The 57,671-nt window shown below is 54.4% G+C and carries 54 protein-coding genes and 4 pseudogenes (1 of these 58 cut by a window edge); 37 read left to right on the plus strand and 21 right to left on the minus strand.

What is annotated here, in order from left to right; genetic code table 11:
• The 3 genes from KRAC_RS55365 to KRAC_RS55375 form a co-directional block, all read right to left on the minus strand.
• On the minus strand, positions 1-193 hold the beginning of the coding sequence (locus tag KRAC_RS55365; protein ID WP_007922111.1) for a carbohydrate ABC transporter permease. Its footprint begins 779 nt before the window's first position; only the first 193 of its 972 coding nucleotides appear in the window; the start codon lies at positions 191-193; its stop codon lies off the left edge, out of view.
• A gap of 3 nt (positions 194-196) precedes the next feature.
• Complete coding sequence (locus tag KRAC_RS55370; protein WP_007922113.1) at positions 197-1,195, minus strand: carbohydrate ABC transporter permease; 999 nt, start codon at positions 1,193-1,195, stop codon at positions 197-199.
• A gap of 88 nt (positions 1,196-1,283) precedes the next feature.
• Positions 1,284-2,663, minus strand: a complete 1,380-nt coding sequence (locus KRAC_RS55375; protein WP_007922115.1) for a substrate-binding domain-containing protein — start codon at positions 2,661-2,663, stop codon at positions 1,284-1,286.
• Between the two features lie 731 nt (positions 2,664-3,394).
• Between KRAC_RS55375 and KRAC_RS55380 the strand changes: the two genes are divergently transcribed.
• Together KRAC_RS55380 and KRAC_RS55385 are read left to right on the plus strand one after the other, a co-directional pair.
• Entirely contained in the window at positions 3,395-4,441 is a 1,047-nt protein-coding gene (locus KRAC_RS55380) for a LacI family DNA-binding transcriptional regulator (RefSeq protein WP_007922117.1), read from the plus strand.
• Positions 4,442-4,474: 33 nt separating this feature from the next.
• Entirely contained in the window at positions 4,475-5,089 is a 615-nt protein-coding gene (locus KRAC_RS55385; RefSeq protein WP_007922119.1) for a hypothetical protein, read from the plus strand.
• A gap of 141 nt (positions 5,090-5,230) precedes the next feature.
• Here the strand turns inward: KRAC_RS55385 and KRAC_RS55390 are convergent, their stop codons facing one another.
• Positions 5,231-5,473 carry a hypothetical protein gene (locus KRAC_RS55390; protein ID WP_007922126.1) on the minus strand — a complete coding sequence of 81 codons (243 nt, stop codon included), beginning with the start codon at positions 5,471-5,473 and terminating at the stop codon, positions 5,231-5,233.
• A 247-nt stretch (positions 5,474-5,720) separates the two neighbouring features.
• Positions 5,721-6,338 (minus strand): TetR/AcrR family transcriptional regulator, encoded by a 618-nt coding sequence (locus tag KRAC_RS55395; RefSeq protein WP_007922128.1) that lies wholly within the window; start codon positions 6,336-6,338, stop codon positions 5,721-5,723.
• 162 nt (positions 6,339-6,500) lie between these two features.
• Between KRAC_RS55395 and KRAC_RS55400 the strand changes: the two genes are divergently transcribed.
• The 4 genes from KRAC_RS55400 to KRAC_RS55415 all read left to right on the plus strand — a co-directional run bounded on the left by KRAC_RS55400 (position 6,501) and on the right by KRAC_RS55415 (position 10,752).
• Positions 6,501-8,276, plus strand: a complete 1,776-nt coding sequence (locus KRAC_RS55400) for an MFS transporter (RefSeq protein WP_007922130.1) — start codon at positions 6,501-6,503, stop codon at positions 8,274-8,276.
• 17 nt (positions 8,277-8,293) lie between these two features.
• The gene (locus KRAC_RS55405) at positions 8,294-8,875 is read left to right on the plus strand and encodes a cysteine hydrolase family protein (protein WP_007922132.1); all 582 of its coding nucleotides are present in this window, start codon (positions 8,294-8,296) and stop codon (positions 8,873-8,875) included.
• A 240-nt stretch (positions 8,876-9,115) separates the two neighbouring features.
• Positions 9,116-9,658: an RNA polymerase sigma factor gene (locus tag KRAC_RS55410; protein ID WP_007922134.1), complete on the plus strand. Its 543-nt coding sequence runs from the start codon at positions 9,116-9,118 to the stop codon at positions 9,656-9,658.
• Complete coding sequence (locus KRAC_RS55415; protein ID WP_007922138.1) at positions 9,655-10,752, plus strand: hypothetical protein; 1,098 nt, start codon at positions 9,655-9,657, stop codon at positions 10,750-10,752. The genes KRAC_RS55410 and KRAC_RS55415 overlap by 4 nt, the downstream gene beginning before the upstream one ends.
• Here KRAC_RS55415 and KRAC_RS55420 read toward each other — a convergent pair.
• Complete coding sequence (locus KRAC_RS55420; protein WP_040448504.1) at positions 10,749-11,804, minus strand: ArsR/SmtB family transcription factor; 1,056 nt, start codon at positions 11,802-11,804, stop codon at positions 10,749-10,751. The genes KRAC_RS55415 and KRAC_RS55420 overlap by 4 nt on opposite strands.
• A gap of 82 nt (positions 11,805-11,886) precedes the next feature.
• Here KRAC_RS55420 and KRAC_RS55425 point away from each other — a divergent pair.
• Both KRAC_RS55425 and KRAC_RS55430 read left to right on the plus strand, forming a co-directional pair.
• Positions 11,887-13,121: pseudogene (locus tag KRAC_RS55425) on the plus strand (RNA-guided endonuclease InsQ/TnpB family protein).
• Between the two features lie 465 nt (positions 13,122-13,586).
• Positions 13,587-14,537 (plus strand): S41 family peptidase, encoded by a 951-nt coding sequence (locus tag KRAC_RS55430; RefSeq protein WP_007922139.1) that lies wholly within the window; start codon positions 13,587-13,589, stop codon positions 14,535-14,537.
• Between the two features lie 141 nt (positions 14,538-14,678).
• Here KRAC_RS55430 and KRAC_RS55435 read toward each other — a convergent pair whose 3' ends face one another.
• Together KRAC_RS55435 and KRAC_RS55440 are read right to left on the minus strand one after the other, a co-directional pair.
• A complete protein-coding gene (locus tag KRAC_RS55435; protein ID WP_007922140.1) occupies positions 14,679-15,584 on the minus strand; it encodes a PhzF family isomerase in 906 nt (301 codons plus the stop codon).
• Positions 15,581-16,528 carry a DMT family transporter gene (locus KRAC_RS55440; RefSeq protein ID WP_007922141.1) on the minus strand — a complete coding sequence of 316 codons (948 nt, stop codon included), beginning with the start codon at positions 16,526-16,528 and terminating at the stop codon, positions 15,581-15,583. The genes KRAC_RS55435 and KRAC_RS55440 overlap by 4 nt, the downstream gene beginning before the upstream one ends.
• Before the next feature lie 271 nt (positions 16,529-16,799).
• On the opposite strand from KRAC_RS55440, the gene KRAC_RS55445 reads away from it, so the two are divergent.
• The 9 genes and pseudogenes from KRAC_RS55445 to KRAC_RS55490 all read left to right on the plus strand — a co-directional run bounded on the left by KRAC_RS55445 (position 16,800) and on the right by KRAC_RS55490 (position 24,366).
• Positions 16,800-17,321 (plus strand): winged helix-turn-helix transcriptional regulator, encoded by a 522-nt coding sequence (locus KRAC_RS55445; protein ID WP_007922142.1) that lies wholly within the window; start codon positions 16,800-16,802, stop codon positions 17,319-17,321.
• Positions 17,322-17,611: 290 nt separating this feature from the next.
• Positions 17,612-18,235 (plus strand): annotated as a pseudogene (locus tag KRAC_RS55450) (nuclease/transposase family protein); the annotation flags it as partial.
• A gap of 121 nt (positions 18,236-18,356) precedes the next feature.
• Positions 18,357-19,529 carry an RNA-guided endonuclease TnpB family protein gene (locus tag KRAC_RS55455; protein ID WP_007922143.1) on the plus strand — a complete coding sequence of 391 codons (1,173 nt, stop codon included), beginning with the start codon at positions 18,357-18,359 and terminating at the stop codon, positions 19,527-19,529.
• Between the two features lie 50 nt (positions 19,530-19,579).
• Positions 19,580-19,963, plus strand: a complete 384-nt coding sequence (locus tag KRAC_RS55460) for a hypothetical protein (protein ID WP_007922144.1) — start codon at positions 19,580-19,582, stop codon at positions 19,961-19,963.
• 133 nt (positions 19,964-20,096) lie between these two features.
• Positions 20,097-20,438, plus strand: a complete 342-nt coding sequence (locus tag KRAC_RS55465; protein ID WP_007922152.1) for a hypothetical protein — start codon at positions 20,097-20,099, stop codon at positions 20,436-20,438.
• 91 nt (positions 20,439-20,529) lie between these two features.
• Complete coding sequence (locus KRAC_RS55470) at positions 20,530-21,006, plus strand: flavin reductase family protein (protein WP_007922154.1); 477 nt, start codon at positions 20,530-20,532, stop codon at positions 21,004-21,006.
• Between the two features lie 281 nt (positions 21,007-21,287).
• Positions 21,288-21,809, plus strand: a pseudogene (locus tag KRAC_RS73275) (HIT family protein); the annotation flags it as partial.
• The gene (locus tag KRAC_RS55480; RefSeq protein ID WP_007922158.1) at positions 21,799-22,665 is read left to right on the plus strand and encodes an alpha/beta fold hydrolase; all 867 of its coding nucleotides are present in this window, start codon (positions 21,799-21,801) and stop codon (positions 22,663-22,665) included. The pseudogene KRAC_RS73275 and the gene KRAC_RS55480, both read left to right, overlap by 11 nt.
• Positions 22,666-23,517: 852 nt before the next feature.
• A complete protein-coding gene (locus KRAC_RS55490; protein WP_007922161.1) occupies positions 23,518-24,366 on the plus strand; it encodes a 3-hydroxyacyl-CoA dehydrogenase family protein in 849 nt (282 codons plus the stop codon).
• Positions 24,367-24,636: 270 nt separating this feature from the next.
• Here the strand turns inward: KRAC_RS55490 and KRAC_RS55495 are convergent, their stop codons facing one another.
• Complete coding sequence (locus KRAC_RS55495) at positions 24,637-25,413, minus strand: hypothetical protein (RefSeq protein WP_040448507.1); 777 nt, start codon at positions 25,411-25,413, stop codon at positions 24,637-24,639.
• A gap of 466 nt (positions 25,414-25,879) precedes the next feature.
• On the opposite strand from KRAC_RS55495, the gene KRAC_RS55500 reads away from it, so the two are divergent.
• The 4 genes from KRAC_RS55500 (at position 25,880) to KRAC_RS55515 (ending at position 31,520) form a co-directional block, all read left to right on the plus strand.
• Complete coding sequence (locus KRAC_RS55500) at positions 25,880-27,412, plus strand: zinc ribbon domain-containing protein (protein ID WP_007922176.1); 1,533 nt, start codon at positions 25,880-25,882, stop codon at positions 27,410-27,412.
• A gap of 91 nt (positions 27,413-27,503) precedes the next feature.
• Positions 27,504-28,262, plus strand: a complete 759-nt coding sequence (locus tag KRAC_RS55505) for a hypothetical protein (protein WP_007922178.1) — start codon at positions 27,504-27,506, stop codon at positions 28,260-28,262.
• 113 nt (positions 28,263-28,375) lie between these two features.
• Positions 28,376-30,595, plus strand: a complete 2,220-nt coding sequence (gene recQ / locus KRAC_RS55510; RefSeq protein ID WP_007922179.1) for a DNA helicase RecQ — start codon at positions 28,376-28,378, stop codon at positions 30,593-30,595.
• 190 nt (positions 30,596-30,785) lie between these two features.
• Positions 30,786-31,520, plus strand: a complete 735-nt coding sequence (locus tag KRAC_RS55515) for a DUF7873 family protein (protein ID WP_007922180.1) — start codon at positions 30,786-30,788, stop codon at positions 31,518-31,520.
• Positions 31,521-31,882: 362 nt separating this feature from the next.
• On the opposite strand, the gene KRAC_RS55520 is transcribed toward KRAC_RS55515, so the two are convergent.
• Together KRAC_RS55520 and KRAC_RS80585 are read right to left on the minus strand one after the other, a co-directional pair.
• A complete protein-coding gene (locus tag KRAC_RS55520) occupies positions 31,883-32,704 on the minus strand; it encodes an FAD-dependent monooxygenase (RefSeq protein WP_007922182.1) in 822 nt (273 codons plus the stop codon).
• Positions 32,705-32,747: 43 nt separating this feature from the next.
• Positions 32,748-32,978 carry a putative quinol monooxygenase gene (locus tag KRAC_RS80585; protein ID WP_157508271.1) on the minus strand — a complete coding sequence of 77 codons (231 nt, stop codon included), beginning with the start codon at positions 32,976-32,978 and terminating at the stop codon, positions 32,748-32,750.
• Positions 32,979-33,008: 30 nt separating this feature from the next.
• Between KRAC_RS80585 and KRAC_RS55530 the strand changes: the two genes are divergently transcribed.
• Together KRAC_RS55530 and KRAC_RS55535 are read left to right on the plus strand one after the other, a co-directional pair.
• Complete coding sequence (locus tag KRAC_RS55530) at positions 33,009-33,617, plus strand: IS607 family transposase (RefSeq protein WP_007918819.1); 609 nt, start codon at positions 33,009-33,011, stop codon at positions 33,615-33,617.
• Positions 33,574-35,029, plus strand: a pseudogene (locus KRAC_RS55535) (zinc ribbon domain-containing protein). The gene KRAC_RS55530 and the pseudogene KRAC_RS55535 overlap by 44 nt, the downstream one beginning before the upstream one ends.
• Before the next feature lie 127 nt (positions 35,030-35,156).
• On the opposite strand, the gene KRAC_RS80590 reads toward KRAC_RS55535, so the two are convergent.
• The 3 genes from KRAC_RS80590 to KRAC_RS55540 form a co-directional block, all read right to left on the minus strand.
• Complete coding sequence (locus KRAC_RS80590; protein WP_007922185.1) at positions 35,157-35,276, minus strand: putative quinol monooxygenase; 120 nt, start codon at positions 35,274-35,276, stop codon at positions 35,157-35,159.
• Between the two features lie 354 nt (positions 35,277-35,630).
• The gene (locus KRAC_RS68445) at positions 35,631-35,762 is read right to left on the minus strand and encodes an SDR family oxidoreductase (RefSeq protein WP_083815252.1); all 132 of its coding nucleotides are present in this window, start codon (positions 35,760-35,762) and stop codon (positions 35,631-35,633) included.
• Positions 35,763-35,961: 199 nt separating this feature from the next.
• Positions 35,962-36,438, minus strand: coding sequence for a hypothetical protein (locus KRAC_RS55540; protein ID WP_007922186.1), 477 nt, complete (start codon positions 36,436-36,438; stop codon positions 35,962-35,964).
• Positions 36,439-36,881: 443 nt separating this feature from the next.
• Between KRAC_RS55540 and KRAC_RS55545 the strand changes: the two genes are divergently transcribed.
• The 8 genes from KRAC_RS55545 to KRAC_RS55580 all read left to right on the plus strand — a co-directional run bounded on the left by KRAC_RS55545 (position 36,882) and on the right by KRAC_RS55580 (position 44,300).
• Entirely contained in the window at positions 36,882-37,313 is a 432-nt protein-coding gene (locus tag KRAC_RS55545; RefSeq protein WP_040448510.1) for a hypothetical protein, read from the plus strand.
• Positions 37,314-37,551: 238 nt separating this feature from the next.
• On the plus strand, positions 37,552-37,701 hold the full coding sequence (locus KRAC_RS73280; protein WP_157508273.1) for a hypothetical protein: 150 nt from the start codon (positions 37,552-37,554) through the stop codon (positions 37,699-37,701).
• Positions 37,702-38,014: 313 nt separating this feature from the next.
• A complete protein-coding gene (locus KRAC_RS55555) occupies positions 38,015-39,763 on the plus strand; it encodes an alpha-keto acid decarboxylase family protein (RefSeq protein ID WP_007922190.1) in 1,749 nt (582 codons plus the stop codon).
• Positions 39,764-39,815: 52 nt separating this feature from the next.
• Positions 39,816-40,058, plus strand: a complete 243-nt coding sequence (locus KRAC_RS64535; RefSeq protein ID WP_052569395.1) for a hypothetical protein — start codon at positions 39,816-39,818, stop codon at positions 40,056-40,058.
• A 33-nt stretch (positions 40,059-40,091) separates the two neighbouring features.
• Positions 40,092-41,075, plus strand: a complete 984-nt coding sequence (locus KRAC_RS64540) for a DUF4010 domain-containing protein (protein WP_157508275.1) — start codon at positions 40,092-40,094, stop codon at positions 41,073-41,075.
• A gap of 422 nt (positions 41,076-41,497) precedes the next feature.
• Entirely contained in the window at positions 41,498-42,244 is a 747-nt protein-coding gene (locus KRAC_RS55570; RefSeq protein WP_007922193.1) for a (Fe-S)-binding protein, read from the plus strand.
• Entirely contained in the window at positions 42,241-43,674 is a 1,434-nt protein-coding gene (locus tag KRAC_RS55575; RefSeq protein ID WP_007922194.1) for a lactate utilization protein B, read from the plus strand. The genes KRAC_RS55570 and KRAC_RS55575 overlap by 4 nt, the downstream gene beginning before the upstream one ends.
• Positions 43,671-44,300, plus strand: a complete 630-nt coding sequence (locus KRAC_RS55580) for a LutC/YkgG family protein (RefSeq protein ID WP_007922195.1) — start codon at positions 43,671-43,673, stop codon at positions 44,298-44,300. The genes KRAC_RS55575 and KRAC_RS55580 overlap by 4 nt, the downstream gene beginning before the upstream one ends.
• Positions 44,301-44,485: 185 nt before the next feature.
• On the opposite strand, the gene KRAC_RS55585 is transcribed toward KRAC_RS55580, so the two are convergent.
• Positions 44,486-45,073 (minus strand): hypothetical protein, encoded by a 588-nt coding sequence (locus KRAC_RS55585; RefSeq protein WP_007922196.1) that lies wholly within the window; start codon positions 45,071-45,073, stop codon positions 44,486-44,488.
• 224 nt (positions 45,074-45,297) lie between these two features.
• On the opposite strand from KRAC_RS55585, the gene KRAC_RS55590 reads away from it, so the two are divergent.
• From KRAC_RS55590 to KRAC_RS55605, 4 genes are all read left to right on the plus strand, one after another.
• Positions 45,298-45,612 carry a hypothetical protein gene (locus tag KRAC_RS55590; protein ID WP_007922201.1) on the plus strand — a complete coding sequence of 105 codons (315 nt, stop codon included), beginning with the start codon at positions 45,298-45,300 and terminating at the stop codon, positions 45,610-45,612.
• A 97-nt stretch (positions 45,613-45,709) separates the two neighbouring features.
• Entirely contained in the window at positions 45,710-46,426 is a 717-nt protein-coding gene (locus tag KRAC_RS55595; RefSeq protein WP_007922202.1) for a hypothetical protein, read from the plus strand.
• 5 nt (positions 46,427-46,431) lie between these two features.
• Positions 46,432-46,692 (plus strand): hypothetical protein, encoded by a 261-nt coding sequence (locus KRAC_RS77775; protein WP_007922203.1) that lies wholly within the window; start codon positions 46,432-46,434, stop codon positions 46,690-46,692.
• A 366-nt stretch (positions 46,693-47,058) separates the two neighbouring features.
• Positions 47,059-47,421 carry a hypothetical protein gene (locus tag KRAC_RS55605; protein ID WP_007922204.1) on the plus strand — a complete coding sequence of 121 codons (363 nt, stop codon included), beginning with the start codon at positions 47,059-47,061 and terminating at the stop codon, positions 47,419-47,421.
• Positions 47,422-47,999: 578 nt separating this feature from the next.
• On the opposite strand, the gene KRAC_RS55610 is transcribed toward KRAC_RS55605, so the two are convergent.
• The 3 genes from KRAC_RS55610 to KRAC_RS55620 form a co-directional block, all read right to left on the minus strand.
• Positions 48,000-48,734 carry an SDR family oxidoreductase gene (locus tag KRAC_RS55610; protein ID WP_007922207.1) on the minus strand — a complete coding sequence of 245 codons (735 nt, stop codon included), beginning with the start codon at positions 48,732-48,734 and terminating at the stop codon, positions 48,000-48,002.
• 161 nt (positions 48,735-48,895) lie between these two features.
• Positions 48,896-49,939, minus strand: a complete 1,044-nt coding sequence (locus tag KRAC_RS55615) for an aldo/keto reductase (RefSeq protein ID WP_007922208.1) — start codon at positions 49,937-49,939, stop codon at positions 48,896-48,898.
• 239 nt (positions 49,940-50,178) lie between these two features.
• On the minus strand, positions 50,179-51,186 hold the full coding sequence (locus KRAC_RS55620) for a LacI family DNA-binding transcriptional regulator (protein WP_007922210.1): 1,008 nt from the start codon (positions 51,184-51,186) through the stop codon (positions 50,179-50,181).
• A 538-nt stretch (positions 51,187-51,724) separates the two neighbouring features.
• On the opposite strand from KRAC_RS55620, the gene KRAC_RS55630 reads away from it, so the two are divergent.
• Together KRAC_RS55630 and KRAC_RS55635 are read left to right on the plus strand one after the other, a co-directional pair.
• Entirely contained in the window at positions 51,725-52,039 is a 315-nt protein-coding gene (locus tag KRAC_RS55630; protein ID WP_007922212.1) for a transposase, read from the plus strand.
• Positions 52,040-52,047: 8 nt separating this feature from the next.
• Positions 52,048-52,887 carry an IS3 family transposase gene (locus tag KRAC_RS55635; protein ID WP_007922213.1) on the plus strand — a complete coding sequence of 280 codons (840 nt, stop codon included), beginning with the start codon at positions 52,048-52,050 and terminating at the stop codon, positions 52,885-52,887.
• 92 nt (positions 52,888-52,979) lie between these two features.
• On the opposite strand, the gene KRAC_RS55640 is transcribed toward KRAC_RS55635, so the two are convergent.
• From KRAC_RS55640 to KRAC_RS55655, 3 genes are all read right to left on the minus strand, one after another.
• On the minus strand, positions 52,980-53,879 hold the full coding sequence (locus tag KRAC_RS55640) for an alpha/beta hydrolase (RefSeq protein ID WP_007922214.1): 900 nt from the start codon (positions 53,877-53,879) through the stop codon (positions 52,980-52,982).
• Positions 53,880-54,535: 656 nt separating this feature from the next.
• A complete protein-coding gene (locus KRAC_RS55645; RefSeq protein WP_007922219.1) occupies positions 54,536-55,498 on the minus strand; it encodes an alpha/beta hydrolase in 963 nt (320 codons plus the stop codon).
• Positions 55,499-57,287: 1,789 nt separating this feature from the next.
• On the minus strand, positions 57,288-57,542 hold the full coding sequence (locus KRAC_RS55655; protein WP_007922222.1) for a hypothetical protein: 255 nt from the start codon (positions 57,540-57,542) through the stop codon (positions 57,288-57,290).
• Positions 57,543-57,671 lie beyond the last annotated feature (129 nt).

The following is a 57,671-nucleotide window of genomic DNA, read 5'->3' on the forward strand; positions in this document are numbered from 1 at the left end:
CCAGCGTAATCACCGTCGTGCCCAGGAGCAGCACGAAAATCAGCCAGTAGAGCGCGCGTCCAGTCGGGCGCCTCAGCGACAGGGGCGAGACCAGCGAACGCCCGCTCGCCTCCTCGGTGGAACGTTCCCGGCGAAACCAGCTCTTCTTCGCTGGAGCCGGCATAAGTGGTGGATTCTGGATAGGCAGGGCCATGGCTTAGTCTCCTTGCATTAAACGATTGGTCATACGCATATAGATCAGGGCGAAGACCGCCAGTGCCAGGAAGAGGATCACCCCTAACGCGCTCGCGCTACCAAAATCGGCGTCCTGGAAGGCATAGTTATAGATTAAGAGGAGCACACTCACCGTCGCGTGCTGCGGGCCACCACCCGTGATTGTAAATGGCTCAGTAAAGACCTGCATCGTACCAATGACCTGCAAGACTAGCATGAGAAGCATAATAGGGCGAATGGCGGGCAGCGTCACATGCCAGAGCCGGCGCCAGATGCTCGCGCCATCGATCTCAGATGCCTCGTAGAGCGTGGCCGAGACTCCCTGAAGCGCCGCCAGGTAGATTAGCATAGTGGAACCAGCATTACTCCAGGTCGCAATCACCATCAAGGCCGGGAGTGCGCTTCCTGGCGTCTCCAGCCAGAGACCACCGGGAAGATGCACCAGGCTGAGCAAAGCATTCAAGAGGCCAGAATCGGGATTATAAATCCAGCGCCAGAGAAAGACTGTTACAATTGGCGGCAGCATCACTGGCAGGTAGAAGGCCAGGCGGAAAAAGCCCTTACCATGGCGCATCTCGTTAATCAGCAACGCCAGCACGATAGGAATCACGTAGCCAAAGAGCAGCGCGTAGAACGTAAAGGCGACAGTATTGCGCCAGGCCACGGCAAAGAGCGGATCAGTGAGCACATGGTGATAATTTGCCCATCCTACCCAGGCAGGAGGATTGATCATATCGATGCTCTGAAAGCTGATCGAGAACCCTAGCACGATGGGATACCAGACAAAGAACGCGAAGACTAGTAGCGCAGGCAGCAGAAAAAGATAACCACTGAGATTACGCCGAAAGACTAGCAGTAATTTTTGTCCCACCTGCCGCTCCTGCCGAGAAGCCGGGGCACGTTTGGGTGTCAGCATATTGCGCGGCGGCAACGCGGACTTACGGAGAGGCAAAGGGGACGACGAAGACGATGGCAGCCCCATAACATAGCTCCTTCCAGAAATTTAGCTACCTGACAAGAGGAGAACGCCTTCTCCACAAAGGCGAAAGCGTCCCCTCCCGCCTATCGAACTAGGAGGCCGACTGATCGAGAACCTGCTGGAACTGCTGTGCAGCCTGGTCGAGCAGCTTCTTTGGATCAGCACTCGCGTTCGTCAGCACAGCCTGTACCACCGGGTCGAGCGCAGCGTACATTTTCTGCGTCTCTTTGCGTGGCTCAGGACGCAGCGCGGCTGTCGATTTGTTGAAAGTCTGGTAGTTCTGCAAGGGCGTATTGGCATATTTAGTCGTAAGTTCGTTTACCTTCTGCTGGAATTCGCCGGTAAAGAGCACGTTAGTAGGACCACCCACGACCTGTCCGGAGGCCGATTGGCTCGCCAGATTGCTCTCCATCACATTCAGGTCGAAATTGTTGTAGATAACGTAGTCGAAGCCAACCTTAATCTTCTCCTTCGACGACTTGGGATTGAAGATGAAGATGTTGCCTCCGGTCAGGGCCGCGTTGCCACCGTTCTGTGGCATGGGGCCAATACCAAAGTCATCCAGGTTCGCCTGGTACTGCGACTTCAGGGTATTAAGCTGGTCGGGAGCCATGACAACCATCGCAACCTTGTTTGTCGCCAGCAGCTGTAGCGTATCGGCCTGGGTAAAGAGCTGCTGCTTCGTCAAGGACTGATCAGTAAAGCGCATGTCCTTGAGCATTTGCAGTACACTTACACCCTTGTCGCTATTGAAAGTGGCCTTCTTCCCATCAGCAGACTGCATATCTCCGCCCGCGGTATACATCCAGTTGGTAAAGTGCCAGCCGCCCTGGTTGCTCGTGCTCGTCTCGGCATAGCCCGCCACGGATGAGCTCTTCAACTGCTTGGCATAACCACGGAACTCCTCCCAGGTCGTGGGAGGCTTATCAGGATCGAGTCCAGCGGCCTTAAACATCTTGCGGTTGTAGTAGATGCCCAATGCGTAGCCATTGACAGGAATTCCATAGATCTTGCCCGTCGCGGGATCGGTGGCGATGGACGCGATGCCTGAATTATAGCTGCTCCAGTACTGCCAGCCCTTCGCCAGGCTAGTAATGTCAGCCACGGCATGCTTGCTGATCAACAGCGGCGGCTCGGTAAACCAACTCTCCTTCACATCCTCCAACTGCCCAGCAGCCAGGCGCGCAAAGTAGGTCGTGGGATCGTAAGGATTGTTCCTGCCAACGATCTTCTCACCAGCGTGGGTCTGCTCGAATTGCTTGACACCCTGGTTAAATACGTAGACAGCGCCCTTATTGGCGGCAGCGGGTAAGGTGTCGATGGTCGCCGTCACCGTCGAGTCCGCGCTTGAGGTTGTCGTTCCACAAGAAGCCAGGAACTCCAGACCAAGCGCGCCAGCACCAACGGCGGCAGAACCTTGCAAGAAACTCCTGCGATTGAGAGAAGAGCGGAAGTTGAGCTTCGTGCCCATGAAGAGACCTCCTTGAAAAAGAGCATGTCATACCTACGTCATGTTGTAAGCATGTACTAGAGAACATCTCAACATGACCGTAGACAAAGTGAATAAGAGAAACAGTCACTGTAAATTGAGAATGCCGATTGATAGAGCCTTAAGAGAGCCAGTGGTAATCGCAACTAGAGGTGAGGGTGAGCGAAGAACCACCTGTGAGTTGCATGTAGTGTGTGGGAAACCAGGTAGCCCGAAGAGGGCCTGGTCCATTTGAAGTTGCGCGGAGATAGTCGTAGCCTCATAGCCTTTTGAACCTCCTCAATGGTAGTATGTTCGTCCAACGTTGACGAAAAATAAGCAACCCACCAGGTAAGTGTTCTAAGGTAAATCAAGGTTATCGTTTACCTTTTGTTTCCTTGAAAGAAAAGGTAACATAGAAAATCTCCAATGTCAATGGTAGAAGTAAAGGAAAAATTTACCCTGGCAAAATTACGTTCTTTTCGCGCTTACTTTCGTGCCTACGACACTCAGGGGTGGGAGGGATGAGCGTGTGACATGGGCAATTGCCCATGTCACACGCTCATCCCTCCCACCTCCGGCGAACTTGCGAGCCGGAAAGAGAGAAATAGAAGGCCTTCGAGGAAACCTGACAAGACGCTAGTATACAATTGACAATTAGAGAAAAAACAGGTACGATTAGCGCAATAAATTGAAGGTTATCGTTTACCTAAATCGACGGGAAGGCATGTGTAATGGAGCAGCGACAGATCAAACGTTCAACCATGGCGCAAATCGCAAAGGAGGCGGGAGTCTCGACGACCACAGTTTCTAAGGTGCTCAACCAGCTTCCCGGCGTAGGCGCGCAGACCCGAGCACGTATACAGCAGCTCATCGAACAACATGACTATATTCAGAATCACGCGGCTCGCCATCTTCGCAAGGGGCAGAGTGGACTGATCGACCTGGTAATTATGCGCCTGGAAGGCGGCTATGATCTCGGCATCATGCATGGTGTGCAGGATGTGCTGGAGGAGAGTGGGCATAGGCTTGTGATCTTCGCAACCCATGAGAACGAAGATACCGAGCTTTTATGGTTGCGACGCCTGCTTGACCGCTCCACTGATGGTGTCTTATTGCTCCTGCCCTACGAACGGCTTGGCATCGCTAACGCGCTGATGGAGCAAGGTATTCCCTTTGTCTCCATCGGGGATCGCAACGAGCCTACCACGGCCTTCCCCACCATCGGGTCTACGATCTGGCTGGGTGGCTATACCGCGACCGAATATCTTATTTCTCTGGGTCATCGCCGCATCGGTATCATTACCGGTCCGCTCCATCTCACCACCTCGCGCGCACGCCTGGCCGGGTATCGCGAGGCACTTGAGCGCGCAGGCATCCCGATTGATCCCGCCCTGATCTGCGAGGGCAACTATTTGCTGGGCGATGGCGTGCAGCAGACATATTCCCTGCTCGATCAGCCAGAGCCGCCCACGGCAATCTTCGCGGGGAATGACGCGCAGGCCGCGGGAGTCTACCAGGCCCTCTACCAGCGCAACATTCATATCCCCGATGCCATGAGTGTGATCGGTTTCGACGATGTGATGTATAGCGCCCAGATGTCTCCGCCCCTGACGACCATTCACCAGCCGCTGGCCGAGATGGGTAAGATGGCGGCCACTATGCTGTTACGCCTCATCGCCGGGCAGCAGCTTGAGTCCAACCATGTCGAACTTTCAACCTCGCTCGTTGTCAGAGCATCCTGCGCGCCCCCGCGCCCAGGGCCGCTCACAGAAAAGTAATACTGGTCAAAAGATAGCAAGGAGGCTATTTTGATGAGCACTGCAATCACGCGCCTGGCGCGAGTTACTGGCCTTGTCGCCTCATTTCTGACGCTCCTCGTCGTACTGAGCGCCTGCTTCGAGGCCAGTAACGCAGTCAGCGCGCCACCGGTCTGGAAAAACCAGCACACCCAGCTTTTCTCTATGGACTATATGAGCGACTGGGATGTCTCAACCAAGGACCTCTACCTCGGGGCCAGCTCTCCCCAGCTCGAAATGCTCCAGGGGACGCTCTTCACACGTGTTGAGGACCCGGCAGCCTCACTCCACGTCTTGTATGCCACACGTCCAAACAATACCGTATCCTCACGTGATCTCATGCTCAAGCTTTTCCTTGGCTCTTCACAACACCCTATGCAAGCCTCTAGCCTGAGTATCACCGCCCTCAACGGCGAACACTGGTACCAGGGGTCAATGGAGAAGCAGGTCAAGCAGAGCGACGGCTCAACCCTCGCGGTCAAAGAAACGGTACTCGGCATCGATCACGCCATTAGCGCCAATAAAACAGAACTCTATTTCATCATCTGCCAGGACACCACCAGCAGCTACGCAAAAACGTCCCACGACTATTTTGAGCGCATGGTGAAGTCCTTTCACTTCTCGTCCTAGTTTACGAAGCCCGCTATCGGCATAAGCCAAATGTTCTTTCAACGGTATGCGCAGCAGAACGAATCAAGCGAGTGAGGCGATCCGGGGTCGGAGCTTCCAGATGCATGCACCGGAACCAAGCATAGGCTTCCTCGAGTGGCCTCATTCCTTCCATGGCGTCGGAGTCTCATACCCGAGTGCAGAGAGATATCCATAAAACGCAAAACGGCAAAACCAGGTTGCTATTTGTCTGGGAGTATAGCTCTTTTCGCTCTCCAACCACCAGACGATGGTGCCGATCAGGACCTGTGAGAGTTGCATGACAGGCAGTTCCCGGGGCATAGTTGGATCGATCGGTTGCCTGGGTTCCACCTGGTGTTTCCACCGTCTCTCTTGCTCAAGCATGATCTTTGGTCTCGCTGAGCTTCAGGCAAAGATCACACGCAAGGTCCCCGTTGTTCTGCTGGAACGCAAATGGGAATAAAATGCACCGCCAGTTTACGTGGATAGGTCACCTTCACCAGCAGGCCCATTAAGGCTATAAGAACAACACCCCCCCAGCCACTAGGCCAGGGCGAACTGCCAGAAAAATACGCTCTTGTTTCATTCACCCGTCGCCCAGCGTAGGCGCTACCGACGTACGCGCCTGGCGTTATCCAGCCGAGAGGGAGACCCAGGCGGCCTCGGCCAGGGGTTCGCGCGCCTCCTGCATTTCGCTGGCAATGCGATCTCTGAGCCAGCGGCGCGCGAAATCACGGCTGGGGCCGATGACGAGCGGGAAGTATACGTGCTGGGGGAGGCACTTGACCGCGCCCGCTTCGACAAAGGGAGCAAGCCATTGGAAGAATTGCGTGGGAAAGTTCTCCTCCGGCAGGACGGTTTTGGTTTTCTGACGTAGCACCTTGACGTAGGCACCCAGGTATTCGGTATCGCCCGCCTGCATGACATATTGCCCTAAATCTGGATGCTGCTCATACCATCGCAGGTAAGCATAGACCAGACCAGTGATACCTTCACGGGGATCACTGGTAGCAAGAGCGGTAAAGAGTACATCGTGGAGGGACGTACGTCCCTCTAGGTAGAGCGCACGCGCCAGCATCTCTTTATTCTCAAAGTGATGGTAGATGCTCCCCGTACTGGCTCCCGAGCGTTGGCGAATATCCTCCATCGTGGTCTCAGTAAAACCCTTTGTCAGGAAGAGGGGGAGCGCGGCACCAAGAATACTCTGCCGCCTGGACTCGGTCGTCGCGCTACGCTCTAAACTATCCATCACACAAAATCTCCTTTTCTCTAACCTATCTGTGAGCACAATTATAGCATCCCCTTGACTAGAATGATATTCTAGTACTAGAATATCATTCTAGTCAAGGCAAGATACAACTTTATCAATGATAGGCGTTGTCAGCAACAACCCTTCTAGAAAGCGAAAGGCATGGTGGCGCAACATAGTGCAAGGCAAGAGGAGAAACGGATTCCTCGCAGAAACAGGCCCGTTTCACCGCGCTATAAGTGGATCGCGTTGACAAATACGACCCTGGGCGTACTTATGGCAACCATCGACTCAAGTATTGTCCTGATCTCGCTCCCGGTCATCTTCAAAGGCATTCATATTGATCCCCTGGCACCCGGTGAGACCGGCTACTTCCTCTGGATGCTGATGGGCTATATGGTCGTAACGGCCACGCTCCTGGTCACGTTCGGTCGCATCTCCGACATGTTTGGGCGCGTCAGGTTTTATAACCTGGGTTTTCTTATCTTTACCATTGGCAGCATCTTGCTCTGGCTGACTCCAGGTACGGGGAATGCCGGGGCGTTGGAACTGATTCTCTTCCGCTTTGTGCAGGGGATTGGCGGGGGTTTTCTCCTCTCCAATAGCGCGGCGATCATTACCGACGCCTTTCCCGAGCACCAGCGTGGCTTTGCCCTAGGCATCAACCAGATTGCCGCCATTCTCGGCTCGGTCATCGGCCTGATCCTGGGCGGTATCCTGTCGTACTTTGACTGGCGTCTAGTCTTCCTGGTGAGCGTGCCTGTTGGCATCGTTGGTACGATCTGGGCCTATACCATGCTCCGCGAGACCGCGACGCCCCGCAAACGCCAGCGCATCGACTGGTTGGGAAATATCACTTTCGCGGTTGGGGCGACGGTGCTCTTAATCGGTATTACCTATGGCATCGAGCCATATGGTGGTTCGCCAACGGGCTGGGGCAATCCCCTGGTGCTGGGCGCGCTCGTCCTGGGCGTGCTTCTGCTCGCGGCCTTCGTCTGGATCGAGTTGCGCGTCCCTGATCCCATGTTCCGCCTGGACCTCTTTAAGATCCGCATGTTCGCGGCGGGGAACGCGAGTAGCTTCCTGGCGAGTATCGCGCGTGGTGGTTTGCAATTTATGCTTATCATCTGGCTGCAAGGCATCTGGCTGCCGCTGCATGGCTACGACTACGAGGTCGCGCCCCTCTGGGCCGGCATCTATATGATCCCGCTGATGATCGGCTTTCTCTTGATGGGACCATTGAGCGGCTGGCTCTCGGATCGCTTTGGCGCACGCCCCTTCTCGACGCTGGGCATGCTCATTCAGGCTCTGGGCTTCTTCCTGCTGACCATTCTCCCGCTGAACTTTGACTACACCTGGTTCGCCTTGATCCTGTTTATGCTGGGCATTGGGCAGGGAATGTTCTCTTCGCCCAATACGTCGTCCATCATGGGCAGTGTGCCACGCGAGCAGCGCGGAGTGGCCTCTGGTATGCGCTCGACCTTCCAGAACTCAGGCTCTATCGTCAGTATCGGCATCTTCTTCAGCCTGATTATACTGGGCCTGGCCTCCTCCCTACCGACGACGCTGCTGCGTGGCCTGACGGCGGCGGGCGTCCCGGCGAGCGTGGCGGACGGGATCGCACACCTGCCACCGACCTCGGCACTCTTCGCTGCCTTCCTGGGCTATAACCCTATGGCGCGACTGGTGTCAGGAAAGGTACTTAACTCCCTGCCTGCCGCCGATAAAGCCAACCTGCTGGGCCATTCCTTCTTCCCGAACCTGATCTCGTTGCCGTTCGCGGTTGGCCTGCATAGCGTCTTCTACCTGTCAGCCGCCATGTGCCTGGTCGCGGCCCTTGCCTCCGTGCTACGCGGCAAGCAACAACTTGCCCGCCCGGTCGAACTAAGCGAAGAAAAAGTAGAGGCCACCATACACGCCACAGCAGACGCAGACTAAAAAAGAAAGAGAAAAACATGACAAACGTAACGCTAAAAGATGAAAAAACCGCCCTCCTGATCATGGACTATCAGAATGACATTCTGGCCAACATGGGCGAGAAGAAGTCCCCCCTCCTTGACCGGGCGACAGGCGTGCTGCAAGCGGCACGCGAGGCCCATCTACCAGTCATCCACGTGGTTGTCCGCTTCCGCGCGGGCTATCCCGAGGCCAGCCCGCGCAATCGCAGCTTCTCGGCTATCCGCCAGACGGGCCGCCTGCTCGAAGGCACTCCTGGCGCGGAGATTCATGAGCGGGTCGCTCCCCTCTCTGGAGAGAGCGTCGTCACCAAGCGGCGGGTAGGAGCGTTTAGCACTACAGACCTCGAAGTCATTCTACGCTCGCAGGGCATCACGAAACTGGTCTTGATGGGCGTCTCTACAAGCGGCGTCGTTCTCTCGACCGTGCGCTGGGCCGCCGACATGGACTACGAACTGGTCGTAGTCGAAGACTGCTGTGCCGATGGAGATGAAGAGGTTCATCGCGTCCTGACCCAGAAGGTGTTTCCCCGCCAGGCCAGCGTCATCTCCTCCCAGGAGGTGCTCGCAGCCCTGAAGTAGAGATGATGCGCTCGCTACTGACGTACGCGCCTACACTTTGTTGCCTGGTAGACGGACAGGTTGCCCATCCGTTGGGGGGAACAAAGAGATATCCACCAGCGTAGGCGCGTACGTCAGTAGTGCACGGCCATTGACTTACATACGCGCCACCTCTTTGGCCAATTTCTCCGACCGTGCCACGTTTTGATGGCCTCATCCGATATGCTCTATGAGATCTCAAATGAACGAGAGGGGCATATTATGCACCAGGGCCATACCACTGAAGAACAGAGCGATATACACATAGCGCTCTATGATCGCCATATCTCCGCGCTCCTGCCCTACCTGGCCCGGCTTATGACGAGCCACCAGGATGTCGAAAATGTACTTTTTGACGTCTTTGCCGCAGCCCTGACAAGCCAGGCCTTCACGCGTCTCACCCATGAACAGCAAAGAGCCTGGCTCTACCGCGTCGCACGCAATAAAGCCATCGATCACTATCGCCATCACACCGCCCTGACAATTGTCCCCCTGGATGAGACGCGGGACAGCCAGGACGAGGAGCCAACGCCCGAACAGCGCTTCCTGCGCCAGGAGCGATATACCTTCCTGCGCGAGGCCATTGCGCAGCTCACTCCCCTCCAACAACAACTCATCCATCTACGCTATCAAGAGAATCTGCGCCTGGTCGAGATCGCGACCCACTTACAGAAACCAGATGGGACGGTGCGCAAGATGCTGGCGCGCACTCTCAAGCAGCTACGAACACTCTACGAACGCCAGGAGAAAGGAGGCAGACCATGAAGCCATTTGAGGACATCCTGCCAGAAGAAGAGGGGAACGACCTTGTAGGCCTGCTCCAAGAAGAACACCCCACACCTCTCGATCTCACGCCCACCGAGCAGGAACAGATCACCCAGCAGGTACGCGAGCGCCTGCTACAAACATCGCCTGATACCCTTCCGGACAAGGAATATGAGTCAGGCCAGATCCTCATGGCTCCTGTTTCACAGCCACCGGCCACGCGCCGCCAGCGCCTCGTGCGACTAGCCAGCAGCCTTGTCGCAGTCCTGGTAGTGGGTGTGATTATTACGTCTACGTTCTTGCTCTTCGTCCCGCAAAAAATAATTGTGAGTGGCCCAGCAATTGGCCCTGTTAGAGCACCCGGCACCACATCTGCCCAGGCTGGCGGCTTCGAGATGACGCTTGGCATCACCCCTGGCCCCTACTTTATCAGCGAGATGCTTGAGGTTAACATCAAGCTCACCAATCACACTTCAAAGACGCACAGGGTTGGCGTCCCTTTCGGCAATGGCTGCGGTTATGCCCCCGGCCTTAACATAAAGGAGGACTTGAAGCCTGCCTTTGAACTTCCAGCAATGGATCATAAGTGTCCAGCGGGAGCCGGACAGCATTTTCAAATTGCGCCTGGGCAAACGTTAAGTGCGCATAAATACTTCGTCTTACAGTGGAGCGGCACCATTACCCTGACAAGCTATGTAGAGTTTGACGCTAACGATAGTCGCCTGGCTCGACCTACTCAAAACCCTCTAGATGGACATTGGCCGACGATACACATTCAAGTCGCTTCTCAAATTCCACAGGATCGACAGCTTACCCTTCAAGTCGCAGCCCCGCGTATAGCCGTTGATGCCCCAGCCCCTGCTCGAACCCACCTGCAATACCTCTACGATAAACTGTGTACCAATGGGACAAGTGAACAGACTGTGCCTGGTCCCATACCAGACAGCGATTTTACCGGCAACTTTGGCTGGGAAACGCTACCTGGTACAACGCTTAACCTTCCCGGCTGCTCAATGAAACACATTACCTGGGACTATGCCATCGGCGCTCCCGGCTACGCCGTCGCCTTCGGCAAGGCAAAGTCAGATGCTTAGAACAACCTCTCTAATCCACGAGTAATCTCGGCCAGCGGTTCGCGCTGACTCTGGTACAGCACGTAGTAGCTGGAGCGTTCCGGGCGCACAAAGCCCGCGTCCTGCAAGAGCTTCAGGTGCTTTGAGATACCAGCCTCGGTCAGGTTCAGAATGCCAGCAAGTTCACGCGTGGAGCGCGGGCGCTGGCTGAGCAATTGCAGGATTTGCAGGCGCGTCATATCGCCTGCCGCGCGCAGCAACTTGAGGAGGCGCTCCGGTGGCACTGGCGCGCTCCCCTCCTCCTGAAACTGCTGGATTGAGTAGACAAGGGCGACCAGCATATCCTCTTCAAACATGATGTGCAGCCGTGGCCAGACATAAGCCGAGGGGACAAGGAAAAGCTGCTCACCAATGCGCCTCTCCTCGTGCCTCTGCGAGGGATAGCGCATTGTGATGTTCCCTTCCTGCCGGGACACATTCAGCTGGGGTGCCAGCGAGTCAAGCACTTCAAATGGCCCCTGCTCAAAGAGAATTTGCCCTCGCTGCTGAATATCGCGCAAAAGCTGTTCCTCCAGTTGGGGCCACTCGGGCGAGATACACACCTCCCAATACCAGGCGAGAAAGCGCAGAAACCGCTTGTGGCTCTGCTCCGGATTTGTCAACAGCCCCTCAATCATCGCCAGGGATGCGGGGTACATCTCTTGCGTCCGCGCCAGCACGTGCCGCTGCAACTCCTGCGACTGGCTTACCCGCGCAAATGTGTATTCACCCTCGCCTTCAGATCCCCTCATAATGGTTTGCGTCAGGATGAGTTCGGCATACTTCTTAGGGGCCAGGTCCTGCGTTACGCGAAACTCTTCTTCAAACGTTGGAAAAGCCTCCGTGAGACGCAATGGTCCCGCGAAGATATCGGGAATCGTCGCCGCAAAAATAATACTGAAGGCAGACGCCTCAGCCTTTAAAGCCGGAGGCATCTGCTGGCGCATACGCAGAACCCAGGGCAGGTGTGATAAACGTTTCCAAGGAATCATGCCAGATATTGACAACTGGAGATATCTCTGGTAGAGTTTCATTAGAAAGAATGTTCTTGCATGAAACGCCAAGAGAGGTTCACCGACACGAAGGACGTGTTGTCGGAATGGAAGGAGGCACCAGGTGCAGTTGGTCGAACGACATCTCATTCGTCATCAGGATGCACGCTTTGCCGTCATTGATCAAGCAGCCTTTGCCTCCAAGAACCTCTATAACCAGGCCAATTACCAGATCCGACAAGCCTTCATTCACGAGGGAACCTACCTGCCCTACGCTGCCATCTTCCATCGCTTGAAACACCACGAGGCCTATTGTGCCCTCCCGCGCAAAGTCAGTAATGCCATCCTCATTCAGCTCCACCACAACTGGGTCAGCTTTTTTGATGGGATGGAGGCTTAACGCGAAGACCCCTCTCCCTTCACGGGACGCCCCAAGATCCCTGGCTATCAAGATAAGACCAAGGGCCGTTTCCTGCTCATCTACGAGAAAAAAGCCCTGGGCAAGAGGGTATTCAAGCGCACAGGCAAGCTGGTCCCATCAGGACTTCCCATTGAGATAGCAACTCAGATCACCTGGGAAGCCATCCGGCAGGTTCGCATCGTTCCACGCGCTGATGGCTACATGCTGGAGGTCGTCTATGAGCAGGAGATCCAACCAGCTGCGGGTTGACCGCAGCTTCGGGCAGCCGTGGATGTGGGTGTCAACGTGCTCGCAGCCATCACCAGCGACAAACCTGGTTTTGTGCCTCGTCTGGTGAGTGGCAAACCCCTCAAAAGCCTGAATCAGTCCTACAACAAACAGCGCGCCAAGCAGCAGCAACGCCTCGCGCATGAGAACCGATACACCTCGCGCCAGTTGGATCGTGTGACGACGAAGCGCAATCGCCGTGTGGATGCGTATCTGCACACGGCCAGCCGTCGGATCATTGATCTCTTGGTGGGCGAAGGCATCGGAACGCTGGTGATTGGCAAGAATCCCTTGTGGAAACAAGAGGTGACCATGGGACGCAGGAACAACCAGCAGTTTGTGCAGCTTCCCATGCCCGTTTCATTGAGCAGTTGACCTACAAAGCGCACCTGGTTGGGATCAGGGTCATCCTTCAAGAAGAAAGCTACACCAGCAAGGCCAGTTTTCTGGACGACGACCCCATCCCAACCTATGAAGCCAACACGGCTGAGAAGCCAGTGTTCTCAGGCAAGCGTGTGGCTCGCAGTTGGTATCGTGCCAGGGATGGACGCCTCATTCATGCAGATATCAACGGATCCTACAACATCTTACGCAAAAGTAACTCCGACCCTTTGCAAGTGGGGCGAGGAGTAGCGGGAGCCGCAGTTCTCCCCAGACGGCTAGCCGTCTGAACGGATGACCTCTAGGCATAGTGGTCATCATTTTAAGATACTGTAATGGATGCTGCTGACTCCGGTTCAAGACACGCAGGCTACGCACCGTTTCATGCAATGGGGAGTAACTAAAAGCCAGCCGCTCGGCAGGCAAAGCGCCTAGAGACATAACAAGCGTCATTCTTCGCCACTCTCCAATTCGCTTTGATTAACTCATTAGCTAAAAAGTTGTAATGTGTATGAGTCTACCTTATCCTATGAGTGAAGGCAAGGACTTTCATGGGAATGGCTTCTCGCCACTGCGTGGCTCCCAGGTTGTGTGGGTATGGTGCGCTGGGCTTTGCCCAGCGCACCATACCCACACAACCTCTCGTCCCATGATATGTAGACGCGTGCGCTTGCCCCCGCTTGTCCCCGCTTGTCCCCGAATGGGGGAATGGGGGAATGGAGGTTAGCAGCGTCGTTGGATAAAGGATGGAATCTATGCAGAGTATTGATGCGACACAACAGACCTTTTCGCCTCAGGCAATTATTGAAGAACTGCTGAAGCAGATGGGGGAGAAATATGTCTTTCCTGAGGTGGTGCCAGAGGTTGCGGCAGCGCTGCACCAGCATCTCGCGGCGGGGACCTATGCGGATATGCACGATGGTGAACTCTTCGCGCAAACGATCACAGCACATCTGCGCGAGGTCACACACGATAAGCACCTGCGTCTCTTCTATCAGGCGGCTGGGGTTCCCCAGCATATCGATGAGCATGAAGATTACACGCCAGAGGAGATTGAACGTATCCGCCAGAAGAGTAAAGAAAACTATGGCTTGAAGAAGGTCGAGATTCTGGATGGCAATATTGGCTACCTGCAATTCAACAAATTTGTGCATCCCCACTTTGCAGGCGAGAGCATGAATGCCGCTCTGACCTTTCTCATATATACACGCGCCATGATCATTGATCTGCGCTCTAATGGTGGAGGCGAACCAACGATGGTCCAGTTCCTCTGTAGCTATTTCTTTGATGCCTTTGCCTCCGAAACCATTCAGCTCAATGCGCTATATGACCGCCGGAAGGACGTGCTGCACCAGTATTGGGCCTTATCCTATGTTCCAGGCAAGCGCTACCTGGACAGGCCCCTCTATCTCCTGACCAGTCAGCGCACCTTCTCGGCAGCGGAAGAGTTCACCTATAACCTGCAACAACTAAAGCGCGCCCTGGTGATTGGCGAGACCACGGGTGGCGGGGCGCACGCGGGGCTACGCTATCCCATCGATACCCATTTTGAGGCATTCATTCCCTGCTTGCGCGCCATCAATCCGACCAGCAAAACCAACTGGGAAGGCGTTGGCGTGCAGCCTGATGTGCCAGTGGTCCAGGCCGAGGCCCTGGAGGTCGCCTATCAGCGCGCACTTACAGAGGCCAAAGAGACATCTGAATAGCGCCACAGTTCGCACAAGAGCAGTTTCCTGGCTGACATGCCTCTATCCACATCACTACAGTATGGATAGAGGCATGTGACCTATAGCAAGCTTATACCAGCACCGAAAAGCGCAGAGAGTAGCCTCGCCATCACATTGGACCTACAAAGTGATCTCCGTTTGGAACACGGTGACCGCCTGGCCTCCTACTTGTACAAGCTCTGGCTCTTCTTCGCGACCACAGACCACGACCTCAACCTGTCCAGTGCGCTGGATCGCTTCACCTTGCCTTCCCACGAAAGAGAAATGCCCTCCCTGAAGCGAAAAAAGCTGATGGTGTACCAGGTAGGCTCCCAGCGGGCCGTGTGCATTCCCCGTGACTGGATCTTCGAGAATGCCAATGGCTGGCGCGAACATTCTTCCCCAGGTGAGAATGCCAGGCACATCAGAATCGAAAGTGAAGATAAAATACCCGTTACATCCGATCTGGCTGCTTAACTTCCGAAGGACCTCCATATTTGGGGTAAGTTGATTGAGAATGCTTCTTGACGTTATGCCAAGCAACACCTTAGAGTGGCCGGTTGAAACAATCTGGATGGGACACTGTTCAAGAAGCGTCTCACGGCGAAGCGCCAAGGCATGTAGGAGCGTCTCTTGCTCATCCTCCTGGAGCACCTTGCCAAACTCCACCTTTCCCTGTGTCATCACCACTTTATAATCATCGTTCTCCCAGTCAATCTCAATTGGTAAGATGCCTGCTCCTGTGAGAGTAGGGACACAGGTTTGAGTTGGTAGTCCAAGTTCTTTGGCGCGTACATAATGGGCAGCGATAGTCGCATGTCCACACACAGGAACCTCGGTGGTTGGCGTGAAGTATCGGATGTGAACCTCGTGATCCGGCCCTTCTGAGGGCAAGATGAAGGCTGTTTCAGAGCAATTCATTTCGCGTGCAATCGCTTGCATCTGAGCAGAGCTTAAGCCTTCAGCATTTGAAACGACCCCTGCCGGGTTTCCGCGAAACTTTTGTTGCGTAAATGCATCTACTTGATAGAGACGATAGTGCTTCATAAATGCTCCCCTTTCATCTCTGCGGCAACGTGCCTCTCACCCGGCTCTGACAGCGTCTCCGTCACGCGTCTGGGCCAGCCAGGTAACAGCAGTTCCGTCACCAGCCCGGCACCCACCAGGATGACGACCAGGCCTACGAACGGGCTGAGCGTGAGGGGTTCCTTCAGGAATAGCACTCCCCAGAAAACGCCAAAGACGGGTGCCAGGAAGGTCACCGTCAGCGCTTTCGTTGGGCCAGCGTGGGCAATCAACCAGATATACAATAGAAGGGTGGCAGCTGTGCAAAGGAGAGCCAGGGCGGCGACCGAAAGCCACTCGGTGAGGGTTGGCACCCGCGTCGGAGGCGCGACAAAGGTCAGCGGAAGCAGAAAGAGAGTAGCAAAGAACTGGCTACACGTTGCTGTAGCCAGTGAACTGACCTTGTTTCCAAGCGAGACCTTGATATAGACGCTGGCAAGGCCATAGGAGGCAGCGGCGGCCAGCGAGGCTCCAACCGCCAGAATGAGCGTCGTCGAAAAGGGAAGCGTACTCCAGCCTGCCACAATGACCACCCCTAGGAGTCCCAGGCCAAGCCCCACAACCTTTTTGATCGTCATGGCCTCACGCATCCAGATCACGGCTGTTATCGCCCCAAACAGCGGCGTGGTCGCGTTAAGGAGCGCAGCCAGCCCACTGGTAAGGTAAAGTTCCGCTACACCAATCAAGAGAAATGGGAGCGCGGCATTGATGATTCCTATGACTAGATAATGGTGCCAATAAGTACGTAATTCTAGCCGGGTACGCGTGACCAGCGCAAACACGAACAAGCAAAGCCCGGTCAGCAGGACACGCATCGCCATCAAGGCAACCGGGCCAAACGCTGGCGTGGCTATGCGTATAAACAGAAATCCCCCTCCCCAGAGTGCCGCAAGCACCAGCAATACTCCAACTTCTTTTGTCCGCATACTCTTTCTCCTCATATGGTTCATATATAGAGAGTGAAGACTGAATTGAAAATGCTTCCTCCTCTAAAAGTCTTTCCAGGGCTTTCCAATTCTCGTGAGGATAGGAAGCATCCCCTTCCCCTGAGCGCGAGCGTAGCCAGCCGAGGCAAGAACTAGAAAGCCCTGAAGTCTTTCTATGAGACTTCTAGTATAGGGTGTTTTGTGCTAAAATTCGAGAAAAAAGCAAAATGTTTGGGGATGTACACTTAAAAAAAGAAGGGAAAAACAGCATATGGCTTTGGAAATTGAGAAACTGCTCGATGAGACAGGATGGCTGCTCCTCAGAGAATTACAGCAGAATGCTCGCCTCTCTTACAGCGAGCTGGGACAGCGGGTTGGACTCTCATCGCCAGCTGTGGCCGACCGTATGCGCAAAATGGAGGAAGCGGGCATTATTACCGGCTATCGTGTCGAGGTCAATCTCGCCAAACTGGGTTTGCCCATGCTGGCAATTGTGCGCCTGGGAAGCTTTGCGGGACAGAATTGTCATCGCGTAGCCACGCAGGTAAGCCAGATTCCTGAGGTGCTCGAATGCTATCGTGTAGCTGGGAGCGATTCGGTCGTAGTCAAGGTCGTTGCGGCCTCGGTCGAGCACCTGGGGAAAGTCATTGATCAGCTCTCTCTCCATGGCCTACCCACAACCTCACTTGTGTTCTCCAAAGCCATGGAGTCCCGTATAATCACGCAGAAGATGATTGAGAGGGCTGAAGGTTGGGAGGATATAATCTTGCAGGATGAGGCCTCGTCCAGGTAGTCTGCTGCTAACCGGCTTGCAGATATGGTACGTCGTAATTTTTCGTCAATAAACGCCCACAGGCCGAGCTAGCTTATCCAACTCAGTTTAAGCAGTCTGAGCTAGCTCAGGTTTCGCCCCTTGCGTCCAATAACTTCTATATTTCATCTTACCGGGCCATTCCTCTCCCGCTTTTCAAGCGGGAGAGGAATGGCCGTTCCTTTTTGGGGCTGGGCAGAGCGGGAACCATGTATTCTTTCACTCCTTTTCTGTATTTGACAGGCGAATGAACATTCGATATACTTCTCTGTATAAAGACGACAATCAGTGCGAAAATCAAATTACACACGACGCCAGAGCAGTTTACCGCATTGCGCGCAACACAACTGGCGTATCGCGAGGCATTGAATGCCGTCAGCCACTATGCCTTTACCCAAGGAAAGATCAGCAATGCCAAAAAGCTGCATCACGGCATGTATGCTGAGCTTCGCACCCGCTTTGGTCTTCCCTCACAAATGGCCTGTACGGTGTCGCGGCAGGTCAGCGCAACGTACAAGGGGCTCTGGACCAAGGTAAAGCAAAACGCCATCCAACGCAAAGCAGGTCTCACCAAGAAACGCTATAAAGGACTGGACAAGGCTCCCAAGTATGTTTCGCCTACGCTGACCTACCAGTATGGCTATGACTACACATTCAAGAAAGATCAGCACGTGAGTATCCTCACCCTTGAGGAACGGGTAAAAGTGCCCTACACGGGCTACGAGAAACACATGGCCCTCATCCAAAAAGGCGCGGACATCGGTGGAGCCAAACGCTGGTATGATAAACCGCATAAGCAATTCTATTTGCTGGTCTCCCTGGAAATCGAAGTGGCGGACCCCACGCCAGAAAGGCAAACCAGCGTCGTCGGGGTGGACGTCGGGGTCCGTTATTTATTGAACCGCGCCAGAAGACCCCTGTTTTGAAACAGGGGTCTTCTGGCGCGTTCCTTTTGTGGGGGAGAGAGGATGGAAAGAGGTATTGCCTTTTTACACTGTAACTGCTACAATGTAACGTATGAAACAGAAACGCGCTTTCAAGTATCGGGTGTATCCCACACCAGAACAGCAGCAGATGCTTGCTCAGACCTTTGGGTGTTGTCGTTTCGTCTATAATTGGGCATTGCGCAAGAAAACCGATGCCTATTACAAGGACCATCAGCGACTTTACTACAAAGACCTGAGCATTCTGTTGACTGATTTGAAACAGCAAGAAGATATGCACTGGTTGAACGCCGTTTCCAGCGTGCCATTGCAACAAGCTCTTCGCCATCTGGACAAAGCGTTTCTGAATTTCTTTGAAGGACGTGCCAAGTATCCAACCTTTCACAAGAAACGAAACCAGCAATCGGCTACCTATACCTCCAATGCTTTTACCTGGCGTACTGGCACGCTCACGCTTGCTAAGATGCGTGAACCCCTTGATATACGCTGGTCGCGTCCTCTGCCCAAAGATGCAATTCCTTCGAGTGTCACTATTTCCAAAGATTGCGCCAATCGCTACTTCATCTCCATTCTGGTGGAAGATGACATTGCGCATTTGCCTGTCATTGAGCAGGCAATTGGTGCTGATCTTGGCTTGAAATCCTTTGTGGCTCTCTCGACAGGCGAAATTGTGGGCAATCCCAAGTTCTTTCACAAGGATGAAAAGAAACTGGCAAAAGCCCAACGTCGTCACGCCAAGAAAAAAAAGGGCTCGAAAAACCGAGACAAGGCACGTCTCAAAGTAGCACGCATTCATGCCCGTATCGCTGATCGCCGCCGTGACTTTCTGCAGAAACTTTCGACCCGACTCATACGCGAGAACCAAGTCGTGTGTGTTGAGTCGTTGGCAGTCAAGAACATGGTCAAGAATGGCAGTCTTGCCAAAGCCATCAGTGATGTCGGTTGGTCTGAGTTTGTGGCCCAGCTCGAATACAAAGCCGACTGGTACGGTCGAGCCCTTGTCAAAATTGACAAGTGGTATCCCTCCAGTAAACGCTGTTTCGATTGTGGCCATATTCTCGACTCCTTGACCCTTGATGTCCGTCAATGGGATTGCCCTGAATGTGGAGTCCATCATGATCGCGATATCAACGCAGCAAACAATATCCTTGCCGTGGGGCTCACGGTCAATGCCTGTGGAGAGGCTGTAAGACCTGGTGCGGTGAAAACCAAACCAGGCACGTCTCGACGAAGCAGGAAAGCCTAGAGGTGACTCTAGGAATCCCCTGGCTTTAGCCATGGGGAGGATGTCAATGCTTGACAAAGATGACCAACAGCCACATGCTCACCTCGCCCTCCTATGGCCACTACACACTCGCACCCTCTATCGTCCCGCTCCTGCCCGAATTCCTGGCGCACCACGTCATCACCGGCAAAAAAGTCAGCGCTCACACTGCCTCCACTGCGGATACGACTCTGGAACCTTCCAACACCGCACCTGATGCCCCGACTTCGCTCCCAAACATACAGATCCATCACACTTCTACAGCCTTGCCGAGCGAGCAGAGCGCAAGCGAGGTGCCTCCGCCACAGCCACCACCCATCACAAACACGCAGAATACTCCACCTGCTTCTACCTCTCCCTTCGGCTTCATCCAACTTAATCGCGCCCAGCGCCGCGCCCTCAAGCACTATAGCTAACTGGATAAAAAGCTGGCGCAAAAGAGAACTAGTTCACAGTCAGAGCAGTCATTTTCTGTTATCCTGTTTATTAGCAGAGCTTGTTATCAACAATATTACAGAGCGCCAAAGAGCGGGAAAGGAAACCACCTCAGTGCACGAAGAGGATTTTTCCAGGCGTATCACCTCCCTGGAAGCCCGGATGAGCCGGATCGAAAAGCTCATGCAGCAGTTGCTCCTCACCCTGACGAGTTCTCACGCTCATATGGAGCAAACGCAGATCCTGCGAAACATATTGCAGGAACTGCGTAGCGACTCGAATGTCCACACAGCAGAGGCTATCTCCCCGGTAACGGGCGTCCCGCAGGAGCGGCCAGAGATTGCCGCTATCCGCCAGGCCTTGCTCTCAGGCAACAAGTTAAAGGCCATTCAACTTTACCGCAGTCTCTATGGTGTAGGCCTGCAGGAGGCTCAGAACGCCATCAACGCTATGTAGAGTTGGTCAGCGCATTCTTTCTGGCAGCGCTCCGCGTGATAACATACAATAAAAGAGATACATCACGTTCGCTTAGAGAAAGGATGCACTGATGGACCCAGCGGTCAAGAAACAGGTGTTGCGCCTGTTTACGTATGGACTCTACGCGGTATCCTGCGCCGAGGGGGACGAGGTCAATGCCTTTACGGCTAACTGGCTCTCCCAGGTCTCATTTGAGCCACCCCTCGTCGCCGTTTCCATCGAGAAAGATGCCAAGTCTCTGCCCATGATCCAGCGCAGCCAGAAATTCGCCATCAATGTGTTGCGCACCGGTCAGCGCGAGCTTGCCGGAACGCTCGGCAAGTCCGGTTTTAAGTATCCTGATAAGCTCCAGGGCATCAGCCACGAACTGCACCCCGATGGCTACGTGGTCCTACACGACGCCCTGGGCTGGGTTGGCTGCGAGGTGCGCAATAGCATGGATGCCGGAGACTCCATTCTCGTCCTGGCGGAGGTAGTCGACGTTGGCCTGATCGCCGAGGGCCAGCCCCTCAGCATGGCCGAGGCCGGCTTCCGCCACGCAGGATAAAGCATCTGTTGAATGGGCATGTGGCAGGGGCGAACGTCCCTGCCACATGCCCATTCAACAGAACTCTTGCACTGTGCAAGGCAATATGGAATAATTAGCGCGTAAGAGCAATGAAATTATAATAGCTGTTATCTTATAAGGAGCCCCTGCATGCAACAAGGGAGCAGCATTACGCAAGCTGATGAGAAGAGCTGCACCTTCTGTCACAGCGCGACTATCGCGCCATATATTCTGAAGGAATCGCAAAACTTTCGTATCGTTACTGATCACGCCCCCTTGTCGAGGGCCACCTACTCATCATGCCAAAAGAGCACTATCGCTGTTATGGCGACTTGCCCGCCGCGTTGGATGAGGAACTTTTCACACTGAAGGACGATGTCAAACGCTTCTTCGAGCGCTTCTATGCCCCCATCATCTACTGGGAACACGGCATCTTCCGTCAGACGGTCTTCCATGCCCACCTGCACTGCTTCCCCTTTGGCGAGATCGTTTACGACCTCTCACAAAATATGCACGTACAGGTCGTCAAGCAGCAGGACGATATCCGCCAGTGGTTTCATCACCAGGGGCACTACTTCTACCTGGAAGACGCGCACCACGCCATGCTCTTCCCGCCAGAGCTTGAGCCTTATACACGTATTATTCAGGATGTCCTACGTCCAGGCGCCCTTGGTCGCAATGGACACACACAGTGGCGGTCCGTTCCCCAGCGCATCGAAGAGGGGAAGACCCTTATTCGCTCAACAATCGAGCGCTGGCAGATATTTCAGCAGCAAGAACAGGAGGCAGGGTATGCCAGTTGAACCACTCAAAAATGGCCTGGTCGCATGCGACGAGATCACGCTTCACTATGTCGAATGGGGCAAGGAGGGAACACCCATCATCTGCCTGCATGGCCTGACCGCCAATGCCTACTGCTTTCAAGCCTTCGCCGATGCCTTCTCGTCCAATCATCGCGTGATCGCCTATGATCTGCGTGGACGCGGCGATAGCGACAAACCACCGACCGGCTACAGCGTCCCCATTCATGCGCAGGACCTCGCGGCGTTCATTGACGCCCTTCAGCTTGAGCAGCCTATCATCATTGGGCACTCGCTGGGCGCACTCATCGCCCTCTACTTCGCCGCCCACTACCCCGATAAGCTGAGCAAGCTTGTGCTTATCGACGCGGGCGCGCCACTGCCCTGGAGCGGGCAGGACGATATGCCCACCTGGCTCAACGCAGCCATCGCGCGTCTGGGCGTCACGCTTCCTTCCTACCAGGACTACCTGGCGCGCCTCCAGCAAGCCCCCTACCTCGCTCCCTACTGGAACCAGTATATCGATCTCTATTTCGAGCACGATGTACGCATTGAGCAGGATGGCTCCGTCATCTCTAAGGCCTTTGCCCACGGCATCCTGGAGGAGGGCCTGAACTATCCCCAGGCCCAGCCCGAGGCCCAGTGGGAACAGATACAGGCGCCAACCCTCTTATTGCGCGCTGGGCAGGGTCTCTTTGGCGAGAATGATCAGCTACTCTCCCAGGAGGACGCAGAACGCATCCATCACACTATCGCTAACTGCGCCTACCGCGACCTCCCCAACCTCAACCACTACACCGTCATCTTCGGCGTCGATCCCGCCCCCGCCCGGGAGATCCAAAGCTTTATCGAACCCTAAATTGTAGGGTCCATGCTGGCATGGACTCCGAGCGAAGCGATCTCCCCTCGCGCAGGGGGGATCGGCCTGCGGACCGAAGAGAGCAATCCGTGCTTGAGATCAAGCTCGGACTGCTCTCCTTTTATCTGCTCATATCACACCTACCCACCTGGCGCGAAGTAAGGTATACTATCAACCAAACAACATATATGTGAGGTAAACATCTATGTCTCTCAAGATGTCCCTTCTTCGCGCCCTCCTCCTGCCCCTGATCCTCTCCCTGCTAATTGTCACACTTTTTGTGGCCCTACAACAACTCGATATACTCTATAATCTAATAGCTCTTTACTCATATATTTTCCTTTTACTGGCACTCAGTGGGACGCGCATCTGTAAAAAAGCACGCTCATCGCCACAAGTCAACACACAAGAGATCTGGCATCAAAGTACTTTCATCATTCTCGTCATGCTCTTTCTCTTTTTTACCCTCTTCTCTTCTTCGAGCGAGCACTTCCCCATGGTGATAACAGGGCTTTTGTCCCACTTCTTAGGAAGCACCTATGAAAATGCATCAAATACAATATATATTGTTCTCTCCTATGCAGTGCTCGTCCCTCATCTTAGCATCAATATCGCTTTGACAATCATCTGTCTACGCTGGAATAGCCAGCATACCCGTTATGCTCCTGCCATAAACCAGCTATCCCAAAGACCACAACCCCATATAGGCCAGGAAGTAGAAGATCAAAATCAGTAGAGGGGGATGTATTCGCCTCGCAAGCCAGTTTTGTGGTACATTACCAACACGATGACGAGGGGATTATCTTGCTCGTTTTCAAGACCTACTCTTATTTTGAAAGGACTAAGGATTCGATGGAGATTCGTAAAGTAGGCGTCATTGGTTGTGGCCTTATGGGGAGCGGAATCGCGCAGACGTGCGCCCAGGCTGGCTATGAAACGATCGTGCGCGAGGTCGCGCAGGACTTTCTCGATAAAGGTATGGCACGCATCCAGGGTGCCTGGGATATGATGCTTCAAAAGGGCAAGATCAACGAGGAGCAAGCTCGCGACTATAAGAACAACCTGCGCGGCACCCTCGATACCAAAGACCTGGCCGACTGTGACCTCGTCATCGAGGCGGTCATTGAGAATATGGAGGAGAAGCTGCGCCTCTTCCCAGCTCTCGATAATGCCCTCAAACCCGAGACCCTGATCCTCAGCAACACCTCTTCGCTCAATATCACGCAGATGGGCGCCGTCACCAAGCGCGCCGACAAGGTCTGCGGACTGCACTTCTTTAATCCCGCGCCTGTCATGAAGCTCGTCGAGATCGTGCGCACAATTTCTACCTCCGACGAGACCATTGAGACGGTGCGCGCCTTCGCCAAGTCGCTGGGCAAGACACCGGTCGTGGCCAAAGATACAGCGGGCTTTATCGTCAACTTCCTGCTCATCCCCTACCTCCTCGCCGCCGTTCGCATGTACGAGAATGGGCTGGCGAGCAAAGAGGATATCGATGCGGCCATGAAGCTGGGCTGTGGCTATCCTATGGGCCCGCTGACCCTGCTCGACTATGTGGGCCTCGATACCACGCTCTGGGCCGCTGAGGCGCTCTATGAGGAATTTAAAGAGCCGCTCTACGCGCCATCTCCCCTCCTGCGCCGCATGGTCAACTCCGGTATGCTTGGCCGCAAGAGCGGGCGCGGCTTCTACGAATACTAAACCTCATCAAGATAAAAAAGTCCGGCTTCCCCACAAGGGGGAAGTCGGCCCTCCTAAGCATCGCAGCTAGAGGCACCTCTATTTTACCACGTCCATAAGCTCCTACACCATTGAAACCATCACTTCTCCCAAACATACCACGCTGTAAAAAAGCGGGTGTTGTCGGCGTGCTCTTCGAGCACGCCGACAACACCCGCTTTTTTACAAGAAATACCATAAAAATAAGGGATGCAAGAGCGGCTTACATCCCTTAGGGTCTGGCCTCGTTACCTAGCCATTGGCAGGCAAAGGTCTTCTGCCGCGAGAAACGACCTTGCGGCGCTCACCCACAAACTTCTGCGGGATGGGTGACACTTCTTCATGATGGAACGAACCACTGGCATCGGTATTGATACCAGGATAGTTCGGGCCATAGTTGTAGTGTCCCGTCTGCGCAGGAGAGAGCTGCCCACGTCCAAACAGGGGGGTCCCGTTTAAGGACGGTAGCACGGGTTCAACCGCGTCGTCATATAGATCATCGGGAACCACATCGAGACCTCGATCCAGCAAGGTATCCTCACTGACGTTCAGGCGTACAATGCTTCCTTTGATGATCTCCTCAACAGCCTCATGAGGCACATAGAGCACTTTAGCGAACACATCTCCACGCTCAGCCAGAATATAGCGACCAAAACGCGCCTTGACAGTGCCAAGCCACTGCTCGTTCTTGTCCAGGACTTCCTGGCCAAGCTGGAAACGAGCGTTGGGATTGAAAACCTTATAGCGCTCTTTGGGTGCCGCCATGGGATCTTCCAGGGCCCAGCCCATAATACCGACGATGATAAATGGTGCGCCGATATAGGTAAGCAAGGCACTATCAGGAAGGCCCAACAATCCAGCGACTGTGACAAGAATCGCTGCACTCAGAATGAGTGGCCACAGGCTTGGATTGGGCAAGTGGATGTGATGCTCTTCCTCCGCGCTCTCAACCTCCGCCTCCTCAATGGCTGCGGAATGCTGCTTCAGCTCGTCTGCTATGAGACTAGCATTGTGAAGAGAACTATCCATAAGCTCCGTTTTTCCCTCAGAAAATTCCCTAGTGCATCTACCCTTGACCTCTTCGGTTCCTGCCGGGTATACTTCCTTACGAAGTGCGACTTTGAGCGGCCTGGCGCCAAAGCGTAGGCGTGTTCTCACCACGCTCCATAAGAAGATGCAACTAGAACTGTCCTATAGGTAAGCATAGCACAAGTCTCCAGATTTGACCAGATCGAACACAGCAATAGCTAGCAGCTCCCTCGTGCCTGCACGTTGTATACGCATACGCAAGTATGGTAGTATCTGAGCGAGAAAATGACAGGATAGGGCTTTAGCCCGCCGCAAGCCACGGTTCTTTCGACCGTGGTGAGGCGTGTTCTTGGGCTTGAGCCCTTGTCAAGCATAGTACTACATAGAACACATGTTTGACAATTTCACATCAGCAGAGTACTCTCTAAGAGAGATACCATCTACTTTGTGAGAGAAGGGACTGAACATGGCAAAAGCCACGAAAACCATCAGGCAGGCGTTACACTATCCGCCGCAGCATGCTGCCTACTTCGCGGCAAACCAGGTCCTCTTCAATCGCGTCGTGGCCTTTTATTTCGACTGTATCCAGGCACACGAAGGTCTTCTTGCCCTCAACAATAAGGAGGCCCTCACGACCCTGGAGAAACTCACGCATACAACGGAGTCCAACCCCCATCCGATCATGCCACTCACCGATCTCGCGCCAGATATCCCTGCGATGTTCCGACGCGCTGCTATCAATGCCGCGCTCGGCTCGGCTCGCTCCTTCTTCTCCTCTCTCAAAACATGGCGAGCACGGAAGCAGAAACACGAAGCCAAACAAACGAAGAAGGGCAAGAGGAGGCCGTTCAGGGTGCGGCCACCAGTCCCGCCCCGATCATGGAAGAAGTCAGCTCCCTTCTACGCAAGCCTTTGGCGCGAGCGTTGTACCCATTCTCTCATGCTCAAAGTCTGGACAGGCTCATGCTGGTCCTGGCTCAAACTACACACGCTCGGTCGCGATCTCCCTGATGGTGATCTGATGGGCAGTCCGCAACTCGTGCGCAAGGGAGATCGCTGGTGGTTGCATACCCCTCTCGAAAAGACCTTCGAGGCGCCCGCAAACGTCAGAGAGCAACTCGCCGCCGCCGATACACGTCTCTGCGCGGTAGACCTCAATCTTGATCATCACGTAGCTGTGTGCAGCGTCCAGACGGTTGACGGCACCATCCTGGCTACTTCCTTCATTGGGAATGGCACAGCGGTATCGGGCTGTAGGAAGCAACTGCTTGGACGTATTGCGTGCAACCGATCTCAGACTGGCATCATTGCCGAGAACGAACAGGACAACGCCGATCTCTGGGCCAAAATCAGGCATGTTGACGAGCAGATCGCGCACCTGGTGAGCAGCCGCATTGTCCAGTTCGCTCGAAAGAACGGAGCAAGCATACTGGTTTTTGAACACCTGGGGACTCTCAAACCAGAGAAGGGCAAATATTCCCGCCGTAGCAATAGGAAACGCGCCTACTGGATGAAGGGGCGCATCTTCCGCTACGCAAAGTACAAGGCGTGGAATGCAGGCGGTCTCATCACGACCCGTGTCAATCCGCGCCATACCAGCCGGGAATGCCATCGCTGTCATGGCCTGGTCGTGCGCTACAACCAGGGAGCCCCTCAGGAGGGCTATACTCCCGGCGCTGCCCTCTGCTTCTGCCCACAGTGCCAGATGCGCGACCATGCCGACAGAAATGCCAGCCTGAGAGTCGGACAGCGCTTGATCGAGCGTACGCAAGCACCTTTGAAGGAAAAGCCTCATGCTCTGACGCGACGTGCGAAGAGGGAGCCGAAAGGCTCAGGTGTTGGGATCTCCCAGGATGCCAAGCGCCAACGTCGGCCATCTACCGATGCGGCCAGGCGTGGAGATCATGCCAACGGGCATGGCACCGCCCAGAGAGGAAGGCGCCGGATGGGCGCGCCCCTCTCAGATATTGCGTCCCAACTACGGATTCACTTTGAGTAGTGGCTACGCCACCTATCTCACGAATCCGACTACGGCACAGTGTCAGAAGCTGCTCGGCTTTAGCCGACGCGGAGTGTCACAGGAGATCACTATGTTTACTGCGAAGCAACGCGACCACGTACGTAACTACGTCGTGGAAATGGCGCAGGCTGATCCGCGAGTCACAGGGGGCGCGCTCATCGGCTCTACAGCGGCTGGAGTTGAGGATAGCTGGTCCGACATCGATGTCACCTTTGGGATCGCCACCGGTAACACAATTGAGACCGTCATTGATGATTGGACACAGAAGCTTGAGCAAGAATTCGGCGTACTCCATCATTTCGACCTGCACGCTGGCTCCAGCCTCTACCGCGTGTTTCTTCTCCCCAATGGCCTGGAGATCGACGTCTCCGCAACTCCTGAAGGAGATTTCGGCGCACGCGGGCCACACTTCCACACCCTCTTTGGCAGGGCGCAGCAACAGTTAAACACTCCACCACCGCCAGATACCAGCCACATGATTGGGCTGTGCTGGCACCATATCTTCCACACTCGTTCATGCATTGAGCGCCGCAAACCCTGGCAGGCTGCATACTGGATCAGTGAGGTCCGTAATCACACGCTTGCCCTTGCATGCATCCGTCTGGGAGAGAGCGCGGCCCACGGACGCAGCGTTGATAAGCTTCCCGCAGACGTCACTAATTCGTTCGCAGATACGCTAGTGCGCTCACTCGATGAGCAAGAGTTACGTCGGGCTCTCGCGGCAGTGACAATGTGCCTGATCGCTGAAATAGAGCAATGGGACACTACGCTCTGCGCTCGTCTTCAACCACTCCTGCAAGAGTTTGGCGCTCTCCAGGTCAAGGTTTAAGAGCAGGGGACTTTTGTGTAATGTACATAGCTAAAATTAGCACCCTAGTTGTAAAAGAGTAGTTCGATCTGCTATCATCAGGTGAATGTGTCTTTTAGAAGGGCTGGTGAAGTGTGCAGGATTTAGAGCAACATTTAAAGCATTATTTTGGCTATGAGGCGTTCCTCCCTGGGCAGCGCGAGGTGATTGAGCAGGCGCTCTCAGGGCGCGACGCCTTCGCCTTGATGCCAACAGGCGCGGGCAAATCCCTCATCTATCAACTCTCAGGACTCTTACTCAATGGAGTCAGTATCATAATCTCGCCCCTGATCGCGCTCATGCAGGACCAGGTCGACCGCCTGAAGACCAATGGTATCCCCGCAACCTTCCTCAATAGCGCCTTGAGCGCGAGCGAACGCTCACAGCGCGAGCGCGAGATCCTTCAGGGCAAGCTCAAACTCGTCTATGTCGCGCCTGAGCGCCTCCTGACCCAGACCTTTCTGACCTTCCTCGACGAGGTACAGGAGCGCGTCGGCCTGGGCCTGATCGCCGTCGACGAGGCTCACTGTGTTAGCGAGTGGGGACATGACTTCCGCCCGGAGTATCGCCAGTTGGGGCGTTTACGTGTACGCTATCCTCAGGTTCCGGCAATGGCCCTGACCGCGACCGCGACCGAGCGCGTACAAGAGGATATTCTCACGCAACTCAAACTGAACGATCCCTATGTGGAGGTCGCCAGCTATAACCGCCCCAACCTCTACTACGAGGTGCGCCAGAAGCATCAGAATACTTATAGCGAACTGGTCCAGTTTCTACGCGAGCAGTCCGACGCACCAGTGATTATCTACTGCCAGAGCCGCAAAAACGTCGATACCATCGCTGATTCGCTGCAACACCACGGCATTCGTGCCCTCCCCTATCACGCGGGCCTGAGCACCGATGAGCGCACGCGCAACCAGGATAGTTTTATCCACGATGATGTCCCCGTGCTGGTAGCGACCATCGCCTTTGGCATGGGCATAGCCAAGCCGGATGTGCGCGCCGTCATTCACTACGATATGCCCAAGAGCCTGGAGGGCTACTACCAGGAATCGGGACGTGCCGGGCGCGATGGCCTGGAGGCACGCTGCATCCTCTTCTACCAGCATGGCGACCGCATGAAGTACGAATTTATCCTCGCCCAGAAAGAGGATGAGCACGAGCTTTTGAAAGCCCGCCAGCAGATTCAGCAGGTCATCACCTATAGCGAGAGTACCGGCTGCCGCCGCAAGGCCCTGCTGGCCTATTTTGGCGAGAATTTTACCGAGGAGAACTGCGGCAACTGCGATAACTGCCTGCGCCCGGTCACGCTGGAGGATCGCACCATCGACGCGCAGAAGTTCATCTCTTGCGTCTCCCGCACCCAGCAACGCTATGGCATGCGCTATATCATTGAGATCCTGCGCGGCGCGAATACCAAGAAGATTCGCGACATGGGCCACGACCAGCTCACCACCTATGGCATTGGCAAGGACCTGAGCGCCGACGAATGGACGCGCCTGGGACGCGCACTCCTGCAACAGGAACTCATTAGCGAGACCCAGGATGGCTACCCCGTGCTCAAGCTCAACAGGCTCTCAGCCGAGATCCTGCGCCGCCAGCGCATAGTCGAGATCCCCGCCATCGCCAGCGAACAGCGCCAGAACAGCAAACGCAACGCGCCCCAGGTCGAACTCAAGCCCGAGGAATGGGGTCTCTACCATCACCTGCGCGAGTTACGTAAGCGCCTGGCCGACGAGTACAACATCGCTCCCTACATCATCTTCTCCGATAACAGCCTGCAAGTCATGGCCCAGCAACGTCCGCAGACGCAGAAGCAGTTCGCCGCCATCCCCGGCGTGGGCGACCGCAAGCTAGAGGCCTTCTTCTCGCCCTTCACACACGCCATCGAGGACTACTGCGATCAGCACAACATGGAGGTGGGCCTGGAGAGCGCCGAAGAGCCCAAGACCACGAAGGAAGAAACGCCCCTCGTCCGCAAACGTAGCTCCCAGGAGAGCTATCGCGCCTCCCTGGAGCTCTACCAGCAGGGATACAGCATCGAAGAGATCGCCCAGCAGCGCGGCTTCGTCCCCAGCACCATCATCAACCATCTATCAGCCCTCATCGAGGCCGGCGAAGAGGTCGACGTCTCACCCCTCATCCAGGCCGGACACTACGAAGACATCGCCAACGTCTACCAGCAGGTCGGCATGGAGGTCCTCAAGCCCGCCAAAGAACTACTGGGCGACGCCTACAGCTATGAAGAGCTGCGCCTCGTGCGCTCCCTCATCCGCCGCGAACAAGAGTCACTCCAGAACACCTCAACGCCATAGGTTAAAAACGCCATCGTGGTAAGGGGTATCTAGTGATGGACTGGCCTCGCCAGTCCATCACTAGATACCCCTTACCACGATGAGCGCCGCATGCGCGAAGACGCTCCTCAGCGTTCCCTTCCTTATTGACAGACAGCTATATACTAAGAAGCATCAGACTCAGCAATAGATTAAAAGGGGAAACAAACGCATGGCAGCGAAACTCAATCAGATTATCGCCGTTGAAAAAGGCACGAAAAGCCGCACCTTTCAGGAGTTGACGGAGGCACATCACGCCCTCCAGAAGCCAACCCTGCTCTCTGGTATCTCCAGAACCTACCGTCCCAAGGATGAGGAGGGCGAACAGCTTCCACCGGAGTCCACCCGCGTGCAAGTCAAAGCGGAAGACATCATCCGCAAAACCATCGAAACACTCACCAAGCTCTTCGATGTCACCGCGACCAAAGACTGGGCCAATTGCGTCGCCAAGGCAGATGTCGTTGTTGATGGCAAGGTCCTCCTCGCGCAGGTTCCCGCGACCTACCTGCTCTTCCTGGAGAAGCAGCTAGTCGATCTACATACCTTCGTCAAAAAACTGCCCATCCTGGATGCCTCTGAGAGCTGGAACTTTGACGCCTCCGCCGACAACTGGGCGACCGAACCAGTTCAGACCACCAGGACCAAGAAGGTGCCACGCAACCACGTCAAAGCCGAGGCCACCGAGAAGCATCCCGCGCAGGTCGAGGTCTACTACGAGGACGTTATTGTTGGCTACTGGCGCACCGTCAAGTTCTCCGGGTCGCTACCCGCCCGGCGCGTCAACGAGCTGCTTGCCCGGGTTGAAAAGCTCCAGGAGGCAGTCAAATTCGCGCGTGAAGAGGCCAACAGCATCGAGGTCACGGAGCAGAAACTCGGCGAGAAGGTCTTTAACTACCTCTTCGCCTGAGCGGCTAGCTTCGCTCACACGATTGAAATGAAGGCTTGCAATTTCGCGCCCCTTGCATTAGACTGGAAGGCGGAGTACAGACTGAGACTGAAGTTCATATTGATAGATGCAGACGTCACAGGGCAAGTTCGAATCCTGCACCCGCCATATCGGGGCGGGGTAGCCCAGCGGCAGAGGCAGCGTCGGCGTCGCCCCAGAATGAGACTCTCACTCCAGCCTCAGTATTCATCGCCGAACCTCAAGTCAAGGGTTGAGGCCGCTAATCGTCGGATGCCCGTGCAATTCAGGCCCGCTCCGCCATATCTTCACATGGAGCGGTAGTTTAATAGTAAAACACGACGATCTTAAACTGAGCCTACAACTTAAACGTATTGGGGTGCGCAATTGGGCGATACACGCGGGACCCAGGATCGGCCATTTCCTGGGTCCCAACCCTTTTTGGCCTCCAGGGTGACGTCCCCCGTGGGGGCCTTGCTCGGCTCATAGGCAATCACCACGCGGTGGTGTCCATCAGCCATGGGGAAGTAGGCAATGAAATTGCCCTGATGGAGAAAGAAGAAAATCTCCTCGGAGGGCAAGTCCCAGGTCAAGCGCACATTGCCCACGGCAAAACTCCGTTCAAAAGTGGTCCCGGCGAACTGGAGTCCGAGCACATGACGGACCGTACTGTGTGCCCCGTCACAGCCGACCACAAAGCCCACCCGGACGCGTTCTTCTTGCCCATCAGGATGGCACAGCACGGCCTCCACCCCCTCTTCGTCCTGCGTGAGCTGGACGAGTTCCCGCCGCCATTCAATGGCCCCACCCTGACTCTGCAAATGTTCCGTCAGCATGTGTTCCGTCTCATGCTGTGGCAGCAGCAAGATATAGGGATAGGGGGTCCTCAGCAAGTGCTTCCCAAAGTCGATGCGGATGAGGAGCTTGCCACCACTATATGTGTTCGTGAAAGAGGCCGTGAGTCCGTGCTCGATGGCGGTGCGCGCCACGCCCATCTTCGTGAAGAGTTCCAGGGTTCTCGCCTGGATGCCCACGGCTTTGGTCTTCTGCTCGGCCTGCAGCGCGCTATCGATGATGCGGCAGCGGATGCCCCGGCGCAGCAGGTCGTTCGCCAGCGCCAGGCCAACCGGCCCCGCTCCAACGATCAACACATCAGGAGTGGCAGCAGTCAGGGGCACATCACTCATCTTAGTGCATCCTTTCGTATGGGAATATGGATCCTCATTTTACCTATTCCCTGATTTCCTTGGCCTCATATTTCTCCAACTTGAAAGGACTTGATGCCGCTTGCTGGAGAAATGCGAAGAATTGGCGCACATGCGGAGTCCGCACATGCTTTTCCAGGGCCTCAGGGCTTGTCCATACCTCAAAGCTGAAGAAACTATACTGCTCGTCCAGAGGTTCGTAAAAGGTATCCATTTTGTATAAGTAACCATCACAAAGTATCATCATCTCTTGCATATCTCAAGCAGATAGAGTATACTTGGATGTATGAAGTTATCGAGTTATGCCAAGAAGATTGGGATCAGTTATAACAGCGCCTGGCGTATGTGGAAACGCGGCCAGATTCCCGGCTATCAATTGCCCACCGGCACCGTGATCATTGATCCGCCAGAGCTTCGCTCGGTTCCGGTCCACGCCGTCGCTGTGTATGCTCGTGTTTCAAGCAGCGAAAACAAAGACAACCTGGAAAGGCAAGCCGAGCGGCTGGTGACCTGGTGCAATGCCCAAGGCTGGTCGGTCAGCAAAGTCGTCAAAGAGTGCGGCAGTGGCATCAACGATCAGCGGCCCAAGTTTCTGGCGCTGCTGGCAGATCCCAAAATCGGGCAGATCGTGGTTGAACACAAAGATCGCGCTTCTCGCTTTGGCGTGGCCTATATTCAGACCTTGTTGGCTATGCAAGGACGGAAACTGGTCATCGTCAACACCGCTGATACCGCCGACGATGATCTCATGGGCGATTTTATCAGCATCATTCCCTCGTTTTGCGCTCGTCTTTATGGTCGCAGACAAGCCAAACGCAAGACGGAACAAGTGCTAGCGGCTTTGCAGCAGAATGGACCCGCCTGTGAGCAAGAAGCCCCAAAAAGCCTCGCTTGATGAGAAAAAAAAGCGCAAGCGCAAAAAGAAGACGAAGCAGACCATCACTCGAGCGGTGACCCATATCCGTCTCATTGAGGCCAATCCTGGCAAACTTGAGGCGCTCGATCAGCTTGTGGCGGTTTACTTGCCGCTGTGCCAACAGTACACCACCCTGTTTTGCGAGGCCGAGACAAGCCCGGACAAGTACCAAGAAACCGTCTTCAAAACCGATCTTTCCGACCGCTTGCATCGAGTGGCAATACAGCAAGCCGCAGGCATTGCCAAAAGCGTTCGCACGAATCGAGCGAACGCCTATCAGGCGTACCTGGAAGATGTGGCTGATTACGCTCAGGCCAAGGCTCAGGCGGAAGGCCGGATGTCCGCCTTCAAACGCCGCGAACCGACCTGGACCGAATGGGATCTCCCTGTGCTGCGTGTGCCAGTCATCCAAGCCAATGTCAACGTGGTGGTGCTCGAGAAGTCGGAGGACTCCACGTTCGACTACTGGCTGCGCGTGTCCACCTTAGATGTCGGGAATCCGCTTCGAGTCCCAGTCAAACTCGCCTCCTATCACAAACGAGCACTCGAAGGCCGCACGCTCAATGCATCCACAACACTTCACAAGCGCAATGGAGTCTGGTGGCTGACGCTCTCCTTTGACGAGGACGTTCCTCTTCAAACCAAGCCTGACGCCCCTACAGTAGGCGTCGATGTGGGCATTGCCCATTTCCTCACGACCTCCACCAATAAAGCGTATGGCAGTTTTCATGGCAAGATGGCCCGACAGCACAAGCACGATCGGGAAAAGCGTCGCCGCAAGGCGAAACTGCGAGCCTGTCTGGAAAAGAAAGGCGTCCCAAAGGGCAAGCTTCCTTCGACAAGTTCTGAAACGTCGCAACGCTTGAGCCGTCACGTCAAGCAAGAGATCAACCGGGCGGTCAATGCGTTGGTCAAAGATCATCGAGATGCCAGACTCATTTATGAGGACCTCAATGTGGCCTCGATGCGCTTCAAAGCAAGGGTGATGAACAGTTATCTGTATGCTTCTCACCTGGGGCATATCCCAGAGCAGCTGGCCTGGGCCGCCGCCAAACAGGGCATGGCAGCCCACACGGTCCGAGCCGCCTATTCCTCTCAGGAATGCCCCCGCTGCCATTATGTCGATCGCGCTAATCGGCCGAACCAGAAAACCTTCAAGTGCCTGGTCTGTGGTTACGCAGACCAGGCCGACCGCACAGACGCTCGCGGGACGCTGGGGGGATCGGAAACTGGCGGCATGTCGCTCGACCTCGGAGGTCAAGGCGCTCCTCATGACGCGGCATGAAGCGTGGAAACAGCAGAATCAGCAGAGGATCCAGGATGCCGGGCCTCCCGTCCAGTTGAGCTTCTGGGATCCCCCAGAGATGTTCCTGGAATCATCTCACGAGTGAACCTCTCTCAGTAGAGAGAGGTGCATAGGATGCTCGTAGTGCATCCTCCCGCCTAGTCCGCTGTTTGGTAAACAGGCGTAGGTTAAAGTGAGAAGGATAATCATTGCAATAGATGGTTATGCTTTGATCAACTATAGCGGACGCATCCTTCATCTGCTCGTGATTTCGCGACCAGTTCTTTGACGATGCGCACGGCCTCTTCCCAGCGCTCTGACGTGATTTTTGATGTTCCTGTAATAATGATCATTGAGGACTCCTCCTCCCAGATTCATGCAAAACTTGTATTATGTCTTCCTTCGCGACATTCTTGTCCGCTGTGATTTCCTGTGCTTCCCAGAGGGAAGAAGTGCCCTCGCGGCCTGGCGAGACAAGCGACTTTTTCCGAGACAAGCGAGCCACCTCTCGTGTGGAAAAAACAAGGCATGTGCAACGCATCGCTTCCACGTTTTTCCTTCAGATCCGATAGTTGTGTGTACGTGTAAAGCCTGCCCGTTTATTGACTCCGGATTTAGACTCATTTGAAACCCATCAAAGAGGGCCGATCTGTGCTCAAATTGCTCAACTTGTTGCCCATCCTGTGGGAACAGAGGGGGACCTCTGTCTACCATATGCTGGCAACAGAGCCACCATCAACACGAAGGTTGATTCCGTTGATAAATGAAGCGGCCTCAGAGGCCAGAAATACCACGGCTGAAGCCACCTCTTCCGGTGTGCCGGGTCGACCAAGCTCGATATGGGCCTGGTGACACTACCCTCGACCGGAGGCGGCGTTCCTGGTTGTCTTAGATCATGCATGTTTTTCGCCTTTTTTTGCCATGGCAAAAAAAGCTTTTCTTCCTGTCTCTTCATTCCACCTCCCTGCCAGTGTATCATCGCAGGCGATCCTCAGCCGCACAGCGGATGGTACAATCCGATCGTTTTTAAATCGTCTCTCAAAGCTTTGGCAGGGTCTCATAGGTTGTAACCGTGGCGAAACCATAGATGAAATGGAACAAGAAGTCCGAGAGCCATCCTGAGACTCCCCATGTTTTCGGATCGCTCACCTTGAGTTTCACCAGTGGAATATCGCTTGCCGCCATTGAGGCCAGGCCAACCAGTGTGCTGGCAAGAGGGATCGATACCTCATCGTGATGGCGTCGTGACCGAATCAAGCCATAGATAACTCCTGTACCAAGTCCATTGGTATAGCCTAACAAAGCGCCGAGTCCGCTTTCCCGGTTCTGAACTGTTGAATCATTCCCTTGCGATGAAAGTGGTAGATGCAGCATGGTAGCCAAAACATCCACCATCTTAGCAGGGGTATTACTTGAAGAGCGACCACGAAGAGCCATGTCAGCGTAGCCTGCGATGTCAAGTACCACCGTTCCTACTGCTCCAGCAAGAAGGCCTCTCAAGACAGGATGTCGCACGTTGTTTCTCCTTTCTGTCTTGTTCTGTCATGGCAGGGCTGTGGAAAGTCTATTTCTTTCTTGCCAATGCATGTAGCAGTTACCTTATCTATAAGGGCACACGTTTTTCAGAGGGATTTTGTAGCAGGGCAACTATCATAGTCGAGAAGCATGCAGTCTCTCCCAAGGCGGTGAAGAAGCCGAAGGAGGCAGGGAATCTGCCATCGTGAGGCTGTTTGGAGGAGCAATCTCAACTCAGGAAAATATGAGCAGCTTTTGTAACCGTCGTAAGCTTCAACAAAGAGAACTTCACAAAGGCCATGCTAAGCGAGCAAAAGAGAGGTGATTGTCGCTCTGTGCTTCAATAGCAGGCCAGAATCGCGTTAAAAGACTCCCAACTGCGTCGAAACCTGGAGAGCGCTACGCACACAATTCGTGCCAATCGCGCGAAAGCTGTGGCAGAAATGCCCAATTGGGAGCAGTTGCGTGAGGCCGAGCGAGCCACGAAAGAGCGTGCCCTGCGTCATCTGGACACCTACTTTCTCCAGTTGGAGGAGTCGGTCCAACGCGAAGGGGGACACGTTCACTGGGCCTGTGATGGGCAGGAAGCGGTCGAAACCGTCGATGCACCCTGCAAGCGAGGAGAAGCGACCTTAACGATCGAGGCATTGCAAAAATATGCGCTGCCTGCTGATCTGCGAGCACGGATGGAAAGAGAGGCACGTACAGGCGAATTCAAGGTGGAACAGGCCAGAACCCAGAGTGAGCAAGACTTAAAAATGCTGCTTGGAAATCCAACGCCTGTTCCTGGTGCTACTCACCATCTACCAAGCTCGTTCACGGCTCCGGAATCGATGAAACAGACATCAAAGTCAACAGACACAAAAACGCGTTGAGCGCGCTGCAGCCCGCGATGTTGTAGGCGAGCAGGTACAAGCGTCCAAAACATCTAAATGCGTCTTCTCTGGAGTCGTTCCCATTGACCTCAAACAGTTTTTGAACAGCGGTGTCACACTGGTTGAATGCCCCAACTGTGCAAGCACACGCACCCTTGAACCTCGCAATGGAATGCTCCGGTTTCCGTCTCATGCCAAGCGCAAAACCCGAACCTCCAATACTGAGCAGCAATGGGCCATGGTCCTTGATGTCCTCAAGCAGACAGCGGTGGTCACTCCTCGTCAACAAGCCGATCTGGGGCACGCGCGGCAGCGGGGGTATGGAGCCGATTTTACCCTGGTCTTAATGTACAAGGAATTTCACCTCATGCTCAATTCTGCCGTCTAAGTTCTCACTTGAGAGCAAGCAATTTCAGGTTGGTGCTTCCCACTTGGCGCTGGAGGAGGCCCGGTCGGCGGAGGCTTTTCTCAGGGTTGCTCTAGCACCCATTGTGAAATGCCTCTCCAAAAGAGCGAGCGAGGATTACTCTCGCGTTTGCGAGAGGTCATAGAGTGGAATGAGAAGGTATGGTGCGTCAGAGTCATATTGAAGCTTATCGACATGAGCACGCCCTCACAAGCGGTCTGATGTACTTCTGTCATGGACGGAGGCAATGGACTCTTTTCTCTCGTGCGAGAAACCAAGAAGAGGAGCATCATTGATGACAACGATTTCGGCATCTCTCGAACCAGCGCTCACTGGAGCCGTCACCACAACCTACACCGTTGGAAATTACCTCGCAACCCGGTTCGAACACATTGGCTTGAGACACTACTTCATGGTCCCAGGGGACTACAATCTCATTCTGCTCGACCAACTTCTGTGGAATAAGAATCTGCAACAAATTGGCTGCTGCAATGAACTCAATGCTTCGTATGCAGCTGAAGGCTATGCACGTGTCAATGGCGTTGGAGCGATCGTGACGACGTTCAATGTGGGGGCCTTTTCGGCCTTCAATGGCGTGGCCGGGGCCTATGCTGAAAGCTTGCCAGTAATTTTTGTTTCTTCAAGCTACAACACCAATGATCCAGGCGCGAACCATCTCCTCCATCATACGCTCGGCACGCACGATTTTTCGTATCAATATGAGGCGTTCCGGCAAGTGACCTGTGCCGCCGTTCGGATTCTTCATGCCGAAAATGCGCCTTCGCTAATTGATCATGCCATTCTGACGGCTTTACGTGAACGCAAACCAGCCTACATTGAGATTGCGTGCAATCTCTCGGACGCCCCCTGCCCTCGACCGGTCCCGTTCGACCCCCTTCAGTGTTCGCAATCAGGCAGCACACAGGCCTTGCACGCCGCAGTGGAAACAGCTGCGGCCTTCCTCAACAACGCGAAGAAACCGCTGCTCTTAGCCGGAGTTCATCTTCGGACCTGTGGAGCGATCGATGCCTTCCGTGAGTTCGCCGAAGCGCTTGGATGTGGGGTAGCGGTTATGCCCAATGCGAAGGGATTCTTCCCCGAGGACCATCCCCAATTCATCGGTATCTACTGGGGAGGTGTCAGTAGTCCAGGTTGTGAACCCGTCGTGGATTGGGCCGATATGATCCTGGCTGCTGGACCGATGTTTACGGATTATACGACGGTCGGCTGGACTGCCTTGCCACCCCGTGAGCAGATGATCAAAGCTGATCCTCGGCATGTGCACTTCCCCCATGCAGAGTATACGGACGTTCCCTTAGCCGATTTCCTCTCAGCCCTGGCCAAACAGGTGCGCAAAAATGACAAAACTTTGACCCAATACCAACGCGAAAGGCGGAAAACGTCTGCGGAGACAGAGGTCCGTGAGACTGATACAAGTGCTCCACTGACACGAGTGGAGTTGTGCCGCCAGATCCGGAGCGATCTCGATGAGAAGACCACGCTGCTCGTTGAAACAGGTGATGCCTGGTTCAATGGGATGTTTCTGCATCTACCCGATGGGGCTCGCTTTGAAATTGAGATGCAATGGGGATCGATCGGCTGGGCTGTTCCGGCCACGTTCGGCTATGCTATGGGACTGGAACCTGATCGACGGTTGGTCTCCATCATCGGCGATGGCTCCTTCCAGCTGACAGCTCAGGAAGTGGCGAATATGATTCGGTATGGCCAGAACAATCTCATTTTTCTCGTCAATAATCGTGGGTATGTCATCGAATCCGAAATCCATGATGGTCCATACAACTACATTAAAAATTGGGATTACTCTGGTCTGATCTCGGCATTAAATGCCGAAGATGGCCAGGGGCTGGGCCTAAAGGCAACAACGGGAAGAGAACTGGCCGATGCGATCAAAAAAGCGCGCAATCATCGGGGGGGCCCCGTCCTCATCGAGTGCCAGATTGCGCATGATGATTGTAGTCCTCAACTCCTGAAGTGGGGAACCAAAGTGGCTCTTGCCAATGAGTATTCTCCTCGGCAGATTTGAAGGGGTGTCATAGTTAATCACTCCAACCCTGGCTTTGGTCCAATGGAGTACGGTGCTCCTGGCCATTCTTCTCCTCAATATCTATAGCCTGTGGAAGGAGCACACATTTGCTGGGCATCCTGGTCGGGATGGGCAACTATTTTCTCGCCATTGCCTGTGCAATTGCCATCACTGCCTTGCTAGTATGTATCTCCTTTGGAAAACGGAACTGATTACGTTTATCAGCAAACTCACCGTGACCGAGATTCGCAGTGCACTTCTCCTCGCCTTTATTACCGCGGTCGTCTATCCCTAGCTCCCTACTCAGCCGCTCGATCCCTGGCACATTGTGAATCTTCGCACCGTTTGGCTGACGGTCATGCTGGTCTCCGGTTTGCAATTTCTCAACTATCTTCTGCTCCGTCAGTTCGGGGATCGTGGAATCCATTATAGCGCGCTCCTTGGGAGCCTGGTAAATAGCGCTGCGACCGCAATTCTCCTGGGACAAGAGGCGAAAGGTGGGGCCGATACTGAACGTGAAGCGCCAGGCAATACGCTGCTCGCGGACACGGCGATGATTTTGCGTAACTGGGCATTGGTCCTTCTCTTTGTCCTTCCGCATGGCGTTCAACCTGCTTTCGCAACCCTTGTGGTGGTGGTCCCGATGATGCTGGTCGCTGCCGGCGCAACCTCTAGCGCTATGGTGTTTGCTCGGAAAAGCCAACGCCGTCTCGTTCATCAGCAGCCCCCGCCCAGGCCACAGCAAAACGCCGAGGAGGGACGAGAGGAAAAACCATCGGATGTTTTTCAACGATTGCTGCATGCGGCCCAGCAACTGGCAACGCAACCCGTGGCCGTTGAACAATCAGGAACCTCTGAGCGGACAGGTAAGGCATCAAAAATGCTGGAGAACGCCGGACAAGCTTCAGATGGAACACAGAAACGGTCTCTTCGTTCACCGCTCTCACTCCGTTCGGTCTTGAGCTTTGGCCTGCTTTTCCTGCTCTTGACGATCTTGAGCGGCTTGGGCAAGCTCCTCTTTGGTTCACTCGGTTTTCTGAGCGTGATCGTTATCGGTGCCCTGGCCAGCGCTGCCTCATCTTCTGTGCTGGTTGGACAAGAATTGGCGCGCAGAACGCTCGCCGGCTTTCCTGCTGCGATCGCGATGTTTCTGGCAACCCTTGTTGGCCTGTTCGAGAACGTGGCAATCTTCTGGGGAGTGACCCGCAAATCCAGCCTCAGCTTTCGTCTCCTTCTCCTTACCTTTCCCATCGTTGCAGCCGGCGTTCTAGCCATTCTCCTGGGGAATACCCTTGGGTTTCAAAAAATCTAGTGTCGCATTGGTTACCATGTATCATCATAGGGGGCTTCAGCTTTATGCGTCGTCTCAAAATTGTCTGTACCATTGGCCCAGCCACCAGGAGCAAGGAGGATGAGTGAAGTTGCTCCGTTTTTCTCAGCGCCTATACTAGCAACGTGCGGAGAGATGCATGTGAACGTACCTCCCATGCTGAGAAACACACGAACGAGCTGTGGATCACGTGAGCAACGAACGGGCCCCTGCCAGGAACACCAGTGGCCGTGTTCATGCAGATAGGCCAAAGGCTGATCCACTGACGGTTGCCCCACGAGCAGCACAGCACCGCAGGAGCAGACAACAGAGACTTCATCACAGGAGCGAAGGACCATAACAAAGGATACGCCTATGTGGCAAATACCTATGCAGACGAACGGCAGAATAAGGGGGAGATCGGCGTGCGTGTCGCTCTGATGGTTCCCTGTTATATGGATATGTTCTATCCCAGGGCAGGAGTGGCAACACTAGAGCTGCTCGAGAAACTGGGGGTCGAGGTGGACTATCCCTTCGATCAGACGTGTTGCGGGCAGCCCATGGCGAACAGTGGTGCGTTTAAGCAGGCAAAGGCCACGGAGGAGTTGGTCGTGCGCAACTTCGCTGGCTATGAGTACATCGTTGCGCCATCGGGGAGTTGTGTGCATCACCTTCGCAACAAGTTTACCGCGGCAGCGGACACCCCTAAGCGCCGACATGTATCAGCGCACGTGTGGGATCTGTCGGAGTTCCTCTGCGACGTGCTGCAGGTGCAGGCGTTTCCGTGGGCCGAGTTCCCACATGAGGTGGCGTTGCACGTGAGCTGCTCGGCGATCCGCGGATTGTTTGAGCAGTCGATGAGCGAGCGGCCCAACGATCCGTGGTTCTCAAAGCCGAGAAGCCTGCTCGAGAAAGTCAAGGGCGTGAAGATCATCGACTTCGACCGGCCTGATGAGTGCTGCGGGTTTGGCGGCACGTTCGCAGTCACCGGGGAGGCCGTCTCGGCCGCGATGGGGAATGACAAGCTCGAGCGGATCGGCGCTACCGGTGTGCGGTACATCGTTTCTCCGGACATGTCGTGCCTGATGCATCTGCAGGGGTGCTCGCACCGCAACCGCGAGGACTTCCATTTCCTGCACCTGGCTGAGGTCTTGAACGGAGGTGCCCCATGAAACCGATTGACCAGGCGCGCAACGCGCTGGCATTCCTCGAAGAGGAGACCCACGAGCAGGCGTTTGACAGGCTGATCTGGGGTCTTCGCGAGCGGCGTGACGCGGCGGCCCGCGAGGTCCCGGAGTGGGAGCAGTTGCGGATGCTGGCCTCGGAGATCAAGGAGCACACGCTGTCCCACCTGGCGCATTACCTCGAGCTGTTCGAGGCGCGCGCGAAGCGCAATGGGGTGCAGATGCATTGGGCACGTGACGCGCACGAGCACAACCAGATCGTCTACGAGATCCTCAGTTCGCATAGCGTCGAGCGGCTCGTGAAGTCGAAGTCGATGCTGACCGAGGAGTGCGACCTGCGCGCGTTCCTGGGAAAGCGCGGGATCGAGGTCGTCGAGACTGACCTCGGTGAGCGGATCCAGCAGCTCGACGATGAGCCGCCGAGCCATATCGTCGGTCCGGCGTTTCAGAAGACGCCGCAGGACGTGGCCGACCTATTTCACCGGGTGTACGGCTCTGAGCGGGACAGGCCAGACCCGGTCTACCTCGCCCACGTTATGCGCGAGCAAACACGCCCGCTGATCCTCGAAGCGCAGGCGGGAATGACTGGTGCCAATTTCGCGGTTGCCGAGACCGGCGCGGTCGTGACGGTGACCAATGAGGGCAACGCGGACCTCAGCGCCAACGTTCCGAAGCTGCGAATCTGCTCGGTCGGGATCGAGAAGCTGGTCCCCGGAGTCAAGGAGCTCGCCGTGTTCATCCGGCTGTTGACCCGCAGTGCGACCGGAGAGCGGATCACGCAGTACACCTCGCACTTCGCCGCCCCGCGCGCCGGTGGCGAGATGCATATCGTGCTGGTCGACAACGGTCGAGCGCTTCGGCTCGGCGACGAGCGGTTCTGGCCGTCTTTGAAGTGCATCCGCTGCGGCGCGTGCATGAACACCTGTCCGGTCTACCGGCGCAGCGGCGGCCTGAGCTATGGCTCCACGTACATGGGGCCGATCGGGCTCATCACGATGCCCAGTTTCGACATCCGTCGGTACAGTGAACTACCCTTCTCCTCGACGCTCAACGGCAGTTGCTCAAACGTCTGCCCCGTGCACATCAACATCCACGAGCAGATCTATCAGTGGCGCGAGGTGATGGACGCCAAGGGCGAGTTCTCCATGACCAAGAAGGCGGCAATGAAAGTCGCCGACAAGGTGCTCAGCAACCCCGAAGCCTACCGGGTGGCTACCGAGGCCGGCGGGGAAGCGCTGAAGGTCCTGCCACGGTTCGCGATCTACAACCGCCTCAACGCGTGGGGACGCCATCGCGAGCTTCCGAGCCCGGTGAGCGAGACCTTTCACCAGTGGTACGCCCGCAACCGCTCCGGTGACCATTCACAGAACACGTCGGCCCTGCACATGGAGCTGGGATCTGAAGGAGGTGAAGTATGAGCGCGCGTGAGGAGATCCTGACCGCTATCCGCCAGCGCCATCCGCCGTCACGTGCGCTGCCGGAGGTCCCTGATTTCCACCAGGCAACCGATGGCCTGATCGACCGGTTCACCGCCGCTTTGGCGCGGCTCGACGGCAACAGCGTGACCGAGCCACCACCCGACCTGCACCAGTGGCTCTCCGAGGCCTTCCCTGACGCCAGCCGCATCTGCTCTGCGGTTCCCGAGCTCACCGGAACCGTCACCCCGGCAGCGTTCTCCGACTGGGCGGCGCCCGCCGACGTCGATGTCACGATCGTGCGGACGCCGCTTGGCGTGGCCGAGACCGGGTCGATCCTGGTGACAGAGAAGGAGCTGGAAGTCACCACAAGCGCCGTGCTCGCGCAGCACCTCGTTGTGCTCCTCGACCCCGCCGATCTCGTCGAGAACATCCACGATGCCTACCGCCACCCCAGCTTCCAGGAAGCCGCCTACGCCGTACTGCTCTCGGGACCCTCCGGGTCAGCCGACATCGGTGGCAAAACCGTGCATCCCGCCCAGGGCATCACCACCCTGACCGTGATTCTCTTACCACGCCCCGGCGTCGAAGAGGATCCTGAGGCATCCAACTCGCACACGGCGACCTGATCACCACCTTGCTAGAGGGTGGACTAAGATCAGACTTATGAAATTACTCTGGTGAAATTGGCGGCAGAAGCGTGTCAAAAAATGTTTCTTCTCTTTTCATTGCATGGATTCTTTCAATATGGTCTACGCCATATTGTCTATAAGAAATTTTGCCACGAGTGCTGTTATTTTCTCTTGTCAGTTACTCAAGTGTAGCAACTGTTGTTCAGCCGAAAAGAACAATACCACCGCAACCACTGAAGAACCTGCTGTTGATCGCCCAGATACCAGACATGTTCTGGATTGGCCTTCTCAATAATCTCAATGACACGTCGACGGCTTCGAGGTGCCAGACGCACACCAATATGATAGCGCTCGGAATCGACACGCTTGTCCAGGGCACTCACCCGTTGCATCAGAGGATGCGGTAAATTGGTGAGGAGGGTCTGCTCTTCTTCCTCAGGAAGCCGCTGAGACTCGGCCCAGGCCAGATAGGTCTGTATCTCATACATCACCTGGGAATCACTGGAGTCATAGGGGGTGGAAAGAACATCATTCACCACTGCCTGACGATGCCTCTCGTAGTCCTGCGGAGTAAAGAATTCTCCATCGAGATTCACAAAGAGATAGCCGGAGCGCTCCAGGCCTTGAGCGCCGCCTGCTCCCCAGAACTCCTGCAACCATTCAGCATCAATGATCACCTCGTGAGGAAGTGGGCGTTTTCCCTCCCCTGGCGTGGCAGATCCCTTGTGAGTTGCTGTTTCAAGCATCCACTCCAGATAGTTATAGGACAAGCCACCATCCAGGATCCACTCTCTATGGTCAGGTCATTACCCTTTCAATAGTGAAATGGAGCAGCGCCTGGCCGAGTTGTGGAGGCGAGAGTGGCGACGCCAGCACCTTGACTTTGCCCATATTCCACCCGCGCCAGCCACCCGTCCAAACGCACTCATCCCCTGCGGATTTCGCACCTGGCGCTATAGCGATCAACTAACTCCTGGTGAAGATAGAAGGTGGGATGAGGACGCGCCGATGTCAGGTAAGCACGCGTTGCACAGGCTACGTTATCTGGAGCGTTGCGCTCCCTCCCATGCCGTTGCGTATCTTGCCTCCCTTTCTGCTCCCACGACTCCATCGGCTCGCAGCCCTCACCGACTGGCAACAACTGGAACAGCTTCCACCCGCCGTCAGCCGCGCCCTCGCGAAACGCGTCACACAACTGATCACCTTTTACGCCGCGCGCCCCCTTCGGATACTCCCACTGCCCTCACACGAACCGTCCTGCCTGAGTAACTCACAACAGAGCATGCAGAGATCCACTGCTCATGAATAGTTGTTTCCCTCTCTATTGCCGTGGCCCCCCTCCATCACTCCTCCAGCAGGATCAACGTCACCCACATCTCATTTCATAGAAAGGAAATCATACTGTCATGTCTGAGATACATGCACGCCATGACGCGTCTTCACCCATTGACGCAAACCACAAGCAACCACACATACCCGCAGGGCACTCCTACAGGTACCTGCCGCTTGGTGGTCGTATCCTTGATCGCGAACACATCGTCGCCCTCATTGATCACCGCTCTCGCCTGCTTGCACCAGGGATCGAGGTCGTGCTGACCCATGAACGTCTGGCATCATTTCTCATTCAGGACCATGCCGATCAGGAGGTGCTGTTCGACTGGTATCTCCACGCACACCATCAGACCCCTCGCCCATTTCTGCGACTCGGCGCACATCTGCTCTCCCGGGAATGCATCTGTGAAGTGGTGGAGAGTTCCATTGCAGGCAAGAACACCATGCTCCTGCGCTATGTCTTACTCCCAGACCCACTCATGGGAAACGCAGAGTCCTCGATCCAAACCCTGGAGTTCCATGGGCAGACCGCCGATGCGCTACGCCATTGGCTCTCGACACACACAGAGGTCATCGTGCCTCTGGAGCCAGTGGCCAGTTTGCCTTCTACCGCCCTGGGGTTCATGCAGAAATCCCCCTCCTGTCCCCATTGCGAAAGCTGGCTCGCGCCTCATGTGGACCAGACCCAATACACCCTGACCCTGATCTGCCCGCTCTGTCAGTACACCGACGGCCCCTTTACCCGAAACGAGGAACACACTCCTTCAACTAACACACCAAGGAAAGGATAACCCCTATGAATACACAACAGCAACGTTCCCCTCATCTCTCGCTCATGCCTTCCGTTCCGGAGGCAGCCCCAGAGTCGAGAGAGAACACGGACTGGAGAGATGCAGGATTGGAAGAGGATGCAGGCCTCGTGCCCCTCTATACCCGTCTTCAGGAACCCCAGCAGTGCCATGCCCGACCAAGTTACAGATGTCATCACACCATTGAGCACACAACGATCTGGCTCACACGTCAGGGCCTGGACGTCGAAAGCCACCGGCACATCTGAGAGCGTTGAGGGTCACCTGCGATTGTGGCATCATCTCAACACTCATTGATTGGCCCACCACGTAACCAGCTTCTCTGTTTCATTTCATCCCCCTCTTTCTTCCCTCTCCGCACGCCCCAGAGTGGTGTGCCGCTTTTATTCCAGCGAGAGCGCACTGCATCCATGGCAATCGGATCACACTCCCGCTGCGTCTGAGGCGCCCACAGACAGATAGGAGGGCAGACAGAGGAACACCATCATCAAGACGACAAGCACGCAGAGATGACGTGTCATCTCTGCGTGCTTGTCATGAAAAGGAATGTCCCTACCTGGCCATAATCACGGCTGAGCAGGAGGCATTGTTGTGTTCAAAAAAGGAGAGAACGTATGTCAGAACGGCAAGCGAAACGTCAACGTCGTGCCAAGCGAAGAGCGGCAGCAAGCCAGCAGGCAACAGCATCACGCCCTTCTCTGGGTCCATCACCTCACGCCATAGGGCAGTCTTCAGTCGCAGCAAGCCACCTCGCCATCGCGTTGAGTGCAGCCGTTCCTCTTCGCGTGCTGGCACTCTATGAGCGGCAGGGTCCCTATGAGAGCGACCTGGAAGCAGCCCTTCAGGTAGGAACACTGCTTGCATCAAAAGGGGATCGCCTCCTCTTTGGAAGCCAGGTTCCAGGTGAAACGGCGTCACGGGACGACCTGTTGGTGCCATCACGATCCAGTTTCTGGACTGGTGTTACCAACGTTTAGCAGCGCAAGGCAAACGCCATTGGCTCTTGATTTGGGATAACGCTTCCTGGCATGACGGCGAAGGTGATAGACCAATATCTAATGATAATGATGCTCAGTTAGATCTCGATCTAACGACATAATGGCCCACCGACAAGGGTTATCCGTCACCAGACCCCATGGATAACATCGCCCCAATCAACCAATGAACGAGCCTCTGCATCCGAGAGTCTCTGTCCTTGTAAGACAGCATCGAGAACACTCGCTGTTGCCTTCTGTGTCATGCCAGTTCCTTTCGCAGGTAAGAGAAGAGTTCGTGATATCGTCATTCATCATTGCTCATAGAGATCTTTGCTCCCACATTATTTTCTCATCATTGTATGACGTGTTCTTGTTCGCTGCCACTCTCCCATCTGAGGGAGAACAATGGGGAAAAGAAATGAGCAAGGGGCTGTGAACGTCCGTACCTATGCGGGCTCCAGAGGATGTCCGTTCGAGAAACATGCACCTTCAGCGCTTTTTGACCCTCTTTCTTTTTTGCACACGTCCTCATTTTGAGCATGGACATTCTCCGGAGCCTGCACTGGCTAGTTCTCATTTCAGGTAAGGGGTTCAGCCATGGTGCGCATCTGAATTTCGATGATGCGTGCGTGAGCAGGCTGCGTGCAGGCCAGGAGAACTGCTGAAGCAACATCCTCTGGGTCAAGCATGGCTGATTGTGCGACTCCTTCTGGTGTACGTCCCTTCCCCAGTGCAAATTCCGTCTTGACTCCACCAGGGCAAATCACCCCTACCTTGATGCCATGAGGACGTAATTCTTTGTCCAGAGCTTGTGCGAACCCAACCTGCGCAAATTTTGTTGCACAGTACACCGCTTCACCCGCGAAGCCATAAACGCCAGCCATCGACGAGATCATTAGAATGGTGCCTGACCGTTGTTCGATCATCAGAGGGACGATGTGGCGGGTAAAGAGGAACGTAGAACGCACGTTGGTATCCATCATCTCGTCGTATTCTTCAGCGCTGGTGTCGATCAGTTGTTTGTAGTTTCCCACTCCAGCATTGTTGATCAGGATATGCGCCGCCCCGAAGTGCTCTTTTGCCGCCAGAACGGCACGCCGAGCTGTTTCCTCCTCTCGAACATCCCCGACCACCCCTACGACTCGCCCCCCTGAGGATTGGATCCTCTCCACAAGCTCGTCGAGTCGCTGCTTGCGACGTGCAATCAGCACAAGACTGGCTCCTTCTTCCGCCAGGGCCAAGGCACATGCTTTGCCAATACCTGCGCTGGCTCCTGTAATCAAACACACAGATCCGTTTAATCTCTGACTCATATATTTCCATTCCTCAATCTTATGAAAGGAAAACGCTCAAAAGCCGCGCACTTTTCTTACAAGACGCTTCTTTATGCTGCAATTCAGTGCTTGACTTTGATGTGTTTTCAACATTTTGCAACACAACTGGAAAAAGAACGCAATCTCCCAGCACTCTTTTCTTATCGCTCTTTATAAGCGGGGACAGCTAAAGGATTGCGCTCAGCAAAAGGCCGTTGATGCCAATAAGGATAGATTGTAGGGATCTCGCTGGCCTTGTCGAGCTTCTCAACCTGCTCAGCAGTGAGATTCCAGCCGACCGCGCCAAGATTGTGTGTGAGCTGCTCCTCGTTGCGAGCACCCACGATGACACTTGCTACAGTGGGACGCTGCAACAACCAGTTCAGGGCGATCTGAGCTACCGATTTGCCCGTCTCTTCGGCTATGGCATCGAGTGCGTCCACGATCTCGTACACCTTCTCATCAGAGAGACGCGATCCCTCTGAGCCAATCTGCTGCACTCGACTGCCCTCAGGGGCTGGCTGGCTGCGGCGGATCTTTCCCGAGAGCACCCCTGCAGCCAGGGGACTCCAGACAACGGTACCAACCTTCTGGTCAAGGGCGAGCGGCATAAGTTCCCATTCGTACTCACGTCCGACCAGGGAGTAAAAAGCCTGGTGGGCGACATAACGCGTCCAGCCGTAGGTCTGCGCAGTGGCAAGAGACTTCATCAGGTGCCAGCCAGAGAAATTGGAACAGGCGATGTAGCGTACCTTGCCGCTCTGGACCAGGGTATCGAGGGTCCGCAGCGTCTCCTCTACAGGAGTGAGCGCATCGAAGCCATGCAGCGTGTAGATATCGATATGATCTGTATTCAGTCTGCGCAGACTATCCTCACAGGCCCGGATCAGATGATAGCGTGAGGAACCAAGCTCGTTTGGCCCATTGCCCATGCGGAATGTTGCCTTCGTTGAGAGAAGGAGCTGATCTCGTCGCCCTACAATCGCTTTGCCAAGAATCTCTTCCGAGAGTCCGCCAGAGTAAACATCTGCCGTATCAAACAGGTTAACACCCGCCTCCAGGCAGATGTCAACCATGCGACTTGCCTCGGCCACATCGGTATTCCCCCAGGCGTTAAAGAAAGCGTTTCCGCCACCAAAGGTAGCTGTCCCAAAGCTCAGCGCAGAAACCTTCAGACCGGAACCGCCAAGTTGTCTATATTCCATCGAGTTGATCCTCTTTTCTTTTTGAATGCAATTATGACAATAGAACAAAAGATGGGCAGATCCATCGTTGTTGCTCTTTGCGAGAGATAAAAGCTTATTGCCTGTGACCAGATCATGTTTGTCATCAACATGTATCTGAATGGCAATGCCTCCCTCTGGCCCATTCAGGACAATCTCTGACTTAACACTGGTTTTATATGTGGTTGCATAAGGTAAACCTTTCCCAAAGAGAAAATAGGCTAGCAGGACTGACGCACGACAAGAACAGGGTCAAACACGAGTCGTTGAACTTCGCTCTCAGCATTTTTGAGACGTTCGATGAGGAAGCGTGCCCCCGCAGCGCCCATGTCGTAGACTGGCTGGCGCATCGTGGTGAGCGGTGGATGGACCAGGGAAGCCATTAAAACATCATCGAAGCCGATCACTGCTACCGTATCAGGAACACTGATGCGCTGAGCTGTGAGATAAGCCAAAGCACCGAGTGCAGTCATATCATTGACGGCAAAGATGCAGGTGAGATCGGGATGCTCCCGTAAAAGCTGTTCTGTCGCCTCGCGGCCCTTTTCAAACGAGTAATCAGTTTGAGCAATCGGCAATTCGGGATGCTTCTCCAACTCGTCTCCCAAAAGAGCTTCCCATCCCATACAGTCCAGGTATGCACGCAAGCGTTGCTTCGCGGACGCCGCATGCTCCGGCCCGGCCAGAAAGCCAATCCGGCGATGCCCCTTGCTAAAAATCCACTGCATCGCTTCCGTTGCCCCTTTATAGTTATTGACGGTAATGTGCGGGACATCCTGCCGCTCAGTTCCCCTCCCGATAAGCACCACAGGAATGTTTGCCGCTAGCAATATATTGGTCAGGAGATCGCTCAGAGTGACATCCACAAGAATAGTGCCGTCCACCGATTGCCGCCGAAGAATATCTATCGCCAGTCGCTCATTGGCAGGTTGCCAGTCTGTCTCCAGCAAGGTAACCGTATAGCCATTGCGCCGGGCCTCATCCTCGATCCCGCGAACCATGGCGGGAAAGTAGGGATTGGTTAAATCGGGCAACGCCACTCCCAGGGTCATTGTGCGCTTGGTCATCATCGCGCGCGCCTGAGCATTGGGCACATAATTCAGGTCGCGAATCGCATCCAGAACCCTTTGTCGCGCCTCATCACTCACATACCCGGAGCCATTCAGGACACGCGAGACCGTTCCCAAGCCCAGACCAGCTCGTTGTGCCACATCTTTAATTGTTGCCATCTCTGTATTTCACCTGCCATACTCCAAAGTATATGGAAACGTTACCACATCATGCCGAAAAAAAGAGAATCCCCCCATGTGAAAAAGAGTCCCCGTTCAATGGCTCCAAAGGCTTCCCTATTTCCGACCGCCTGTTCCCACAATAATGAATTGCACCCACTTTTGTTAGGGAAACAGGGAGCATATGAGCGCCATCCACGAGACATCTTCTTTTTCTCTCATCCCTCACGAGGCGCCGGGTCCATTCCAGGACTTGACGCATGTTTGGTTTATATTTCCACACAACCATCTGGGTGTTATCCCGCATTCTACGGCAAAAATGTGGAAGCGTTACCACAACTCTACTTCATTGAGAGGTTACTTGTCAAGTCCTTCATGGTCCGAACGAAAATGTGTACTGGGCTGAGGGGTATCATCAGACAATTGTCGTTCCACTCAAATGAAGATGAAAAGTTTGGAGTGAACCCAAGTGACCAGACCAAAGGGTAAGGAACCCCGTGGTAGAGTGAAAAGAGAAACGCCAATAAGGAGCCAACACATGAACGGAAGGGTTCACTCACAAGCCTTCAAACTGATGATTGTGCATCAATTAGCAACAGGCGAACGACGTCCTGCCCAAGTCTGTCGAGAGCATAACCTGGCATCCAGTCTGGTCTCGCGTTGGCAAAAAGAATACCAGATGCATGGGGAAACGGCCTTTGCCAGCAAGCGAGAAGCAGAGCCTTCTGCTGAAGCGAAAATTGCCGAATTGGAGCGTTTCTGTGGACAGTTGGCGATGGAGAATGCCTTATTAAAAAAAGCCTTGGGCAGGCTCCCGTTGAGCAACGGCATGCCGTCGTTGAACATGCTCTAGAGGAGCAGATGCCCTTTTCCATTCGTCAGCTCTGCCAGCTGATGCAGATCAATCGCGCGTGGTACTATGCCAAGCGGCACCAACCGGATGAACGTTGGAAACAGGAAGCGCTGGTGGCTTTGCGCGATGAGATCGAACGGATTGTCTTGGATTTTCCAGGCTATGGGTATCGTCGTGTGACGAAGGCATTACAGCGGGCAGGGCAGCAGATCAACCACAAGCGAGTTCTCCGCATCATGCGGGAAGAGTCTCTGTTGTGTCACCTCAAGCGGCATTTTGTGCGCACGACGGATTCGCATCATCCCTATCCGGTGTATCCGAACCTGATCAATGGAACGACGCCCGATGCCCCTGATGTCATCTGGGTCGCAGACTTGACCTACATCCGGCTCAGGAACGAGTTTGTGTACCTGGCCTGCCTTGTTGATGCCTACTCCCGGCGGTGCGTGGGATGGAACCTTTCACGTCGGATGGATGCCTTGCTGGTGCTTGGAGCCTTGGAGAATGCGCTGGCAACACGAGATGTGAAACCGGGGTTGATCCATCATTCGGATCGTGGAGTGCAGTATGCTTGCACTGCCTATGTGGAACGACTCCAGAGTGTGGGCATTCAGATCAGTATGTCAGCCAAGGGCAATGTCTACGACAACGCCAAGGCAGAGAGCTTCTTCCAAACCTTAAAACAGGAGGAAGTGTATCTCAAAGCGTATCAAACCTTTGAGGAGGCACAGTGCAACATCAGCCAATTTCTTGACGATGTCTACAACACCAAACGCTTACATTCGAGCCTAGGATATGTGCCTCCCGCTGAATTTGAAACGACTTATTACCAGCAGATAGTGCCTTGACTTTCCTTTTGGTCTGCTACCAAGGGTTCACTCCAGTTCGCTGTATGTCATCTTCTCAAAGAGATCACAATATGTGTTTTGTGTTTTGATTTTTAACCTTTCTTTCCGACTTTGGTAGCCTCCAAGATGAGTTGAGTAACATCAACTGGATGCGACACCGGGGAGGCATGACTTGAGGGAATTTCTCTGGTCGTTGCATGCATACGCTTTGCCAGCCATCGCTCTAGGTTAGGGTCGATGGTCCGATCATATACTGATACAGCGTACCACGAGGGAAGATGCTGCCAGGCTGCCGAGCCCTCTTTGTCTGTGCATGATGGTCTGATTGGTTTCTGAGAAACAGCAAGTACGCGTGCCTTTGCAAGATCAATGTCTGCGACAAATGTTTGTGGAAAGTATGGTGGATCAAGCCATATGAAGCCCTTGCGATAGGATGAGACAAAGTGTTGCACTCCAGGTGTCGTAGGATATCTTGCACTGAGCTCTGCCGGTGACTCACCCACTGCTGGCGCGTGGGCCGCTATATACACGAGGCCGATAACATTCGAGGCGTTTCCTGCACCAGTAATCACTGCTCCTCCATAGGAATGCCCAACAAGAATCGTCGGACCGGAGACTGAGGCGAGAGCCTGACGGGTTACGTCGATATCGTCAGCAAGCGAGGTAAGAGGTATTTGTACGGCCAGGACGTAATGTCCTGCCTGTTGCAAGAGTGGCGTGACACTGCTCCAACTGGATGCATCTACAAACGCTCCGTGTACAAGTACCACATTGATTCCCGATGATCCTCCTCTGTCGTGCTCAGTGTTCATATATGTATGTTGTGGTTGTCCTCCTGACGCTTGTGCATCTCTTACTGGAGTGAAGCGAGAAGCAAGGGCTGTCGCGGCCACTGCTCCACTAAGATGCCTGAAGAGTGTTCTGCGGCTCATGAAAGAAGTAGTCGGCGATAGCTCAACGTCTTTTTTGGGTGGGCGAAAAGAAAATGGCATAGAACATGCTCCTTAGTGCTGCTTTTGTTAAATCCACCAGTAACAAAAACAAGCAGGCTTATCGCATGATCCGGTTCTAGAAGCCAATCCGTTTTGCTACTGCACTTAACGAACGGAGCATTAGGTGAGTAATAGTTACGCTCAAGACAAACATCCACGAAGACTTCAAGCCGCCTGCTCGCTCGTTTCTGATGATTATGGACACGACACAGTTGTAGGATGCTCGACAATTGTCATGTCGGTGATCACCAGAAGTGCTTCAGACGCTATCTGTCTTTTTTGAAAAGAGATTGACAGAATATGTGTTTTCTTCACAGACATAGAGTGAAGAGAGAAAGTCATACGCTTGAAAAGATGAGAAATTGGGGCTACTCTCATGAGAAATGATCGTGTGCTTTTTGGGATGTCAAACGGTTCTCGTCTCCTGGAGACCGAGGTTTCTGGCAGGACCTTGCTTTGCGATCCCATATTGGATCATGGGACGGCCTTCACGGTACAGTAACGCAAACTCTATCACCTGACAGAGCTGCTCACCTCGCATTCTTAATAAAGAGAGACTCTTCGCGCCCACGGCTCTCAGGGGAAAGGGGTGAGTGTGGCGAACCCAGGCAAGAAGCCAAAGAGAATGAAATGGACCTGACCCTCTCCCCTTCTTTTCAGCCGATGTGCGCTTTGATGAGGTCGGCGAGCTCCATCGTAGCTTGATGGCAGGCGGCAGAGAAGCGCGTAAATTGAGGAAATCCATGAGTCAGATCAGGATTGTGCACATAGGTGAGGTCGTTGCCTGCGACGGCCAGTTTCTGTGCGTATGCGTGTCCCACATCGCGAAGCGGGTCGAATCCATTCGTAACCAGAATCGTCGGCGGAAGATTGGTATGCGATTGAGCATTCAAAGGAGTAATGTACGGATGCCGTCCATCATCTGAGTTCTTGAGGTAATTGCGTACCATCTCGTAGATCCCGTTTGTTTCGAGATAAAGCCCGGTCCGGTTCTCGCTCCCTGACAAGGTATCACCAGGGAAGGCGGCCTCCGGGAAGAGCGGCACGTGCAAGGCGAGCCTGGGACCGTTTTCATCGCGAAGCTTTAGCGCGATGACACAGGTCATGTTCCCGCCTGCAGAGTCACCCCCGACAGCGATTTTGTTCGCGTCGACGCCCTCTGCGCTAGCGTTGTCGAAGAGCCAGCGCACGAAGTACTCGATCTCATCAATCTGCACCGGAAACTTCGCCTCTGGAGCGAGCTGATACTCGATGCTATAGGTAATGATACCTGCACGCTCGGCGATGAGGCGCATAGGAACCTCGAACTCATCAAGTGTCCCATAAGTGAAGCCGCCACCGTGGATATAGACCAATGCTCCGGATAGAACACTTGTTGGATTGGTGGGTGTGTGCTTGCGAACGGCTAGGGACCCGTGGGGTCCAGGCAGAACGAGCGTCTCTATAGCACCGATCTCGGGCCACGGCCCTTCGCCAAGCACCTTGTGATCTCGACGGCCCTGCGCAATCGTCACATCAGCACCGAGAGTTGGGCCTTTTGGAAGCCATGCCTTGAGTTCGGGATCGAGTGTGCCGCGGTCCACTGATCCAGGGATATTCGTGCGATTGTAGACGGGCATATGCTTTCTCCTTCGTTTGGGAATATGGTATTGTTATCGCGATAACGTCCACGCTGCGTCTCGCAGATCGTTCTTCTTCAAGCCTCGAGGGCGATGGGCATCTTCTGCCCATCGGTCACCCACTCTATCATGCACTATATCTTTCGTTTCCGGCTTTCGTGCATGACATCAGGGCAGAATCTTTTGTACCTTGGCTAAATCCTTGTATGACACGCCCACCCAGTTAGCAGAAGCAAGCTTGGCTGGCACCAAGGCTGGTCGCGCACACATATCTCTCTTCGCGTTCTTGGAGAAGCTCCTGCCTGATGCAATGTCTCCTTTCATTTTCCAGCATAACAAGTTTTCTCAAATACGCATGAGGGCCATAGCATCCTGGGTTGGAGAAAAGCACGAGATTGGACTCCGCGCTGGCTCCCCAAATTGATCAATTACACGATAACGTACAGGATATCCTTCCACCTCAACATCATGTGCGATGATTTGGTGCGCGAGGAGTTTACTGCCCATATATTGATTGCCACCTATCTTTTAACAGGGTATGTTGAGTAGGGGTTGTCTGATCTGATTCATTCCTGCCTAGCCCATTAAACACTACACGTACAAACGTACGTTACGTGTTTCACTGTAAGCTTATTTTGACGCAAATGATGCAGACTAGTATAGTTAGGCGTGGAGAGTATCTGTTTACTCACTACAGTCGCACTTCTCAACCCAGCAATAAAAATGTCTAAGACCAAAATTCTGCCCCAAATAGTGGTAGCATGCTCGGATAGCTTGAGAGTACGAAGCAGATGTTGGATGGTCATTGGAAGACAATGGTTTGGCAATTTTTTAGCAGTGTCATTGACGTCCCGATAACATAGTCAGAGTGAAAAAGGGAACGGAAAGATCCCTGACAAACCCTCAATGACTGTGCCATTTACATCGGTTGCCAGGCAATATTCCCCGATCTCGTAGCCCCCAGCAAACACATCTAATTTGGTAAGGATATGAGGGAATAGAAACTCAGCATGATTAAAACACAAGAGTTGTCGGTCAAAGCCTATTCGTACCTCATGGCCATTGGGAAACGGTACCGAAGGATAGCCCTGAAACCAGATAGGATGGTCATGGAACCAGGCTATACAAAATACAAGTTTGCCGCTCATGGCTCTCTGAAAATTGGAGCTTTCTTCATCCATAGGAAGTAGGAATCAGCTCCTTGCCTTTCTCAGGCAAGGGAAAAAACGCCAACACCAGATGTATTCCCTATCATTTCTCACATATGCAACCTACCCGGGTAGAAGAAAAACTCTTTCCCCATTCCATCTTGTACTCACTGCTCGCGCGATACACCATTTTTGCACTCGCTCTGCCAGACACAATTGGTTTTGTCGTTGTTTCTTGAGCAAGAAACAACAAACGTATTACGACTTTCCCGGTACGGCTATCAGCTCAGGAGAGGACTGGAGTTCATTGTGAAGCATTATTCTGCTTATATCTCTGATCACAGGAATGGCGCGTTCACATGTTGAAGCCGTTCAGAATGCAGCGTGGAAAGCCTTAGCGTTTTACGTCCGAACGCTTTTTTTTTGCACAAGCAATTCTATCAATAATCACATTATCAAAATTTGGGAATCTTGGGCCTCTCAAGAGCGAAGAGCGCCTTTTCTTCGTTCTCGACCGCGTGTACCGATTCTCACCCACTTAATTCCCTCTCTCTCCCTTCAATCGTTAGGACATCTGCTCTCCTGCCTCGCCGAGGCTTTCGAAGAAGGATGAGAAAAGATCTGCGGGACATTCGCACGCATTATCTCAGCTTCTCTGGATCGCCATACTGCTGGAGTGCTCGATCAATGCGCTGTCGTTCCTCTTCAACCTGCTGACTCAGTTCATCAATTGAGGATTCCAGTTGACGATACGCTATCAGCAGAGCGTCCTCTCGTTGTCGTATTTGCTCAGCACGACCAGCGACAAGTAGTTTCAGTTCTTCCACTTGTCGTAGGAACGCCAGGCTCGCATATACTATCCGCAAATTCGATATGAGTTGCTCAATATAATCCATTTTCACCTTTCCTTGCTTCTTGCACTGTATCCGGTCGTATTGGCACTATACTGCTCCTACCTCTCATCATGCTCAATGATTGTGAATACAACCTGAAGCGTTTTCACTCGCTTCCCAGAAAGGGCCAGA

Source organism: Ktedonobacter racemifer DSM 44963 (assembly GCF_000178855.1).
GTDB lineage: Bacteria > Chloroflexota > Ktedonobacteria > Ktedonobacterales > Ktedonobacteraceae > Ktedonobacter > Ktedonobacter racemifer.

Coding starts and splice junctions, on each gene's coding strand:
- KRAC_RS55520 (WP_007922182.1), bottom strand. CDS start 32,704: ATGAGTGATGTGCCCCTGACTGCTGCCACTCCTGATGTGTTGATCGTT.
- KRAC_RS73280 (WP_157508273.1), top strand. CDS start 37,552: ATGGTCCTTGATGTCCTCAAGCAGACAGCGGTGGTCACTCCTCGTCAA.
- KRAC_RS55590 (WP_007922201.1), top strand. CDS start 45,298: ATGAGGACGCGCCGATGTCAGGTAAGCACGCGTTGCACAGGCTACGTT.
- KRAC_RS55385 (WP_007922119.1), top strand. CDS start 4,475: ATGAGCACTGCAATCACGCGCCTGGCGCGAGTTACTGGCCTTGTCGCC.
- KRAC_RS55375 (WP_007922115.1), bottom strand. CDS start 2,663: ATGGGCACGAAGCTCAACTTCCGCTCTTCTCTCAATCGCAGGAGTTTC.
- KRAC_RS55470 (WP_007922154.1), top strand. CDS start 20,530: ATGGACCCAGCGGTCAAGAAACAGGTGTTGCGCCTGTTTACGTATGGA.
- KRAC_RS55605 (WP_007922204.1), top strand. CDS start 47,059: ATGTCAGAACGGCAAGCGAAACGTCAACGTCGTGCCAAGCGAAGAGCG.
- KRAC_RS55505 (WP_007922178.1), top strand. CDS start 27,504: ATGTTTACTGCGAAGCAACGCGACCACGTACGTAACTACGTCGTGGAA.
- KRAC_RS80585 (WP_157508271.1), bottom strand. CDS start 32,978: ATGCAAGAGATGATGATACTTTGTGATGGTTACTTATACAAAATGGAT.
- KRAC_RS55530 (WP_007918819.1), top strand. CDS start 33,009: ATGAAGTTATCGAGTTATGCCAAGAAGATTGGGATCAGTTATAACAGC.
- KRAC_RS55575 (WP_007922194.1), top strand. CDS start 42,241: ATGAAACCGATTGACCAGGCGCGCAACGCGCTGGCATTCCTCGAAGAG.
- KRAC_RS55495 (WP_040448507.1), bottom strand. CDS start 25,413: ATGGATAGTTCTCTTCACAATGCTAGTCTCATAGCAGACGAGCTGAAG.
- KRAC_RS55410 (WP_007922134.1), top strand. CDS start 9,116: ATGCACCAGGGCCATACCACTGAAGAACAGAGCGATATACACATAGCG.
- KRAC_RS80590 (WP_007922185.1), bottom strand. CDS start 35,276: ATGATCATTATTACAGGAACATCAAAAATCACGTCAGAGCGCTGGGAA.
- KRAC_RS55455 (WP_007922143.1), top strand. CDS start 18,357: ATGAAACAGAAACGCGCTTTCAAGTATCGGGTGTATCCCACACCAGAA.
- KRAC_RS55580 (WP_007922195.1), top strand. CDS start 43,671: ATGAGCGCGCGTGAGGAGATCCTGACCGCTATCCGCCAGCGCCATCCG.
- KRAC_RS55490 (WP_007922161.1), top strand. CDS start 23,518: ATGGAGATTCGTAAAGTAGGCGTCATTGGTTGTGGCCTTATGGGGAGC.
- KRAC_RS55645 (WP_007922219.1), bottom strand. CDS start 55,498: ATGCCCGTCTACAATCGCACGAATATCCCTGGATCAGTGGACCGCGGC.
- KRAC_RS55615 (WP_007922208.1), bottom strand. CDS start 49,939: ATGGAATATAGACAACTTGGCGGTTCCGGTCTGAAGGTTTCTGCGCTG.
- KRAC_RS55415 (WP_007922138.1), top strand. CDS start 9,655: ATGAAGCCATTTGAGGACATCCTGCCAGAAGAAGAGGGGAACGACCTT.
- KRAC_RS55500 (WP_007922176.1), top strand. CDS start 25,880: ATGGCAAAAGCCACGAAAACCATCAGGCAGGCGTTACACTATCCGCCG.
- KRAC_RS55400 (WP_007922130.1), top strand. CDS start 6,501: ATGGTGGCGCAACATAGTGCAAGGCAAGAGGAGAAACGGATTCCTCGC.
- KRAC_RS55635 (WP_007922213.1), top strand. CDS start 52,048: ATGCCCTTTTCCATTCGTCAGCTCTGCCAGCTGATGCAGATCAATCGC.
- KRAC_RS55640 (WP_007922214.1), bottom strand. CDS start 53,879: ATGCCATTTTCTTTTCGCCCACCCAAAAAAGACGTTGAGCTATCGCCG.
- KRAC_RS55435 (WP_007922140.1), bottom strand. CDS start 15,584: ATGAAGCACTATCGTCTCTATCAAGTAGATGCATTTACGCAACAAAAG.
- KRAC_RS55480 (WP_007922158.1), top strand. CDS start 21,799: ATGCCAGTTGAACCACTCAAAAATGGCCTGGTCGCATGCGACGAGATC.
- KRAC_RS55380 (WP_007922117.1), top strand. CDS start 3,395: ATGGAGCAGCGACAGATCAAACGTTCAACCATGGCGCAAATCGCAAAG.
- KRAC_RS55610 (WP_007922207.1), bottom strand. CDS start 48,734: ATGAGTCAGAGATTAAACGGATCTGTGTGTTTGATTACAGGAGCCAGC.
- KRAC_RS55370 (WP_007922113.1), bottom strand. CDS start 1,195: ATGGGGCTGCCATCGTCTTCGTCGTCCCCTTTGCCTCTCCGTAAGTCC.
- KRAC_RS55555 (WP_007922190.1), top strand. CDS start 38,015: ATGACAACGATTTCGGCATCTCTCGAACCAGCGCTCACTGGAGCCGTC.
- KRAC_RS55405 (WP_007922132.1), top strand. CDS start 8,294: ATGACAAACGTAACGCTAAAAGATGAAAAAACCGCCCTCCTGATCATG.
- KRAC_RS77775 (WP_007922203.1), top strand. CDS start 46,432: ATGAATACACAACAGCAACGTTCCCCTCATCTCTCGCTCATGCCTTCC.
- KRAC_RS55515 (WP_007922180.1), top strand. CDS start 30,786: ATGGCAGCGAAACTCAATCAGATTATCGCCGTTGAAAAAGGCACGAAA.
- KRAC_RS55420 (WP_040448504.1), bottom strand. CDS start 11,804: ATGAAACTCTACCAGAGATATCTCCAGTTGTCAATATCTGGCATGATT.
- KRAC_RS55390 (WP_007922126.1), bottom strand. CDS start 5,473: ATGCTTGAGCAAGAGAGACGGTGGAAACACCAGGTGGAACCCAGGCAA.
- KRAC_RS55445 (WP_007922142.1), top strand. CDS start 16,800: ATGGCTTTGGAAATTGAGAAACTGCTCGATGAGACAGGATGGCTGCTC.
- KRAC_RS55395 (WP_007922128.1), bottom strand. CDS start 6,338: ATGGATAGTTTAGAGCGTAGCGCGACGACCGAGTCCAGGCGGCAGAGT.
- KRAC_RS55545 (WP_040448510.1), top strand. CDS start 36,882: ATGCCCAATTGGGAGCAGTTGCGTGAGGCCGAGCGAGCCACGAAAGAG.
- KRAC_RS55440 (WP_007922141.1), bottom strand. CDS start 16,528: ATGCGGACAAAAGAAGTTGGAGTATTGCTGGTGCTTGCGGCACTCTGG.
- KRAC_RS55655 (WP_007922222.1), bottom strand. CDS start 57,542: ATGGATTATATTGAGCAACTCATATCGAATTTGCGGATAGTATATGCG.
- KRAC_RS55630 (WP_007922212.1), top strand. CDS start 51,725: ATGAACGGAAGGGTTCACTCACAAGCCTTCAAACTGATGATTGTGCAT.
- KRAC_RS55430 (WP_007922139.1), top strand. CDS start 13,587: ATGCAGAGTATTGATGCGACACAACAGACCTTTTCGCCTCAGGCAATT.
- KRAC_RS55595 (WP_007922202.1), top strand. CDS start 45,710: ATGTCTGAGATACATGCACGCCATGACGCGTCTTCACCCATTGACGCA.
- KRAC_RS55620 (WP_007922210.1), bottom strand. CDS start 51,186: ATGGCAACAATTAAAGATGTGGCACAACGAGCTGGTCTGGGCTTGGGA.